Source organism: Roseateles toxinivorans, from assembly GCF_004362525.1.
Classification (GTDB): domain Bacteria; phylum Pseudomonadota; class Gammaproteobacteria; order Burkholderiales; family Burkholderiaceae_C; genus Paucibacter; species Paucibacter toxinivorans.
In genome coordinates this window covers 225,381-282,724 of the sequence record NZ_SNXS01000005.1, presented here as the reverse complement: position 1 = coordinate 282,724, position 57,344 = coordinate 225,381, and the positions used below count along the sequence as shown (strand labels likewise).

Annotated in this window: 47 protein-coding genes and 2 tRNA genes (2 of these 49 cut by a window edge); 25 read left to right on the top strand and 24 right to left on the bottom strand. The window is 67.0% G+C overall.

The features are described from left to right. The 6 genes from DES47_RS19575 to DES47_RS19550 form a co-directional block, all read right to left on the bottom strand. Positions 1–1,615: the 5' portion of a putative bifunctional diguanylate cyclase/phosphodiesterase gene (locus tag DES47_RS19575; protein ID WP_133702429.1), read on the bottom strand. Its footprint begins 293 nt before the window's first position; only the first 1,615 of its 1,908 coding nucleotides appear in the window; its start codon is at positions 1,613–1,615; its stop codon lies beyond the left edge, outside the window. A 1-nt stretch (position 1,616) separates the two neighbouring features. Further along, positions 1,617–2,150: a YfiR family protein gene (locus DES47_RS19570; protein ID WP_133702428.1), complete on the bottom strand. Its 534-nt coding sequence runs from the start codon at positions 2,148–2,150 to the stop codon at positions 1,617–1,619. Between the two features lie 2 nt (positions 2,151–2,152). After that, entirely contained in the window at positions 2,153–4,120 is a 1,968-nt protein-coding gene (locus DES47_RS19565) for a TonB-dependent receptor plug domain-containing protein (RefSeq protein WP_133702427.1), read from the bottom strand. Positions 4,121–4,215: 95 nt separating this feature from the next. Beyond that, entirely contained in the window at positions 4,216–7,698 is a 3,483-nt protein-coding gene (locus DES47_RS19560; RefSeq protein WP_133702426.1) for a coiled-coil domain-containing protein, read from the bottom strand. Between the two features lie 155 nt (positions 7,699–7,853). Continuing rightward, on the bottom strand, positions 7,854–8,330 hold the full coding sequence (locus DES47_RS19555) for an ASCH domain-containing protein (protein WP_133702425.1): 477 nt from the start codon (positions 8,328–8,330) through the stop codon (positions 7,854–7,856). A 36-nt stretch (positions 8,331–8,366) separates the two neighbouring features. Then, positions 8,367–9,065, bottom strand: coding sequence for a DUF1294 domain-containing protein (locus DES47_RS19550; RefSeq protein WP_243748395.1), 699 nt, complete (start codon positions 9,063–9,065; stop codon positions 8,367–8,369). 198 nt (positions 9,066–9,263) lie between these two features. On the opposite strand from DES47_RS19550, the gene DES47_RS19545 reads away from it, so the two are divergent. Beyond that, positions 9,264–10,118 (top strand): restriction endonuclease, encoded by an 855-nt coding sequence (locus tag DES47_RS19545; protein ID WP_133702424.1) that lies wholly within the window; start codon positions 9,264–9,266, stop codon positions 10,116–10,118. 629 nt (positions 10,119–10,747) lie between these two features. On the opposite strand, the gene DES47_RS19540 is transcribed toward DES47_RS19545, so the two are convergent. Beyond that, positions 10,748–11,524, bottom strand: a complete 777-nt coding sequence (locus DES47_RS19540; RefSeq protein ID WP_133702423.1) for a hypothetical protein — start codon at positions 11,522–11,524, stop codon at positions 10,748–10,750. Between the two features lie 342 nt (positions 11,525–11,866). Here DES47_RS19540 and DES47_RS19535 point away from each other — a divergent pair, with 342 nt between their 5' ends. Further along, positions 11,867–12,082, top strand: a complete 216-nt coding sequence (locus DES47_RS19535; protein WP_133702422.1) for a hypothetical protein — start codon at positions 11,867–11,869, stop codon at positions 12,080–12,082. Between the two features lie 10 nt (positions 12,083–12,092). Here DES47_RS19535 and DES47_RS19530 read toward each other — a convergent pair. Together DES47_RS19530 and DES47_RS19525 are read right to left on the bottom strand one after the other, a co-directional pair. Further along, positions 12,093–12,180: transfer RNA gene (locus DES47_RS19530), tRNA-Ser, on the bottom strand. 93 nt (positions 12,181–12,273) lie between these two features. Then, entirely contained in the window at positions 12,274–13,092 is an 819-nt protein-coding gene (locus DES47_RS19525; RefSeq protein ID WP_133702421.1) for a symmetrical bis(5'-nucleosyl)-tetraphosphatase, read from the bottom strand. 96 nt (positions 13,093–13,188) lie between these two features. On the opposite strand from DES47_RS19525, the gene DES47_RS19520 reads away from it, so the two are divergent. The 4 genes from DES47_RS19520 to pcaCD all read left to right on the top strand — a co-directional run bounded on the left by DES47_RS19520 (position 13,189) and on the right by pcaCD (position 18,057). After that, positions 13,189–14,490 (top strand): hemolysin family protein, encoded by a 1,302-nt coding sequence (locus tag DES47_RS19520; RefSeq protein ID WP_133702420.1) that lies wholly within the window; start codon positions 13,189–13,191, stop codon positions 14,488–14,490. Further along, positions 14,487–15,266, top strand: coding sequence for a SapC family protein (locus DES47_RS19515; protein ID WP_166652079.1), 780 nt, complete (start codon positions 14,487–14,489; stop codon positions 15,264–15,266). Before DES47_RS19520 ends, DES47_RS19515 begins: the two co-directional genes overlap by 4 nt. Before the next feature lie 26 nt (positions 15,267–15,292). Further along, positions 15,293–16,702: a lyase family protein gene (locus tag DES47_RS19510; RefSeq protein WP_133702418.1), complete on the top strand. Its 1,410-nt coding sequence runs from the start codon at positions 15,293–15,295 to the stop codon at positions 16,700–16,702. A gap of 128 nt (positions 16,703–16,830) precedes the next feature. Then, complete coding sequence (pcaCD, locus tag DES47_RS19505) at positions 16,831–18,057, top strand: bifunctional 4-carboxymuconolactone decarboxylase/3-oxoadipate enol-lactonase PcaCD (RefSeq protein WP_133702417.1); 1,227 nt, start codon at positions 16,831–16,833, stop codon at positions 18,055–18,057. 10 nt (positions 18,058–18,067) lie between these two features. Here the strand turns inward: pcaCD and DES47_RS19500 are convergent, their stop codons facing one another. After that, a complete protein-coding gene (locus tag DES47_RS19500; protein WP_133702416.1) occupies positions 18,068–18,868 on the bottom strand; it encodes an IclR family transcriptional regulator in 801 nt (266 codons plus the stop codon). Between the two features lie 110 nt (positions 18,869–18,978). Between DES47_RS19500 and DES47_RS19495 the strand changes: the two genes are divergently transcribed. From DES47_RS19495 to DES47_RS19445, 11 genes are all read left to right on the top strand, one after another. Next, complete coding sequence (locus tag DES47_RS19495) at positions 18,979–19,944, top strand: MBL fold metallo-hydrolase (RefSeq protein WP_133702415.1); 966 nt, start codon at positions 18,979–18,981, stop codon at positions 19,942–19,944. A gap of 144 nt (positions 19,945–20,088) precedes the next feature. Continuing rightward, positions 20,089–20,631 (top strand): VOC family protein, encoded by a 543-nt coding sequence (locus DES47_RS19490; protein WP_133702414.1) that lies wholly within the window; start codon positions 20,089–20,091, stop codon positions 20,629–20,631. Between the two features lie 13 nt (positions 20,632–20,644). Next, positions 20,645–22,213 (top strand): FAD-dependent oxidoreductase, encoded by a 1,569-nt coding sequence (locus DES47_RS19485; protein ID WP_133702413.1) that lies wholly within the window; start codon positions 20,645–20,647, stop codon positions 22,211–22,213. Continuing rightward, positions 22,210–22,425: a DUF2783 domain-containing protein gene (locus DES47_RS19480; protein ID WP_133702412.1), complete on the top strand. Its 216-nt coding sequence runs from the start codon at positions 22,210–22,212 to the stop codon at positions 22,423–22,425. The genes DES47_RS19485 and DES47_RS19480 overlap by 4 nt, the downstream gene beginning before the upstream one ends. Then, positions 22,422–23,714 (top strand): homogentisate 1,2-dioxygenase, encoded by a 1,293-nt coding sequence (gene hmgA, locus DES47_RS19475; protein ID WP_133702411.1) that lies wholly within the window; start codon positions 22,422–22,424, stop codon positions 23,712–23,714. Before DES47_RS19480 ends, hmgA begins: the two co-directional genes overlap by 4 nt. After that, on the top strand, positions 23,711–25,048 hold the full coding sequence (fahA, locus tag DES47_RS19470) for a fumarylacetoacetase (RefSeq protein ID WP_133702410.1): 1,338 nt from the start codon (positions 23,711–23,713) through the stop codon (positions 25,046–25,048). Before hmgA ends, fahA begins: the two co-directional genes overlap by 4 nt. A gap of 111 nt (positions 25,049–25,159) precedes the next feature. Then, positions 25,160–25,660, top strand: a complete 501-nt coding sequence (locus DES47_RS19465; RefSeq protein WP_133702409.1) for an outer membrane beta-barrel protein — start codon at positions 25,160–25,162, stop codon at positions 25,658–25,660. A 140-nt stretch (positions 25,661–25,800) separates the two neighbouring features. Further along, a complete protein-coding gene (locus DES47_RS19460) occupies positions 25,801–26,832 on the top strand; it encodes a TRAP transporter substrate-binding protein (protein ID WP_208115056.1) in 1,032 nt (343 codons plus the stop codon). Positions 26,833–26,888: 56 nt separating this feature from the next. After that, the gene (locus tag DES47_RS19455) at positions 26,889–27,323 is read left to right on the top strand and encodes a TRAP transporter small permease (RefSeq protein WP_243748394.1); all 435 of its coding nucleotides are present in this window, start codon (positions 26,889–26,891) and stop codon (positions 27,321–27,323) included. A 29-nt stretch (positions 27,324–27,352) separates the two neighbouring features. Next, positions 27,353–28,636, top strand: coding sequence for a TRAP transporter large permease (locus tag DES47_RS19450; protein WP_133702718.1), 1,284 nt, complete (start codon positions 27,353–27,355; stop codon positions 28,634–28,636). A gap of 72 nt (positions 28,637–28,708) precedes the next feature. Further along, complete coding sequence (locus DES47_RS19445) at positions 28,709–29,512, top strand: helix-turn-helix transcriptional regulator (protein ID WP_166652078.1); 804 nt, start codon at positions 28,709–28,711, stop codon at positions 29,510–29,512. 24 nt (positions 29,513–29,536) lie between these two features. Here DES47_RS19445 and DES47_RS19440 read toward each other — a convergent pair whose 3' ends face one another. From DES47_RS19440 to prfB, 12 genes are all read right to left on the bottom strand, one after another. Beyond that, positions 29,537–30,178, bottom strand: a complete 642-nt coding sequence (locus DES47_RS19440; RefSeq protein WP_133702405.1) for a PEP-CTERM sorting domain-containing protein — start codon at positions 30,176–30,178, stop codon at positions 29,537–29,539. A gap of 77 nt (positions 30,179–30,255) precedes the next feature. After that, on the bottom strand, positions 30,256–32,451 hold the full coding sequence (locus DES47_RS19435; protein WP_133702404.1) for a PhoX family protein: 2,196 nt from the start codon (positions 32,449–32,451) through the stop codon (positions 30,256–30,258). Positions 32,452–32,587: 136 nt separating this feature from the next. Then, positions 32,588–32,986 (bottom strand): VanZ family protein, encoded by a 399-nt coding sequence (locus DES47_RS19430; RefSeq protein ID WP_243748393.1) that lies wholly within the window; start codon positions 32,984–32,986, stop codon positions 32,588–32,590. Positions 32,987–33,071: 85 nt separating this feature from the next. Then, positions 33,072–34,754 (bottom strand): hypothetical protein, encoded by a 1,683-nt coding sequence (locus DES47_RS19425; protein ID WP_166652065.1) that lies wholly within the window; start codon positions 34,752–34,754, stop codon positions 33,072–33,074. Between the two features lie 18 nt (positions 34,755–34,772). Continuing rightward, positions 34,773–37,688 carry a caspase family protein gene (locus DES47_RS19415; protein WP_133702401.1) on the bottom strand — a complete coding sequence of 972 codons (2,916 nt, stop codon included), beginning with the start codon at positions 37,686–37,688 and terminating at the stop codon, positions 34,773–34,775. 216 nt (positions 37,689–37,904) lie between these two features. Next, a complete protein-coding gene (lnt, locus tag DES47_RS19410; protein WP_243748392.1) occupies positions 37,905–40,355 on the bottom strand; it encodes an apolipoprotein N-acyltransferase in 2,451 nt (816 codons plus the stop codon). 35 nt (positions 40,356–40,390) lie between these two features. After that, positions 40,391–41,095, bottom strand: a complete 705-nt coding sequence (locus DES47_RS19405; RefSeq protein WP_133702399.1) for a hypothetical protein — start codon at positions 41,093–41,095, stop codon at positions 40,391–40,393. A 20-nt stretch (positions 41,096–41,115) separates the two neighbouring features. Further along, entirely contained in the window at positions 41,116–42,240 is a 1,125-nt protein-coding gene (locus tag DES47_RS19400; RefSeq protein WP_133702398.1) for an SGNH/GDSL hydrolase family protein, read from the bottom strand. Between the two features lie 229 nt (positions 42,241–42,469). After that, positions 42,470–42,545 (bottom strand) — tRNA-Thr (locus DES47_RS19395). Positions 42,546–42,560: 15 nt separating this feature from the next. Further along, positions 42,561–43,595, bottom strand: coding sequence for a class 1 fructose-bisphosphatase (locus DES47_RS19390; protein ID WP_133702397.1), 1,035 nt, complete (start codon positions 43,593–43,595; stop codon positions 42,561–42,563). Further along, complete coding sequence (pepN, locus tag DES47_RS19385) at positions 43,592–46,276, bottom strand: aminopeptidase N (protein WP_133702396.1); 2,685 nt, start codon at positions 46,274–46,276, stop codon at positions 43,592–43,594. The genes DES47_RS19390 and pepN overlap by 4 nt, the downstream gene beginning before the upstream one ends. A gap of 94 nt (positions 46,277–46,370) precedes the next feature. Continuing rightward, positions 46,371–47,475, bottom strand: a protein-coding gene (gene prfB, locus DES47_RS19380) for a peptide chain release factor 2 (RefSeq protein WP_133702395.1) whose coding sequence is annotated in 2 segments (ribosomal slippage) — positions 46,371–47,393 and positions 47,395–47,475 — 1,104 coding nt in all. Because the reading frame shifts where the segments join, the coding sequence is not laid out codon by codon here. Positions 47,476–47,701: 226 nt separating this feature from the next. Here prfB and DES47_RS19375 point away from each other — a divergent pair. From DES47_RS19375 to DES47_RS19350, 6 genes are all read left to right on the top strand, one after another. After that, a complete protein-coding gene (locus DES47_RS19375; protein ID WP_133702394.1) occupies positions 47,702–47,998 on the top strand; it encodes a hypothetical protein in 297 nt (98 codons plus the stop codon). Next, positions 47,989–48,570 (top strand): tetratricopeptide repeat protein, encoded by a 582-nt coding sequence (locus DES47_RS19370; RefSeq protein WP_133702393.1) that lies wholly within the window; start codon positions 47,989–47,991, stop codon positions 48,568–48,570. Before DES47_RS19375 ends, DES47_RS19370 begins: the two co-directional genes overlap by 10 nt. 104 nt (positions 48,571–48,674) lie before the next feature. Then, complete coding sequence (locus DES47_RS19365; protein ID WP_133702392.1) at positions 48,675–48,932, top strand: DUF4212 domain-containing protein; 258 nt, start codon at positions 48,675–48,677, stop codon at positions 48,930–48,932. 1 nt (position 48,933) lies between these two features. Continuing rightward, complete coding sequence (locus DES47_RS19360; RefSeq protein WP_133702391.1) at positions 48,934–51,057, top strand: sodium:solute symporter family protein; 2,124 nt, start codon at positions 48,934–48,936, stop codon at positions 51,055–51,057. A 134-nt stretch (positions 51,058–51,191) separates the two neighbouring features. Next, the gene (locus DES47_RS19355; RefSeq protein ID WP_133702390.1) at positions 51,192–53,108 is read left to right on the top strand and encodes a DUF294 nucleotidyltransferase-like domain-containing protein; all 1,917 of its coding nucleotides are present in this window, start codon (positions 51,192–51,194) and stop codon (positions 53,106–53,108) included. Then, on the top strand, positions 53,105–53,761 hold the full coding sequence (locus tag DES47_RS19350; RefSeq protein WP_133702389.1) for a 3'-5' exonuclease: 657 nt from the start codon (positions 53,105–53,107) through the stop codon (positions 53,759–53,761). Before DES47_RS19355 ends, DES47_RS19350 begins: the two co-directional genes overlap by 4 nt. Positions 53,762–53,799: 38 nt before the next feature. Here DES47_RS19350 and DES47_RS19345 read toward each other — a convergent pair whose 3' ends face one another. Continuing rightward, positions 53,800–54,738 carry an alpha/beta fold hydrolase gene (locus DES47_RS19345; protein ID WP_133702388.1) on the bottom strand — a complete coding sequence of 313 codons (939 nt, stop codon included), beginning with the start codon at positions 54,736–54,738 and terminating at the stop codon, positions 53,800–53,802. A 59-nt stretch (positions 54,739–54,797) separates the two neighbouring features. On the opposite strand from DES47_RS19345, the gene DES47_RS19340 reads away from it, so the two are divergent. After that, positions 54,798–55,295, top strand: a complete 498-nt coding sequence (locus tag DES47_RS19340; protein WP_133702387.1) for a GNAT family N-acetyltransferase — start codon at positions 54,798–54,800, stop codon at positions 55,293–55,295. On the opposite strand, the gene DES47_RS19335 is transcribed toward DES47_RS19340, so the two are convergent. Next, the gene (locus DES47_RS19335) at positions 55,296–56,417 is read right to left on the bottom strand and encodes an HD-GYP domain-containing protein (protein ID WP_133702386.1); all 1,122 of its coding nucleotides are present in this window, start codon (positions 56,415–56,417) and stop codon (positions 55,296–55,298) included. It lies immediately after the preceding gene. A 331-nt stretch (positions 56,418–56,748) separates the two neighbouring features. On the opposite strand from DES47_RS19335, the gene DES47_RS19330 reads away from it, so the two are divergent. Further along, positions 56,749–57,344, top strand: the beginning of a protein-coding gene (locus DES47_RS19330; RefSeq protein ID WP_133702385.1) for an acetate--CoA ligase. 1,120 nt of this gene lie beyond the right edge of the window; the window shows 596 of its 1,716 coding nt (coding positions 1–596); the start codon lies at positions 56,749–56,751; its stop codon lies off the right edge, out of view.

The window sequence follows — 57,344 nt, the reverse complement described above, 5'->3', positions numbered from 1 at the left end:
GGTCGATCTTCAGCTTGCGGCAGCGCATGCGGCGCAGATAGGCCAGCGAGCTGTAGCCGGTGCCGAAGTCGTCGATGGCCAGCACATAGCCCAGGCTCAGCAGGGTCATGACAATGGAGTCGGGCTTGTCCAGGTCCTCGAACACCGAGGACTCGGTCAGCTCGAACTCCAGGGCGGCCGGGCCCAGGCCCAGATCCAGCAGGGCCTGCAGGAACTGTTCGCGGTGGTGGGCCCGCCGGCACTGGCGCGAAGACAGATTCAGGGCCACCGGCGGGCAGCTCAGCCCGGCCGCATGGCAGGCGTCGATGTCACGCCGCAGCACGCGCAGCGCATGCAGGCCCAGCCCGACGATCAGGCCCGAAGACTCGGCCACCGGTATGAACTCGACCGGCGAGATCCAGCCGCGCTGCGCATGCCGCCAGCGCGACAGCGCCTCGACGCTGATCAGGCGGCCCTGGGCGTCGAACAACGGCTGATAGGCCAGCTCCAGCTCGCCGGCGGCCAGCGCGTCGCGCAGGTCCTGCTCCAGGCGCAGTCGCGAGCGCACCGCCTCGCCGATCTCGGGCGAGAACAGCTGCATGCCGTCCTTGCCCTGGCGCTTGGCGTGGTACATGGCCGCATCCGCGCACTGCATGGCCTCGGCAGGGGTGCTGGCATCGCGCGGCACCAGGGTCACGCCGACCGAAACGCTGATGCGCAGCCACTCGTCCTCGCGGGCAATCGGCTGCGGCACGGCCTGCACCACCTGGCCGGCGACCAGGCGCGCCAGGGTTTCGTCCACCGGGGCGGCCAGCAGCATCGCGAACTCGTCGCCGGCCAGGCGTGCCACCGTGTCGCCCGGGCGTTGCAGATTGCGCAGACGCTCGGCCACCGTCTGCAGCACCAGGTCGCCGGCGGCATGGCCGTGGTTGTCATTGATCTGCTTGAAGTTGTCCAGGTCGATGAACAGCAGGGCCAGGCCCTGGCCCGGACGCTGGCAGCGCTGCACGGCCCGCTCCAGGCTCAGGCGGAAGGACTCGCGATTGGGCAGGTCGGTCAGCGCGTCATTCAGCGCCAGGTAGCGGGTGCGCCGCTCGGCCTCGCGCACATTGGCGCGCAGCCGGTGCGAGCCCATCCAGGCCAGGCCCATGGCCGCCACCAGCAGGCCCGCGGCCACGCCGACGAAGCGCAGCAGGTCTAGCCAGATGCTCTCCCGGCTGGCCTGCACGAGCAGCTGGGCGACGACGAGCTGATTGGCCTGCACCGGCGCCGAGACCTCCTCCTGCCCGGCGATGCGCTGCAGCCACGAGTCCTTGCCCTGCATCCGCCGGTAGCTGCTCAATGCCCGCCCGGACGGCAGGCGAAGCGTCGCCGTCGTCACCTCCGGGGCGTCCTCGAAGGCGCCGAGGATCTCGGCGGCGTCTTCGCGGTTGTCGAAGACCACCGCCGCCGATGCCGTGCGGGCGACCAGATTGACCTGGGTCTGCAGGTCCTCGCGGAAGCGCTGGCTGAGGCTCAGGTATTGCACGCCGGTCAGCAGCAGCGCAAAGGTCAGCAGCGCGCCGATGGCCAGCATCGCCTCGCGATGCCGGTCGAACAGTCGTTGCAAGCCAGTCCAGAAGTGCGTGCGGTCCATCTCAGCTTCTTTGCACGAAACGCGCCAGACGCAGCAGCTTGGTGCTGAACTCCAGGCCGGCACGATGAGCCGAGGCCAGGCCGATATCGAACACCACGCGCCCGTCCTCGATCTGCAGATTCAGCATCACCCCCTTGCCCAGCATGGCCGGCGCGTCCGATACGAGCAGCAGCGCACGGCCGGCCTGCTGCAGCGGCCCGGCGTCGTTGCCCGGGCCCAGCAGCGCGGCATGGCAGGTCGAGGCCTGGTCGGCGCGCAGGCGGCGCGGTTCCAGTGCATGGCCATTGATGGTACGGCCGGCCAGGCCCAGCAGGGCGGTGGCCAGCGGGCTGTCTTCGAGCAGGCACAGGCTCAGCGGCTGGCCCGGCCGAAGCTGGCCGGCCGGCCATTCGATGAACAGCATGGCGCGGAACACGATCTGCGCCTTCAGCTCGGCCAGCGCCTGGGCCGACAGCGGGGCCGCCCACAGACCCGCCAGCAGCGCCCAGCACCATGCCAGGCGGCTAGCTCGATGACGGTTCAAGGCTGGGCGCATGCTCAGAATCGGTACTGCCAGTCCAGATGCAGCGAGCGCCCGGGCCGGGGCAGCAGCATCGGGCGCGTCTCCGGCGGCGCGGTGTCAAAGCCCCTGCTGCCGCCCAGGTTCAGCACCCGCAGGGCCAGGTCTTGCCTTGCCCAGCCGGTGAAGCGCAGCACGGCATTGACCTCCATCAGCGCCGGCGCCCTGGCGCGGTCGATCCGCGCGTCCATGGCCTGCCACTCGGTGGCCAGCGTCCAGTGCGGCGCCAGCGGAGCGATCACATGGCCCTTGAACAGCCAGCGCGGCGAGTTCGTCAGGCGCTCGCCGCGGCGGCGCGCGTCGGCCAGCGACAGGCTGGCGCGCCACAGCCAGCCCGAGTCGCGGCGCTGTTCCAGGCTCAGGTCCAGGCCGCGGGTGTTGACCGCGGCGAGGTTGTCATAGCGGCCCACGTCCTCCAGGCCGCTGACGGGCACCAGCTCTATCATGTCGCGCATGCGCATGGTGTAGAGGTTCAGGCTCAGCGCGAGATCGTGGCTCAGCGCGCGCTCCCAGGCCAGCTCCAGCGTGCCCAACTGCTCCGGGCGCAGATCGGGATGGGCCTGCTGCGACACGTCGCCGTCGGAGTAGAAGCGCTCGCTCAGATTGGCCGGGCGGAAGGCGCGGCCGGCCATCAGCTTGATCGACTCGTACTGCTGCGGCCTATAGACCAGGGCGAGGCGCGGCGACCATTGCGAGCCCCATTCGGCGACACTGTCCAGGCGCAGGCCGGTGGTCAGCTGCCAATGCTCGGACAGCTGCCAGAGATCCTGCATGAACAGGCCCAGCTGTCGGCTCGACTCATTGCTGTCCAGCAGCAGGGCATGGGGCTGCTCGTCATAGTTGCGCTGCAGGCCCTTGGGCACCACGCGGGCCTCGGTGCCCATCATCAGCTCGTGGTTGAGCCAGCCGCGCCAATGGGCGCGCAGGTCCAGGCCGACCCATTGCGCCACTGCCTCGTCGCGGTTGATCAGCGGTTGGTCCGGCGTTTCGCCCTCGAACACATAGCGGCCGTAGAAGCCGCTGTGCGCCATCGACAGGCGCAGGCTGCGCCGCCAGTCGCCGTCGCCAAAGCCCTCGTCATAGGCCAGCTCGCCATAGAGGTAGTGATCGCGGTAGTCGGTGCCTGATGCGCCGGGCACGCTGCCATAGGGAGCCGTGGCAACGGCCTTGCTGCGCACCATGCTGGCGCCGGAGAAGCGCCAGTCGCCGCGCCGGTATTTGATGAAGGCGCTGGCGTAGGACATGCCGTCCAGCCCGCGCACCCGGTCATCGGGCAGGCCCAGGCCGGGCAGCTGCAGATCCTCGCCGCGGCTGCGCTGCACATTCAGGCCCAGGAACAGATCACCGCCGCCCAGCGCGGCATTGCCGTACTGCAGCATCGCGCGGCGCTCGCCGAAGGAGCCCAGCGAGCCCTTGAGCCGCAGGCCGGGGGCATCGGCGCCGTCCAGGGTCACCAGGTTGATGACGCCGAACAGGGCATTGCCGCCATAGATCGACGAGCCGGGCCCATGGACCAGCTCGACGCGCTTGATCCAGTCGGCCACCAGCGGGAACTCGAACTCGGGCAGGGCCTGGTCATAGATCGCGTCGTTGACGCGAAAGCCGTCGATGGCCATCAGCATGCGGCCGTTGTAGTCGCCCGGCCGGTTGAAGCCACGCATGCCGACGCTGGAGTAGCTGCGCGAGTTGGTGATGTAGATGCCCGGCAGGCGGCTCATCATGTCGGCCACCGTCACATGGCCCAGCGCGGCCGCCTCCTTGTGGCCCAGCACGCTGACCGCGGCGGGCGCATCGAGCAGGCTTTGCGCATAGCGCGAGGGGCCTTGCACCTCCTGGCGCAGCAGCGCTTCGAGCGACAAGCCATCGTCCGCCCGTGCCCCCCAGGGGCCGAGCAGCAGCAGGCCCGCGAAGGCGCGAAACGGCCTGACCCAACAACATGTTTTCATGTATCCGCCTGTGACCGTATCAGGAAATCTATCGGTCCAGGCCGCGCCAACTTGATATGGCGGGCCGAGATACAAGCTGTTTCAGTGCATAGTGCTCACCCGGCGAAGGCCTTGAGCTCGGTGCCGACGTTGAGCTTCTTCTCGGCATCGGTCAGGCCGCGGTTCTTGCACATTTCCTCCAGCCGGGTGGCCATCGCCTTGAGTTCGTTGTCGAGCGCGGTGGTCAGGTGCTTTTTTGCGTCGGCATAGCTGGGGAACACCGCATCGCCGAAAGCCTTGGTGGTGGTGTAGTCCGCCGACGCCGCCGTTCCGGTCTTGCCCGCGGCGTGGTCCTTGTACCGGTAGTCCTCGGCGTTCCACATCACGGACTTCTTCTTGCGGTAGCACTTCAGGTTGTGCGGGTGGTCCTTCTCGCCCGTCCACTCCAGCGTCAGGTGGATGCCCTGGCGCTCGGTGCCCACCATGGCGGTCAGCAGCTTGGCCCGGACGGTGTCACTGTTGGGGTCCTGGGGCGTGCCACGGGGCCATTTGGCTTTGCCGTCATAGATATTGGGGTAGACCGACAGATGCATCGGTATCACCCCGTAGGCGGGCCGGGCCGGGAAGTTGCTGCCTATGCCCAGGCAGTGGTTGCGATCCGCCGCCTTGATCAGCAGTTGGGCCTCCCAGTCCTTCTCCAACTGGGCGCGCAGCATCTTTACGGGTATCTTGCCGGTCACCGCGCTGTTGTAGCGGCCCTGCACGATGCTGAGCTTCAGGCCCTGGTCCACCATCAGGCGGGCGCAGGCCAGCAATTCGTCCTTGGTCTCGGGGCTGTCGTCCCACTTCAGCGTTTTCAGCCAGGCGTCGAAGGTTTCGAAGGTGATGCGGGTGGAGCTCAGCACCGCATTGGCGTTGGCGACGCCGTCGTCCTGCGCAATGTCGAAGGAGAGCAGGCCCTGGGCCTGCTGCACCGAGGTCTTGGCGGCCTTGAGCAACAGGTCCTGGGCGGCGGCCCCGTCCTGGGCCAGTGCCTTCATGTCCGCCGCGCCCCAGCCCGGCGGCAGGTTCGGGGCCTTCATTTCCTGGGCGCCCTTGCACAGGGCTAGCTTGCGGTCCAGCGTGTCGTTGCGCTTGCGCAGCGCCTCCTGGGCCTGCTTCACCAGGGGGATGCGCGCCAGCGTCTGGTCGACGCTGAGCTTGAGCGTGCCGGTCAGCGCCAGGATCTTCTGGTCCAGCTCCGCGGCGCTGAGCCGCTCGATACCGAAGTAGTCGTCGTCCGCCGCATCGAGTGGCAGCAGCACACCGATCTGCTCCTTGATGCTTGCGTTCGGGGTGTAGAGGTGCTGGTCTATCCAGCTGCGCAGCGTCGCGATGCGGGCCTGCTCGGCCTCGGCCTCCAGGCGCGCCGCCTCATCCTGCTCGCCATCGGGCTGTGCCTGCTTGAGCCGGCGTGCCAGCTCCCGGCTCAGCTTGCGCAAGCCCAGCACCAGTTCGCGCAGCAGGGCCTCCCCCTGCACCGGCTGCTGGTCCGTCAGGGCCTGCTCGATGCGCTGGCGCAGTGCGAGCGCGTCTTTCAGGTCTTCGTCGGTGGCGCCCTCGGGCATCACCACCCGGTCGAACTTGTCGCGCAACGCGGCCAGCGCCTGGGCCAGACGCTCGGCAATGGCCTTGCGGGCCCGCTCAATGTCGTCGGCCAGCGCCTTCAGCGCGGCCGGTATAGGCGCCAGCTTGCCTTCCAGTATCAGCGCCTGGGCCTTGGCGCGCAGGTCGGCCAGCGCCGCGGTCTCGGCAACATCGGCGCCCTCCGGATCGACCAGGGCCTCCAGCTGAGTCTGCAGGTCCAGCAGCCGCGCCTGCTTCTCGGTGGCGATGGCGCCCGGCGCATCCAGCGCGGCCTGCTGCAGGCGCTCCAGTGCGTCCCGGGCCTCGTCCACCAGGCCCTTGGCAATGGCCTGCTGCAGGGCCTGGCGCGGGGCGGTGAGCGGGTGGGTGGCGAGCAGGGCCACCTCGGGCGGGTCCAGCACCAGGTCCAGCGCATCCTGCAGGCTGGCCAGCAGCGCCGCCTTCAGCTCCTGGGCCTCGATCTTCGCCTCGTCCCATTCGGCGGCCAGCATGTCCAGCAGGGTGGCGGCCCACTCCACATCGTCCTGCAGGGCGGCGGTGATGTCGTCGCGCAGCACCTGCAGCGAGCGGGCCACCGGCAGCTCGAGGTCCGGCGGGTCCTGCTTCAAGGGCGCCAGCTTCTTTTCCAGCAGCGCGATCTGCTGCTCGCGCCAGGCCTCGGCCTCGTCCAGCTTCGCGTCCAGCGCCTTCAGCACCTCTGCGGCCTTGGCCCACTGGCCCTCGCTGGCGCGCAGCTCCGCCAGGTCCATCACCGGGCGCAGCTTGCTGGCCCGCGAGGGCACCTGGCGCATCGCCGCGCGCAGACGCAGGGCGCTCTGCTCGCGCTGCTGGGCAAAGCGCTCTTCCTCGCTGCCGGCCAGGGCGACCAGCAGCTCGCCCAGCTTCTTCAGTGCCGCCAGGCCGTTCACATGCCGCCCCTCGGTGCCATGCTGGCGCGCGAGGGTCAGCACCGGCTGCAGCTTCTTGGCCTCGTCCGGCACGGCCTCCATGGTCTTGGCCAGCTTGGCCTCGACCGCCTTGAGCAGCGCCTCGAAGGCGGGCCGGGCCTTCTCGTCGGCGCTGGGCGCGGTGGTGCCGGTCTGGGTCTCGGTGGCCCTGCCCGATGCTTCGCCCGATGCCTCGCCCGTTGATCCGCCGGGCTGTGCCGTCGCGTCGCCTTCGTCGGGCGCCTCGTCCGACTCAAGCGCCTCGCCGGTGTCCGATTGCACCACCACCTTGGCGACGCGGAAGCCGCAGGTCTTCAGCGCCGGCCGCACCTTCTTGGTCAGCCCGCCGAGGTTCTTCTCCGGCTGCAGGAACAGGGTGGTGTCGACGACCCAGGCCAGGCCCTGCGTGCCGATCTTGCTGCCGGTGGCGGCCTGCAGCTTGATCAGCAGCGCGCGGCCCGAGGTCTTGGGGTTCATGACCAGCGTGGCGGGGTCCTTGTCCTTGCCGTCCACATAGGCGAAGCTGACGCGGCGGGTGGGGTCGCGCTTGCACAGGGTCAGCTGGCCCAGCAGCTTGCGCGGGTCCAGCAGCAGGGCCGGCGGCTCGTTGTCGTCCTCGTCGCTGTCGGGCAGCTGGCTCAGCGCCTTTTCGTAGGCGGCCTTCAGCGCGTCGGTGCCGGCGTCGATGTCATCGGCCAGCTTGCCGGCGGCTTGGCTGATGGCCTTGGCCGCGCGCTGCACCGTGTCGGCGGCGGTCTTGTCCTTGAGCTGCTGGCGGCTCAGGCTGTCGATCTCCATCGCCGCCTTCTTCAGCGCAAAGGCCTTGCTGCGGAACAGGCGCTCCCGCTCGGCATAGGCCGCATCCAGCTCGGCCCGCGTCTTGGCGGCCTTGGCCCAGCCCTCCTCGAACAGCTTCCAGTCCACGGCGTCATGCGCCTTGAGCAGGTCCTTGAGCTTGGCGGGCAGCTCGCTCTTGGCGGCGAAGCTGTCCTTCTTGCGCTCCCAGACGGCGGGTTTGAGGTCATCCGGAAAGGCAATGGCGGTCATGGCGTGCACCTGGTTGGCGTCGGGGCGATGTGCATGGCCATAGTGCGGCGCCCCGGATCGGGCGCGGTCTCAAGGCCTGCGCGGCCGGCCAGCCTACCGGATTGCGGCGCGGCGCGCAGCATCTTCTTGGCGTGCGCGGCCCAGGCCAGCCGGCGTCAAGCGGCGCGCCGGTAGATGACCTGGAAGCGCTCGCACAGCACGGGCATCTGCGGGTGCGGCTCCCTGCCGATGCGCGCGCACTCCCGCGCGAAAAACGCCTGGTGCGCCTCGCGCCAGTAGCGCAGGGAGCCGTCGCCCTCGCCCTCGGTGGAAGCGAACTCCTCGCTCACCTGATCGAAGGGCACCACGTCGATCCGGGTCGTCTCGATGACGCACAGTGCCGTGCCCTGCCAATCGGTCACCACGGTGAGATCGCCCACCTTGGGCGCGACAGCGCCCGGCAGCTCATAGGTCCAGACCAGGCCGGCCGTGGCGCGCTTCACCCCGGCCAGCACCAGCTGGGCCAGCTCGTTGGCGCTGGGCTCGTTGTCATCGAAATAGGTCGCCTCCAGGAAGCGATGGGCGACATTGCCTCCGACGGAGGCTTCGAACTCGGTCCAGAACGGGAGGATGGAGGCTGGGATGTCGGGCATGGTCTGTGAGCTCGCTGATCGAAACAGGGGATGCTCTCATCCGCGGAAGGCCGCCGCGAATGGCGAGTTGAGGGCGACGAAGGCCATGACGTTGAGCACCACCGTGCCCCAGAACGCCGATCTGAATGATGCCTTGTTCGACTTGTGGCGCAGCAGCTGCTGCGCCACGATGGCGCCGGGCCAGCCCCCCGCCAGGCCGAGGAAGAGCAGGGTGCTTTCGGCGACGCGCCAGCGGCCCGCCTTGGCAGCCGACTTGTCAGCGGCGTAGGCCGCGAAGCAGAGTAGGCTGGCCGCCAGATAGAGCCCGGCGCACCAGCCCGGCACCCGCCACACGATGGCCACCGCCAGGTAGACGACGATGAAGGCCGGGATCGCGAACAGGCTGGCCGTGCCCCACTGCGCCGGGTTGTCGCGGCGCCTAGTCGCGCGGGTTTGCGCCGCTCGCACCAGCTCCACATTCCTGGCCCGCTTCTTCCCCTCCCGGTTCAGCTCGATCTCGAAGCTGACCCGTTGGTTGAGCTGCGGTCGGCCCGCGCGAGCTGGAAAGGCCTTGATGTGGACGAACACCTGCTGCCCGCCCTGATCGGCCTCGATGAAGCCGAAGCCCCGGTCGTCGGTCCAGGATTTGAGGGTGCCGGTGAAGCGCATGGGTGCAATGAAGGTTCCAGGTTTGATGGCGGTCGGCTGCTCGACCGAATGCGACGGGACTTTCCACTTTCGGGCGATCGGTGTCAATGCGCTCAGATGCCGGGTCGTGGTCCGGTATCAGTTGCCGAGCTGGCCGGGCCGGGCTGGGCCGGCACGGCAAATTTCGGTGAAGATACGGTCAGCCGCGCCAACAATAACGAGAGTAGGAAGCGGCGGCACACACCAACACGTCCATGCGGGACGGAGCGGAAAAAAGAAACAACGAAACCAGGCGGGGAGGCCGACATGGGCAGAAGAAAACGAACGAGCGCGGGCGACGACGTGATGGCACTGGTCGCCCTGCTGCCCTGGTGGGCGGGCGTGGGCATGGCGGTGCTGAGCTATCTGCTGCTGCACGCTCTGGCGCAACCTGACCCACCGGTGCCTTTGCAGCCCGGTCAAGTAGGCGCCTTTGCCTTGCGCACCATGTTCAAGTCCGTGGCCCTGGTGGGGCAGTATGTGTTGCCCGTCCTGTGTCTGGTGGGCGCCCTGGTTTCGTTCCTGAAACGCCGCAAACGCGCGGGCCTCGTGGCGGACGCAGGGCAGGCCCAGCGCGCCGACGCACTGGACGGCATGTCCTGGCACGAGTTCGAGATGCTGGTGGGCGAGGCCTTTCGCCTGCAGGGCTTTGCCGTCACCGAAACCGGTGGCGGTGGCGCCGATGGCGGCGTGGACCTGGTGCTGGGCCGTGGCTCGGAGAAGTTCCTCGTGCAGTGCAAGCAGTGGAAGGCCTACAAGGTCGGTGTCGAGGTTGTGCGCGAGCTGTATGGCGTGATGGCGGCGCGAGGTGCTGCGGGCGGCTTCGTGGTCACCTCGGGGCGCTTCACCGAGGACGCGAAGGCGTTTGCGGATGGGCGGAATGTGAAGCTTGTCGATGGGCCGCGGTTGCTGGGGTTGATCAAGCAGGCGCGGCAGTCGTTGGCGGGCGGAAGCAAGCCTGCGGCTGTTGCGGACGTCGTACCTGGAAGCGGCCAACCGAAGTGCCCGCTCTGCCAATCGGCCATGGTCAAGCGGACGGCTAGGAAGGGGGCGAACGCGGGGGCGCAGTTCTGGGGGTGCAACGGCTATCCGACTTGCAGGGGAACTCGGCAGATCAGTTGAAAGCTATGGGGATGTCTGCGTCTTCACCCGCCATAGAGCACCAAAGTAATAGGTGCCGAGGCCATATGCGGTTAGGTAGGGAATCGCGGGACTAATCGATTATGAAGCGTACTCTCGCCTGGCCGGGGAAATATATGCAATAGACCTTGCATATGTGTACATCGCGCAGCGTCATATTCAGGCTATGCGCGCCAACTCAATTTTTTTCCGGCCGCCTTGTTGGCAGGCTTGCCGGTGCGGCAGCAGGCGCCGCAACATCCCTCCTCTCGATAGCTGATACGCGCGCGGAGGTCTCTATTGATGTACGTAGAAACTCATCCGACTTACGCTTTAGCTCCTTTACATCTTCCCCCAAGTTTTTGACTGCACCGGTCACGTCCGCGTAGTGCCAAAGAACGCCTAACGCAGCCACGGCGGCGGCGAGGTAAACAGAGACTTTTCCCCAGTCCGTTGGCGGGGCCGGCGTCGGTAAGAACAATGCGGAGCTAGGTATAGGAACGGATTCACCTTTCACTCGTTTGACACCGGTAGAGGTAGGCGACTGCTGAGCAGATGTTGTGCCAGTGGTTGAAGTCTCAGCGGAAGTCATGAAGTCTCGGCTTCGCTGCGAAGGACTTGGTGGACGAGGCTTACTTCTTCCCATGACTCATCGCACCAAACGCTTTGACTTTATCGTCTAAATGCCCTTCTGCCTTTTCAAAGTGCTTGTGCAACTTCAATATTTCATCAGGTACGCTGCTGTTGATCACTGGCGCAAAGTACCTTTGAACATCCAAGTTAACATCAATAGACCCAGGGGACGGATGCGATGCGTCCATGCTCGCATCATAGAAGTTGTAAATATAGTTGATGAAGTCTGCCTTCTTCGGATCAGGCGCCAATCCATCTGAAGCTGGGGCTCTCTCCTCGAAGCGTAGTTGAAACTTTTCAGTGAGCAGTTGAGTTTCCAGCTTTGTCAGCTTTTCTCTGAGCCAGCCGCTGGCGGACTTTGTCTCCGCGCTATACCTATACTCGGCGACCATCCCGATGCGCCGCACATCTTGGATATTCAAGACTGCATTCACAGCTGACCAAATTAGGCGGAACTCATCGAGCACTTTTTTGAAGTCAAATGATGTGTTTGCCTCGTAATAGTCCTTGGTGAATGTGAAATTCTCGTCAGTAAGCTGAAGCGAATTCAATTGATCCTCACTACTCAGACGGAAGGCCGTTCGGTCGTTACTCACCACGACCTCGGAAAAGAAGTCGTCATGTAGGCCTTTGGTCCGGAGTCGAAGGACCGCGTCCACGACCTCGCCGCCCTTGCCATACACACGAAACATCTTTGCAAAAGGCTGTACGCCGATTGTGAACTTCCGAACAATCGCCATTTGATGATCCTCTTTGCTCCAGCCGAGCACGTTCACGGTGGTTCTCTAGCTAATGCTGTCAGTAGACTGGGAGGAGATCGTCCGGCAACAGAAACGACCAGTTGCTCCTTCTGTCAACTGCACATGATTTTGACCTGCCAAGCCTGGCGGGCGGTGCCAGACTAGCCCTAATTGAGCCCAGCAACAGCTGGCGATTGTGGTTTTTCCACACGGAGGATGTCGCACTTGATGCTGGACAAATCGGTCCCAAAGTCGCTAGCAAGCTCCGCATGGTGTAGTGGCCGGAGCGGTTCCGGAACTGGTGTTTCAGCAAGCGGGCGCCGTGCGTTCGGTGGTCGATACCGAGTATTTTGAGTTGTTGTTGAAGGAGGCCAAGCCATGACAGATCAATCGCAAGAGTTGGCTTCCGAGCCGCTGAGCCCAGACACACAGGCGATGCTGGACAGCCTTCAACTGGCCGTGACCAAGACGCTGGAGCGCAAGCGCCGCCTCGGCCATTACGTCGTTCAATGGTCTGGTGATGCGCCAGTGCTGGTTGGGGAAGATGCCCCTGCCTATTTGCCCGTTCGTCGCGAGCCCATTGGCGGTGACTGAGCCCGCCATCTGGCGGAAGCGGTGAGATTCGAACTCACGGACGGTTTCCCGTCGCCGGTTTTCAAGACCGGTGCAATCGACCACTCTGCCACGCTTCCTTGGGTCTGACTTTGCGTGGGCGCCGAGGGAGACTCGGGGGCCGCAACGCAGGGCGCGATTCTATACGCGCTGAACAGGCCTCACTCCGGCCCTCACTCTCCCGGCTTCTGCGCCTGCTCGCATGCCACCTGCACCACCTCCCGCCGCCCGCCATCCACCCGAACGGCCGTCAGCTGCCCGCCCCAGACGCAGCCGGTGTCGAGAGACAGCAGATCCGGCCGGTTGATCAGGCCTAGGGTCGACCAATGGCCGAAGGCGATGGGCACACCCTCGGTGCGGCGGCCGGGGGCCTCGAACCAGGGGGTGTAGCCGGGTGGGGCGGTGTCGCCCTTGGCTTTCATCTCCAGGCGGCCATCGGCGTCGCAGTAGCGGATGCGGGTCAGCACATTGATGGCGAAGCGCAGGCGGTCGGGGCCGGCCAGGGTTTCGGCCCAGAGCGATGGCTCGTTGCCGTACATCACCTCCAGAAAGGCATGCAGGTCGGCGCTTTGGAGTTGGCTCTCTACTTCGCCGGCCAGGGCCAGGGTGGTGGCCAGGTCCCATTGCGGCACGACGCCTGCATGCACCATCAGCCAGCCCTCGGCGAAGCAGGCCAGGCGCCGCTGGCGCACCCAGGCCAGCAGGGCCTCGCGGTCGGGGGCGGCGAGGATTTCGGCCACGGTGTCGCTGCGGTGGGCGCGCCTGACGCCCTGGGCCACGGCCAGCAGGTGCAGGTCGTGGTTGCCCAGCAGGCAGGTGGCCGAGGTGCCCAGATCGCGCAGCAAGCGCAGCGTGTGCAGCGAGCGGGGGCCTCGGTTGACGAGGTCGCCGAGCAGATAGATATGGTCGCGCGAGGCGGAAAAGTCTATCTGCCGCAGCAATTGCTCCAACGCGCTACAACATCCTTGAACGTCGCCAATCAGGTATTTCATGGGGGTGATTGTGGGGGCTGCCGTCACTATCATCTGCTACCCTTGCCCGCTTTCGCACAGCTGCGTGGGGAGCGACGCTCCGCTGCCACGCCACCCATGGACATTGCCCTACTTGTATTCCTGATTCTGCTCAACGGCTTTTTTGCCATGTCGGAGATGGCCTTGACGGCCAGCCGCAAGGCGCGCTTGCAAGTGATGGTGGAGAGCGGGGAGGGCGGTGCGCAGGCGGCGATGGACCTGCACGAGAACCCGACCAAGTTCTTGTCGACGGTGCAGATCGGCATCACCTCGATCGGGGTGCTGAACGGTATCGTCGGTGATGCGGCGTTTTCGAAGCCGCTGGGCGACTGGCTGCTGGCGACGTTCGAGTTGCAGCATGGGGCGGCGCACATCACCTCCACGGCCCTGGTGGTGGTGAGCATCACCTTCCTGACCATCATCTTCGGCGAGCTGGTGCCCAAGCGTCTGGGGCAGATGCACCCCGAGGTGGTGGCGCGGCTGGTGGCGCCGGCGATGGAGATGCTGTCGCTGGTCGCGCGGCCTTTTGTGAAGCTGCTGATGGCCTGCACCGAGGCGATGCTGCGCCTGCTGGGCATCAAGGGCGGGGTGTCGCGCAGCGTGACGGAAGAAGAGATTGCGGCCAGTCTGGAAGAGGGCCTGGACGCCGGGGTGATCGAGGCGCAGGAGCACCAGATGGTGCGCAATGTGTTCCGGCTGGACGAGCGGCTGATCGGCTCGATGATGATTCCGCGGGCCGAGATTGCCTGGCTGGATCTGGATGCGTCGCTGGAGGACATGATCAAGGTGCTGGGCGACCAGGGGCATTCGCGCTACCCGGTGTGCCGCGGTGCCTTGAGCGACGTGGTGGGCGTGGCCTCGTCACGGGCGCTGCTGCAGCGCCTGCTTGAGGGCCGTCCTCTGGACCTGGGCGAGGGCCTGCAGGCGCCGGTGTTCGTGCCCGAGACCTTGTCGGGCATGGAGCTGCTGGAGCACTTCAAGGCCTCGGGCGCGCAGCTGGTGTTTGTGGTGGATGAATATGGTGAGGTGCAGGGGGTGATCACCGTGCGCGATGTGCTCGAGGCCATTGCCGGTGAATTCACTGCACCCACCGATGAGGATTCCTGGGCGGTGCAACGCGAGGATGGAAGCTGGCTGCTGGACGGCCTGATTCCGGTTCCCGAGTTCAAGGACCGCCTGGGTTTGAAGGAGCTGCCTGAAGAAGAGCGTGGCCGCTACAACACCCTGGCCGGCATGATCATGCTGCTACTGGGGCGGCTGCCGCGCACAACTGACGTGGTGGAATGGCAAGCTTGGCGATTCGAGGTCGTGGACCTCGACGGCAAGCGCGTGGACAAAGTGCTGGTCACACGACTGGCGGACGAAGGAAACACCGAATGACAACGACCCCTACCCCCCCCAATACCAATCCGCCGATGTACCAGTCGCTGGAGCCGCTGGACCGCCAGCACCACCGCAATCTGAAGATGAAGGAAGGCGTTTCGCCGGTGCCCCGCGCGGCCGGCCTGAACTCGCTGTTCCTGGCCGTGGTTGAGTTCGCCGACGCCTGCAAGGAATTCCCCATCGTCTTCGTGCCGGTCGGCGCGGCGCCCACCGACGGCTCCAAGCAGGCCATCGCGCCGCTGGCCGTGCTGGGCCTGACACCGGGGACCAATCTGTTCATCAAGGACGGCGTCTGGACCGGCCGCTACCAGCCCGCCTATCTGCGCCGCTACCCGTTCGTGATGGCGCGCCTGGAAGGCGTGGCCAATGACAGCATGGCCGTGTGCATCGACTCGCAGTGGGAAGGCTTCTCCGAGACCGAGGGCCTGCCGCTGTTCAATGACAAGGGCGAGGCCACGGACGTGATGACCAACGCCCATGCCTTCACCGAGAGCTTCGAGCGCGAGGCCGAACGCACCCGCGCCGCCTGTGACCACCTGCTGAAGTACGACCTGCTGCAGGAAATGCGCTTCGAGGCCACCCTGCCCGACGGCAACAAGCTCAATGTCGAGGGCTTCCTGGCCGTTGACGAGAAGAAGCTGGCCGAGCTGCCCGACGCCAGCGTGCTGGAAATGCACCGCAACGGCCTGCTTGGCCTGATCGAGATGCACCGCGTGTCGATGGGCAATATGGCGCGCCTGGCCGATATGCAGGCCGCTTTGCCCAAGGCCTGATCCCGGATGCGCCAAGCCGCCACGCCATGAAGTCGATGGTGTTCGAGGAGTTCCTCTCCACACCGGAAATTCAGGCGGTGTTCGGCGAGGCCTCCATCGTCCAGGCGATGATGGACTTCGAGGCCGCGCTGGCCCGGGCGGCGGCGCGCGAGGGGCTGATCCCCCAGTCGGCGGCGGTGGCGATTGCCGGCGTCTGCCGGGCCGAGCTGTACGACCTGTCTTCGCTGGTGCAGGCCAGCGGACGGGCCGGCAGCCTGGCCATACCGATGGTCAAGAAGCTGACCGAGACGGTGGCCCTGTTCGACCCGCAGGCCGCCAGCTACGTGCACCGCGGCAGCACCAGCCAGGACGTGATCGACACGGCCATGGCCCTGGTCACGCGCCGCGCGCTGGCTCTGCTGGAGCGCGATCTGCTGCGCCTGTGCGACGGCCTGCTGAACCTGGCCGAAACGCAGGGCCGCCACCCGATGCTGGGTCGCACCCTGATGCAGCCGGCGCTGGTCACCAGCGTGGGCTTCAAGCTGGCCGGCTGGGTGGCGCCGCTGTTGCGCTGCGCGCACAGCCTGCGCCTGGCCGCCGATGATGCGCTGATGCTGCAGCTGGGCGGCGCGATCGGCACGCTGGCCGTGATGGGCGACGGGGCCGATGCGGTGTGCCGCCATGTGGCGCAAGACCTGGCCCTGGGCCTGCCCGATCTGCCCTGGCACACCCAGCGCGACCGCTGGATACGGCTGGGCGCCGAGGTCGGCGTGCTGTGCGGAGCGCTGGGCAAGATCGCCAATGATGTGTCGCTGCTTGCGCAGGCCGAGGTCGGCGAGATGCTGGAGCCCAGCGTTAGCGGGCGCGGTGGCTCGACGGCCATGCCGCACAAGCGCAACCCGGTGGCCTGCCTGGTGGCCCTGGCCGCGGCGCAGCGCACGCCGTTCCGGGTCGGTGCGCTGCTGGGCTGCATGCTGCAGGAGCACGAGCGAGGCCTGGGCAACAACCAGGCCGAGCTGGCCGAGTGGGTGGGCCTGTTCACCAGCGCCCATGGCGCGGTCAGCGCGCTGGCCGAGGCGGCGGCGGGGTTGCAGATCTTCCCCGAGCGCATGCGCGCCAATATCGACGCCGTCAAGGGCCTGGTGTTCACCGAGGGGCTCTATATGCTGGTCTCGCCAGCGGTCGGCAAGGCCGAGGCGCAGCGCTGGGTCGAGCAGCTGTCGCACCAGGTGCTGGAGCAGGACCGCCAGCTGCTGGATGTGGCCCGGGAGGCACTGGCCGCCGATCCGAAGCTGCAGGCCGCAGTGACGCACGAGCAGCTGCAGGCGCTGTTCGACCCCGACCTGGTGGCCGCCCATGCGCAGAGCCGGGTGCGGGTGCCGCTGCAGCATCTGCGCGAGCAATGGCAGGCCTTGAGCGCGACGCCGCATTTCGTGCCGGCTAACGAACGGGCGTAACCGCTTGCACACCACGGATTCCATCCGGGCTACACGTCCGCCGTGGTACGGCCCGGGTTCGACGCATTTGCCGTAGCCCGGATGCAATCCGGGGCCAACATCACCACGTCTTGTGTCACGATGCCGGCATGAGCACGAACCACCCCGAAGACGATTTCGACCGTGGCCTGAAGAACCGCCGTGCGGTGCTGGGCGACGCCTGGATTGAACGCTCCACCGCCGGTGCGACCGCCTTCAATGCCGACTTCCAGTCGCTGATCACCCGCTACGCCTGGCACGACATCTGGGGCCGCCCGGGCCTGGATCACACCACCCGGCGCCTGCTGGTGCTGGGCATGACGATGGGCCTGGCGCGCTGGGAGGAGTTCGAGCTGCACTGCCGCGCGTCCATCCAGGGCGGCGTGCCGCTGGAGATGATCAAGGAAACGCTGATGCAGGGCGCCATCTACTGCGGCGTGCCGGCGGCCAACACGGCCTTCAAGATCACCATGGACATCCTCCGCGCCGAGGGTCTGCTGCCGCCACCCGCGCCGCTGACACCGGGCGTGCGCGCCTCGCACCACCACACCTTCAGCCAGCCCCAGCTGCACCTGGCGGTGCAGGGCGCCGAGGCCGGCGCGCCCATCGTGCTGAGCCATGCGCTGGGGCTGGATCTGACGATGTGGGATGGGCTGGCTGCTGCATTGGCGCCCGAGCACCCGGTGCTGCGCTACGACCACCGCGGCCATGGCGGCTCGGCCCGGCCGGCCGGCCCCTACACGCTGGACCAGATGGTCGATGACGCCGCCCGCGCGATCCGCGAATGGGGCCGCGGGCCGGTGGTCTTCGTCGGCCTGTCGATGGGCGGCATGGTGGGCCAGGGCCTGGCCCTCAAGCACCCGGAGCTGCTGCAGGGGCTGGTGCTGGCCAACACGACCTCGCAATATCCCGAGGCGGCGCAGCCGGTCTGGACGCAGCGCATCGCCGCGGTGGAGCAGGGCGGCCTGGCGGCGGTGGCCGATGGCGCGATCGAACGCTTTCTGCATGCCGACTTCCGCGCCGCCCATCCGGCCCAGGTGGCGGCCGTCAGGGCGCAGCTGCTGCGCAGCGATGCGCCGTCCTACGTGGCCTGCTGCGAGGCGATCCGCGCCGTTGATTGGCTGGGCCAACTGCCGCAGGTGAAGGCGCCGACGCTGGTGATCGCCGGTGCGCGCGATGTGGGCGCCACCCCGGCGATGGCCGAGGCGATCGCCCATGCCATTCCCGGCGCCCAGCTGAAGATCCTCGCCGACGCCTCGCACCTCAGCGTGATGGAGCAGCCGGCGGAATTCGAGGCGGTGCTGCGCAGCTGGCTGGCGCAGCAGCAGACGGTTTAACGGTTCAACATCAGGCCGGCCGCCAACCCAGCTGGCGCGACAACTCCAGCCCGCTGCGCTTGAGCGACAGCGCCATCGCGCCTTCCAGGTCGAGGTCGAAGCTGCCGCTGGGGCCTATGGCCGTCAGGCTCAGCACCATGCGGCCCTGGTCATCGAACACCGGCGCGGCCAGCGCGCTGACGCCCTGCACCACGCCGTCCCTGGAGCTGGCAATGCCCTGCTGGCGGGCCAGGGTCAGCTGGGTTTGCAGTTCGGCGTCCAGCGCGGCCGAGCCATGGCCGTCCAGTGCGGCCTCCATGGCCAGCGCGGCCAGCACCTGCTCCGGCGGCAGATGGGCGGCGAACAGCCGGCCCGAGGCGGTGCCGCGCAGATTCATCACCGTGCCGTGGCGCATCGTCACATGGACCGGGCTGGCCGCCTCGGCCACGCGCACGATGGTCGGCCCGCGGTTGCCCCAGACGGCAATCGCCATCGTGTGGCCCAGCTGCGCGGCCAGCTCCTCGATGCGCGGCGTGGCCAGGCGCACCGGGTCGTATTGCTGCAGGCTGATCAGCCCCAGCTGCAGGGCCAGCGGCCCCAGTCCGTAGTGGCCGCTCTGGGCTTCCTGCTCGACAAGGCCTATCTTGATAAAGCTCACCAGATAGGGGTGGGCCTTGGCCGAGGGCATGCCGGCCTGGCGGGCCAGGTCCTTCAGCGCCAGCGGCCGGCCATGGTGGGCCAGAGCCAGCAAAAGCTGGCCACCGACCTCGACGCTCTGGATGCCGCGCGGGCCGCGCTCGGCGGCGTCGCTACCGTCTTCGTTGGGGTTCACTAGGGTTTCTACTTAAATGAATGAGTTAGACATTAACAAACGCAATGATTAAGATCAAGTCCTGAAATTCGTTAATGACGAATTAATTCACCAAAAGCGAAGAAGCAGCCATGACTCAAGCGACCAAGACCTTTGCCTCCCAAGCCGACCTGGAAGAAAAGCGGGTCAGCTTCGACAAGCTGTCGGATCACGCCTACGCCTACACGGCCGAGGGTGACCCGAACACCGGCATCGTCATCGGCGACGACGCGGTGATGGTGATCGACACCCAGGCCACGCCGGTGATGGCCGCCGACGTGATACGCCGCATCCGCGAGGTGACGGACAAGCCGATCAAGTACGTGGTGCTGAGCCACTACCACGCGGTGCGCGTGCTGGGCGCCTCGGCTTATCAGCCGGAACACATCATCGCCAGCCAGGACACGCGCGACCTGATCGTCGAACGCGGCGAGCAGGACAAGGCCAGCGAGATCGGCCGCTTCCCGCGCCTGTTCCAGAACGTCGAATCGGTGCCCCCGGGCCTGACCTGGCCGACGCTGACCTTCACCGGCAAGATGACGCTGTGGCTGGGCAAGCTCGAGGTGCAGCTGCTGCAGCTGGGCCGCGGCCACACCAAGGGCGACACGGTGGTCTGGCTGCCGCAGGAGAAGATCCTGTTCTCGGGCGATCTGGTCGAGTTCGATGCCACGCCCTACGCCGGCGACGCCTACTTCAAGGACTGGCCGCAGACGCTGGACAACCTGGCCGCACTGAAGCCCGAGAAGCTGGTGCCCGGCCGCGGCGCCGCGCTGCAGACACCCGATCAGGTGGCCGCGGGCCTGGCTGGCACGCGCGCGTTTGTGAGCGAGTTGTACGAGAGCGTCAAGGCGGGGGCCAGCGCCGGCCGAGAGCTGAAGGCGGTGTATCGCGAGACCTATGACCGCCTGGCCGTCAAGTACGGCCAGTGGGTGATCTTTGCCCACTGCATGCCGTTTGACGTGACCCGCGCCTATGACGAGGCGACGCAGTTCCCCGACCCCCGCATCTGGACCGCCGAGCGGGACATCGCGATGTGGCAGGCGCTCGAAGGGGCTTGAACGGCGATCCCGGATTGCATCCGGGCTACGAATGGTGCACCGGCCCCGGATTGCATCCGGGCTACGAAAACCCCTTGTAGCCCGGATGCAATCCGGGGCAAAGGTTGCGGGCTTGAGCTACGAACTTGAACGACAGGAGACCCTATGAAGATCGAACGCATCCACCACGTCGCCTACCGCTGCAAGGACGCGAAGACCACCGTCCAGTGGTACGAGAAGCATCTGGGCATGAACTTCGTGCTGGCCATCGCCGAAGACCAGGTGCCGTCCACCCACGCGCCCGACCCGTATATGCATCTGTTCATGGACGCCGGCAACGGCAACATCCTGGCCTTCTTCGAGTTGCCCAATGCGCCCGAGATGGGGCGCGACACCAACACGCCGGAGTGGGTGCAGCACATCGCCTTCAAGGTGGCCACGGTGGCCGAGCTGGAGGAGACTAAGACGCGGCTGCAGGCCGCCGGCATCGAGGTCATCGGCATCACCGACCACACCATCTTCAAGAGCATCTATTTCTTCGACCCCAACGGCCACCGCGTCGAGCTGGCCGCCGATGTGGGCACGCCCGAGATGTACGCCAAGCTCGATGCCTGCAAGTGGGAGATGCTGGAGGAGTGGAGCAAGACCAAGCGCGCACCGAAGCACGCGGCCTGGATGCACGACAAGGAATTCGCCACTCGGGCCTGAGGCGAGCGCGCTCATGCAGAACACCTACACCTACCCCGAGTTCGAGTACCGGCAGAGCGACGAGCAGCGCCGCGGCGAGCTGCGCCGCCACGCGTTGGTCATCATCGGCGCCGGGCCCATCGGCCTGACGATGGCGCTGGACTGCGCGGCGCGCGGCATCGCCACCGTCGTGCTGGACGACAACAACAGCGTCAGCATCGGCTCGCGCGCCGTCTGCTATGCCAAGCGCACGCTGGAGGTCTGGAACCGCCTGGGTGTGGTCGAGCCCCTGCTGGCCCAGGGCGTCAGCTGGCAGGTGGGCAAGGTGTTTTTCCGCGACGAGCTGGCCTATCAGTTCGATCTGCTGCCCCAGGCCCAGCAGCAGATGCCGGCGATGATCAATCTGCAGCAGTACTACCTGGAGGAACAGCTGGTCGCCGCCTGCGACAAGCATCCGCTGGTCGACCTGCGCTGGAAGCATCGCCTGACCGCGTTGGAGCAGGGCGATGATGGCGCACTGCTGACCATCGAAACGCCCGACGGCAGCTTCAAGCTGCAGGCCGACTGGGTGGTGGCCTGCGACGGCGCCAACAGCGACACGCGGCGCATGCTGGGCGCCGACTTCCAGGGTCAGGTCTTTCAGGACCGATTCCTGATCGCCGATGTGGTGATGACCGCCGACTTTCCGACCGAGCGCTGGTTCTGGTTCGACCCACCCTTCCACCGCGGTCAGTCGGTGCTCCTGCACAAGCAGAGCAACAACGTCTGGCGCATCGACTTCCAGCTCGGCCGCGATGCCGACCCGACCGAGGAGAAGAAGCCGGAGAACGTGATCCCGCGCATACGTGCGATGCTGGGCCCCGACGCCCGGTTCGAGCTCGAGTGGGTCTCGGTCTACCAGTTCGCCTGCCGTCGCATCGATCAGTTCCGCCATGGCCGCGTGCTGTTTGCCGGCGATGCGGCGCATCAGGTCTCGCCGTTCGGCGCGCGTGGCGCCAACACCGGCGTGCAGGATTGCGACAACCTGGCCTGGAAGCTGGCGGCGGTGATGGACGGCCGCGCGCCCGAGGCGCTGCTGGACAGCTACCACGCCGAGCGGGCCTTTGCCGCCGACGACAACTTGCTGCAGTCCACCCGCTCGACCGACTTCATCACGCCCAAGACCCGCGCCTCGCTGCGCCTGCGCAATGCGGTGCTGGAGCTGGCCAAGACCGAGGCCTTCGCGCGGCCGCTGGTCAATAGCGGACGGCTGTCGACGCCGACGCCCTACACGCAGTCGCCGCTGATCACCGCTGACGAGGATCGCTTTGATGGCGGCGTTGCGCCCGGCAGCCCCTGCGTCGATGCGCCGCTGCCCGGTGGCGGCTGGTTGCTCGAAGCGCTGGGCGAGGGCTTTGTGCTGCTGAGCTTTGGCGAGGTGGGGCCCTGCCCGTTGCCGGTGCTGGTGGCCGAGAGCTCCGGCCTGCTGGCCGAGCGCTATGACGGCCGCCCCGGCACCTGCTACCTGATACGCCCCGACCAATACGTGGCGGCGCGCTGGCGAGGCTTCGATGCGGCGAAAGTAGCCGCCGCCGTGCAACGCAGCCTCGGAGTGAAGCCATGACGCTCAAGCGCGAACCCAATCTTGCCAATGCCGATGCCTTCTACGAGGCGTTGATCAACAGCCAGCGCGAGCTCAGCGACGACCAGGCCGATATGCTGCTGGCCAAGCTGGTGCTGATACTGGCCAACCACATCGGCGACCGGGCCGTGCTCGACGAGGCACTGGCCCTGGCCCGAAACAACACGCTTCAATCCACCCTTGTTCAAGCATGAGTGAACTGTCCTACCAAAGCGGCTTCGGCAACCAGCATGCCAGCGAGGCGATAGCCGGCAGCCTGCCGGTGGGCCGCAACAGCCCGCAGCGCGTGGCCCATGGCCTGTACGCCGAGCTGCTGTCGGGTGCGGCCTTCACCGCACCGCGTGCCGACAATCTGCGCACCTGGCTGTACCGCCGCCAGCCCTCGGTCGTCGTCGGTGGCTACCGGCCGCTGGATCATGAGGGTTTGAAGACCGGCGCCAAGGACGGCGTGTCCGCGCCGCCGGACCCGATGCGCTGGGCGCCGCAGCCGCTGCTGGATGGGCCGCATGACTTCATCGCCGGCCTGCGCACCCTGGTCGTCAACGGCGATCCCGATGCCCAGACGGGGATGGCCGCGCACGTTTACAGCGCCACTTCGTCGATGGAGCGCCGCGCCTTCGTCAACGCCGATGGTGAGCTGCTGATCGTGCCCGAGCAGGGCGCGTTGACCATCAGCACCGAGCTGGGTGTGCTGGAAGTGGCGCCGGGCGAGATCGCCCTGCTGCCGCGCGGCATGGCCTTCAAGGTGGCCGTCAGCGGCCCGTCGCGCGGCTATGTGTGCGAGAACTATGGCGCCGCCTTCCGTCTGCCCGAACTGGGCCCGATTGGCTCCAACGGCCTGGCCAATCCGCGTGACTTCCTGGCGCCCGTCGCGGCTTTCGAGGCTGAGGCAGGCGCCTACGAGATCGTCAAGAAGTACGGCGGCCGTCTGTGGACGGCGCGGCAGGACCACACGCCGTTCAATGTGGTGGCCTGGCACGGCAATCTGACGCCCTACAAATACGACACCAGTCACTTCATGGTGATCGGCTCGATCAGCTTCGACCATCCGGACCCCAGCATCTTCACCGTGCTGACCTCGCCCAGCGACACGCCGGGCTGGGCCAATGTGGACTTCGTGATCTTCCCGCCGCGCTGGCTGGTGGCCGAAGACACCTTCCGTCCGCCCTGGTACCACCGCAATGTGATGAGCGAGTTCATGGGCCTGGTGCAGGGCCAGTACGACGCCAAGCCAGAGGGCTTCAAGCCCGGTGGCGCCAGCCTGCACAACACCATGGTGCCGCATGGCCCCGACACCGAGGCATTCGCCAAGGCATCGAACGCCTCCCTGGCGCCCCACAAGCTGGACAATACGCTGGCCTTCATGTTCGAGACCCGCTGGCGCCTGCTGCCGACCGCCTATGCGATGCAGGGTACCGGCCTCGAGACCAACTATGCCGATTGCTGGGCCGGGCTCAGTGACAACTTTAAGGACAAAGCGTGAGCCTCATCGACCACACCCATGACCCGCTGGCCCGCAGCTGGGTCGCATCGGCCAATGCCGACGACACCGACTTCCCGATCCAGAACCTGCCGTTCGGGCGTTTCCGCCGCGCCGGCACGGGCGAGGACTGGCGCCTTGGCGTGGCCATTGGCGATCAGATCCTTGACCTGAAGCTGGCCGTTGGCGCCGGGCCCTGGGACCTGCGCTGGAGCAGCCCGCTTCAGCGCCTGCTCGAGGTGCTGGCCCTGGGCGATCTGAATGTCTTCATGGCCCTGAGCGCCGCCGAGCGCCGCTCGGTGCGCCACGGCCTGTTCGCCGGCCTGCGCGAAGGCAGCCTGGGCGAGGCGGCTTTGCAGTCCTGCCTGGTGCCCCAGGCCGTGGCCGAGATGAGCCTGCCCTGCTTCATCGGCGACTACACCGACTTCTACACCGGCATCCACCATGCCACCACGGTGGGCAAGCTGTTCCGGCCCGACAACCCCCTGCTGCCCAACTACAAATGGGTGCCGATCGGCTATCACGGCCGGGTCTCGTCGATCGGCGTCAGCGGCTCCACCGTGCGCCGCCCGCTGGGCCAGCTGAAGGCGCCGGACAGCGAGGTGCCAGTTCTTGCTCCTTGCAAGCGCCTGGACTACGAGCTGGAGCTGGCTGCCTTCGTGGCCGGCGGCAATGCGCTGGGCGAGCCGATCTCCATGGCCAAGGCCGACGATCATCTGTTCGGCGTGACCCTGCTCAATGACTGGTCGGCGCGCGACATCCAGGCCTGGGAGTACCAGCCGCTGGGGCCCTTTCTGGCGAAGAACTTCGGCAGCACGATCTCGCCCTGGATCGTGACGATGGACGCGCTGGAGCCCTTCCGCGTGCCCTTTGCCCACCCCGAGGGCGACCCGCAGCCGCTGCCGTACATCGACTCGGCCAAGAACCGCAGCGAGGGTGGCTACGACATCGATCTGGAGGTCTGGCTGCAGACCGCGGCGATGCGCGAGAAGGGCGAGCCCGCCACGCGATTGATGCGCTCCAACTTCAAGCACGCCTACTGGACGCTGGCGCAGATGCTGACCCACCACGCCAGCAACGGCTGCAATCTGCAGCCGGGCGACCTGATGGGCACCGGCACGCAGTCGGGCCCCGAGGCGGGCGAGGGCGGTTCGATGCTGGAGCTGAGCCAAGGGGGCAAGCAGGCCATGACGCTGCCCAATGGCGAGCAGCGCACCTTCCTGCTCGACGGCGACACGGTGATCCTGCGTGCCCATACGGCCAGGCCCGGGACGCGGCGCATCGGCTTCGGCGACTGCGCGGCGACGATTACGCCGGCGCCGTCAAGCATTTCATAACGCTGTAACACCACTGGCTAGAATCCCCTCACCACCTCCGCATAACGGAGGTGGTTTTTCATTTGAGCTGCGCACAAGCAAGCAGCCAAACCAACACAGAGAGGGATACCCATGAAAAAGATCATCGTTCTGGCGCTCGCCGCCGCCTGCGCCGCGCCGGTGCTGGCTGCTGACTTCTATGTCGGCGCCGATGTCGGCCGCAACCGTTTCGACGACGAGGGCCTGAAGCTCAACAAGACCGGCCTCAGCGTCTTTGGCGGCTACGTCATCAGCAACAACATCGCCATCGAAGCCGGCTACCGCCGCCTTGTCGACGGCACGGCCACCTTCGGCGCCACCAAGGTGGACATCGATGCCCACGCCTTGCAGCTGTCGGGTGTGTTCTCGGTGCCAGTGGCCACCGACTTGAGCCTGTTCGGCCGTCTGGGCATCAACAACATCAAGATCAAGGCGTCCTCGAATGCCGCCCGTGCCAGCGACAACGAGACCAAGGCCCTGTTCGGCATCGGTGCGCGCTACGCCGTGTCACCCCAAGTGGGCCTGCGCGTCGAGTACCAGAAGCCCGCCAGCGACTTCAGCGTGATCTCGGCCGGCGTTGATATCCGCTTCTGATCGTCCGAGAGCCTCGTCTCTGCCAAAGGGGCTGCCTGCGCAAGCAGGCAGCCCTTTTTTGCGGTCAACCCTGATCGCCAAGGGGCGGCTGGGGCCCTAAGATGCGGGCCAAACCATCCACAACGATTGGAGACTTGGCCATGAGATCCCTTGTGCTGAAGACCGGACTGGCTGTTGCGGCCGCGCTGTGCGCCTTGGCGGCCGGCGCCCAGGAAGTGACGCTAAAGGTGCATCATTTCTGGCCCCCGGGCGCGATGCCGCCGACCAAGATCCTGATGCCCTTCTGCGACAAGATTGCCGCCGAATCCAACAACCGGATGAAGTGCCAGATCTTCCCGGCCATGCAGCTGGGCGGCACGCCGGCGCAGCTGATCGACCAGGCCAAGGACGGTGTGGCCGATATCGTCTTCACGCTGCCGGGCTACACCGCCGGGCGCTTCCCGATCATGGAGGTGTTCGAGCTGCCCTTCATGAACAACTCGGCCGAGGCCGGCGCCCGTGCTGCCTGGGACTTCTACGGCAAGTACGCCGGCAAGGAGTTCCCCGGCATCAAGCCGCTGATGTTCAGCATCCATGACGAAGGCTATCTGCACACCCGCGACAAGCAGATCAAGTCCATGGCCGACCTGAAGGGCCTGAAGCTGCGCGCCCCGACCCGCCAGACCAACAAGCTGCTGGCCTCGCTGGGTGCCACGCCGGTGGGCATGCCGCTGCCGGCGGTGGCCGATGCGGTGAGCAAGGGCACGATCGACGGCTTTGCCCTGCCCTGGGAGGTGATCCCCTCGGTCAAGCTGCATGAGATGGTCAAGTTCCATACCGAGACCGACGCCTCGCGGCCCGCCCTGTACAGCGCGGTCTTCATCCTGGCCATGAACCAGGCCCGCTATGACGGCCTGCCGGCCGACCTGAAGGCCATCATCGACCGCAACTCGGGCGCCGGCCTGTCGCAGAATGCGGGCAAGATCTGGGACGAAAGCCAGGCCGTGGGCCGCAAGCCGGCGGTGGACCGCGGCAACACCTTCTACACCGTCCCCGCCGCCGAGGTGGACCTGTGGATCAAGGCCAGCCACCCACTGTATGACGACTGGGTCGCCGACATGGACAAGCGCGGCCTGCCCGGAAAGCAGATGCTGCAGGACGCCCAGGGCCTGCTGGCCAAGTACAAGAAGTGACCGGGCCTATCGGGCACATGCCGCCGCTGCTGCGGCGGCTTGCCCTGTGGTGCGCCATGGCCGGCTGTTGCGCGGCCTGCCTGGTGGCGATGCTGACGGTGGTCAGCATCGTCGGGCGCACATTCTGGTCCTGGCCGATACCCGGCGATGTCGAGCTGACGCAGTTCGGCATCGCCCTGTGCATTGCCCTGTGCCTGCCCTGGTGCCAGCTGCAGCGCGGCAACATCATTGTCGACTTCTTCACCCAGCGTTCGGGCCCGCGCACCAAGCGCTGGCTTGACGGTGTCGGCAGCCTCCTGCTGGCCGTGATGGTGGGCCTGCTGGCCTGGCGCAGTGGCGCGGGTGCACTGGCGGTGGGCGAGGCGAACGAGACGACGATGATCCTGGGCCTGCCGATGTGGGTCAGTTATGCCGCCCTGGCGCCAGGTCTTGCCCTGACCTCGCTGATTGCCCTGCTGCAGGTGTTCACCGGGGTTGAGGTGCGCGAGTGAGCAGTACGGGCTTGTGGATCTTCGGTGCGATGCTGGCCTTGATGGCGCTGCGCGTGCCTATCGCCGCAGCGATGTTCATTCCGGGTGCCATCGGCTATGCCTTGATGACCAGCGACATGGCCCTGCTGAACCTGCTCAAGGGCTCGTCGGTGGCGCGGCTGTCGGTCTACGACCTGTCGGTGATTCCGCTGTTCCTGCTGATGGGCCAGTTCGCCACACAGGGCGGCCTGAGCCGGGCGCTGTTCAAGGCGGCGGCGGCCTTTGTCGGCCATGTGCGGGGCGGCCTGGCGATGGCGGCCATCATGGCGGCGGCGGCCTTCGGCGCGGTCTGCGGCTCGTCGGTGGCGACCTGCGCCACCATCACGCAGGTGGCCTATGGCGAGATGAAGCGCGGTGGCTACCACGGGCGCCTCTCCACCGCCGTGCTTGCCACCGGCGGCACGCTGGGCATCCTGATCCCGCCCTCGGTGCCCCTGGTCGTCTATGCCATCCTGACCGAGCAGAACATCGCCAAGCTGTTCGCCGCGGCCATGGTGCCGGGCTTGATCGCCACGGTCGGCTATCTGATCGTGATCGCGATCTACTGCCGGGTGCGCCCCGAGCTGGCCCAACCCAGCGTGCGCGAGAGCTGGCCCACCCGCTGGCGCGCCCTGCTGGGCGTGTGGCCGATGGTGACGATCTTCATCATCGTCTTCGGCGGCATCTATGGCGGCGTGTTCTCGCCGACCGAGGGTGCGGCGGTGGGGGCGATCGCCACCTTTGTGACCGGCCGCTTCAGCGGCGAGCTGGACGGCGCCGGCATACGCCGCAGCTTTGTCGGTACGGCCGAGACCTCGGCGATGGTGTTCATGATCTTTCTCGGCGCCGACATGATGAACTCGGCCCTTGCCATCACCCAGATGCCGGCCCAGCTGGCCGATTGGGTGGGCCATTTGCAGATCCATCCACTGCTGATCGTTGCCGGCATCCTGGCCTTCTACGTGCTGCTGGGCTGCGTAATGGACGAGCTGTCGATGCTGCTGCTGACCATACCGGTGATCTTCCCGACGGTGATGGGCCTGGACCTGTGGGGCCTGTCGCAGGAGCACAAGGCGATCTGGTTCGGCGTGCTGGTGCTGATGACGGTGGGCATAGGCATGCTGGCGCCGCCGGTGGGGCTCAACGTCTATGTCGTCAACGGCATGGCCCGCGATGTGCCGATGAATGAAACCTACAAGGGCGTGATGCCCTTTCTCGTCTCGGATGTGCTGCGCCTGACCCTGCTGCTGTTCTTTCCGGGCATCACACTGGCCCTGGTCAAGCTGATCAGTTAGCGCCGACTGGCGGGGCGGATTTCAACAAGCTGTCATTTGCGACCGCTAGGCTGGCGCATTTGGATGGATGCCATGACCGAATCCAGCACCGTGGCTCATGCCGAAGCCCTGGCCCAGGTGGTGGCATCGGGCGTCGAGGTGGGGCGCCGGCACCAGTTCTTTGTCTGGTCGCAGGGCCGCATGCAACTGCTGCTGCCGCACAAACTGCTGGTCTGCGGCAGCTATGACCGCAGCCGCAAGGCGCTGAGCTTCGAGGTTTTCAACAGCATTGCGCTGCCCGAAGCGCTGATGGCGGCGCTGCTGGACGGTCAGAGCCCGCTGATGCGCATGCTGGCCGGGCTGTGGCTGAGCGGGCCGGGCCGGATCGGACGGGCCCTGTCCCTGGCCCTGCCGCTGTCGGGCGAGCCGGCGCTGCTGGAGCTGAATCCGCAATGGGCCGATGCCGGCATCACCGAGCTGCTGGTGCACGGGGTGTCGCGTCCGCAGCGGTCGGATGAGCTGGAGAGCCTGTTCCTGCTGGCCTCGCCAGGCCTTCCCGAAGGCGCGGCCCAGCGCCGCCTGGCGCTGGACCAGCTGCTGCCCCATCTGCACCGCAGCTGGTTGCGTGTGCAGACGGTGGAGCACGAACTGGGTGCCCGGCCTGCCGCGCCCGCACCCGCTGCAACGGCGGCCCAGATCACCGAGCGCGAGCGCCAGATCCTCAGTGGCGTGCGCCAGGGGCTGAGCAATCAGCAGATCGGCGAGCGCTTGAACATCAGCCCCTTCACCGTGAAGAACCATGTGCAGAAGATTCTGCGCAAGTTGGGCGCCACCAACCGCGCGCAGGCGCTGGCCTGCGCGATGAACCAGAATTTGCTCGATGGGCTGCCAGCCTGAGCGGCGGGCGGCCCATCGCAGCACTCAAGCCTGCGGTTGACGACGACGCTTGGCCGCCGCACCGACCAGGGCGAGGCCGGCCAGCAGCAGCGCATAGGTCTGCGGCTCGGGCACGGCGGTAGTGACGGTGACGTTGTCCACCACCACACCCAGGCCCTTGAACGAGATCGAGCGGATGTCCGCGTTCGCACGGGTGATGCCCAGGAACATGCCCTCGTCGTAGCCGTTGATGTCGGTGTCCACGGTGACCGTGTGGGTTTCGATGATCTGGTTGTTGTCACCATAGACCGAGATCACCAGGCCCAGCGGCAGGGCCGCCAGCGCGTAGTGGTTGACGAAGGCACCGGCGCCGGACGACAGCTGGCCGAAGGTGAAGCGCAGCTCACCGACATTGGCGCCAGCGGCGAAATGGTTGCCGAACCCGCCCCACAGGCCGTTCTCGCCCAGGTCGCGGTTGTTGGCGCCGAGCTCCGAGCCGGCATCGCCGGTGAAGGTCACGCCGGGAGCCACCAGTTCCGGGCCGGTGGTCAGCAGGCCGTCGAAGTTCTCGAAGTCGGCGGTGATGGTGGGCTGCGCGATCTGGTTGACGTCGGTCACCAGCAGCGCGTGGGCCGGCAGCAGGGCGGTCGAGGCCAGGCCGAGGGCGGCAATGAAGTATTTGTTCATGAGGGAGGACTCCTGAGTTGCAGTGGATATTTGCTGTGGGCAGGAGCCGCGTTGCGGCGGCCCCTGCGGGTCACCGGTCAGCTGCCGATGATGCCGCCGTCATCCTTGGTGATGACGACCACGGCCGAACGAGGGCGGCCGAAGGGCAGCGATGTCACGCCGTCGGACTCGACCCCCCATTGGTTGGCGGGCCAGCGCGAGATCTTCTCCGGGTTGCTGGCCGGAGCGCCTTCGCCCGGATGCTGGACGCCGACCCAGAAGGTCTTGCCGTCCGGACTCATCGCCATGCCGGTGACTTCGCAGCCGTTCGGTGAGGTCAGGAAGCGGCGTGCCATGCCGGTGTTGGGATCTGCGCAGACCATGCAGTTGGCGCCGAGGTTCTTCCAGTCGCCCGAGGCGTCGCCGATCTGGTCGGTCTGCACCCACAGGCGGCCGAACGGGTCGAACCACAGGCCGTCCGGCGCGCCGAAGTCGGCGCTGCCAAAGGGGTCGGCGACGATATTGCCCTTGTAGTTGTTGGTCGGCTTGGCCGTCTTGGTGGTCTTGGTGTCGCCGGCCTGCAGGAACAGGTTCCAGCCGAACGTGGTGGCCAGCACGGTGTCGCCGTCTTCCTGCCAGCGGATGATGTGGCCGTAGATATTGTCTTCACGCGGGTTGGCGGCATCGACCGGGGGGCGTGCCGCGCCGGCCGTGGTGGAGCCATCGGCCTTGTTGACCGATGGGGCGTTGGTGCCACGGCGGTTGTTGTTGGTCAGCGTGCAGTAGATCTCGATCTTGTTGAAGCCGCCGATGCGCGGACGGGCGCCGGTCCATTCGGGACGGTCCATCATGGTGGCACCAACGGCGTCGGCGGCCATGCGCGTCTTGATCAGGATCTTGGCCAGCACCTCGGCGTCATCGGCGCCGGCGAAGTTGGCGTTGTCGCGCAGGGCCTTGCCATCGACACCGACGGTGCCGGGCAGCAGCGCAATCCACTGGCCCGTCATGTCCTCGGCAAATCTGGCCACGTACAGCGTGCCGCTGTCCAGCAGTTCGCGGTTGGCGGCGCGGTTACCCGGGTTGTACTTGCCGGCGCTGACGAATTTGTAGATGTATTCGTTGCGTTCGTCGTCGCCCATGTACAGGGCCAGATGACCGTTGGCATCGACCACGTACTGGGCGCTCTCGTGCTTGATGCGGCCCAGGGCGGTGCGCTTGACCGGCACGCTCTTCGGGTCGTAGGGATCCACCTCGACCACCCAGCCGAACAGATGGGCCTCGTTCGGGTTGACGGCCAGGTCGAAGCGCGGGTCCTGCTTGTGCCAGTTGTAGGCGAAGCCGGCATCGGTGAAGCCATAGCGGTTGAACAGCTTGCCCAGCTCGCCCGAGGCCGTTGCCGGCAGCGGGGCGTTGGCACCGAAGTTGCCGTTGAAGTTCTCTTCGCAGGTCAGGTAGGTGCCCCAGGGCGTCACGCCATTGGCACAGTTGTTGATCGTGCCGTAGGCGGTGAAGCCATCGGTCTGCTTGCCGGTGGGGAAGCTGCCGTTGTCGCCGATCAGGTACTCGTTGGACTTCATCAAGGCATGGCCGGCGGCGGGGCCGGAGATGCGGGTCTTGGTGTTGGCGGTCAGGCGACGACCATAGGGCGAGGTCTTGACCACGGCCCACTTGCCGTTGCGGCGACGCGCTTCGAGGATGGAGACGCCATGGGCGGCCTGCGACTTGCGCACCGCGGCGATGTTGGCGCCTGCCACGCCGGCCGGCGTCAGGATCTCTTCGTGGGTGTATTCGTTGTTGATGGCCAGGATGCCGCGATCAGCGGTCGGCTTGCCGTCGGCGCCCGTGAAGGGGAAGAAGGCCATGCCGTCGTTGTGCGCGCCAAATTGCTTGGCCTGCTCGGCGGCGGTGTTGCTGGCATCGGAGGCGAAGGCGGTGCCACCGGGCATGATGGGGTCGCCCCAGGCCACGAACAGCTCGGCGGTATAGCCGGCCGGCACGGTGATCTTGTCGGCCACGGCCGAAGCAGCCGGTGGGGTTGTGATCGACACGCTGGCCGGCACGCTCTCGAAGCCTATGCCGGGGAAGCCCAGGCTGGCCGGCACCGGCGCGGCCTGGACGGTGTTGACCAGACCCGACAGCGTCAGGCCGCCGGCAGCGGCCAGGGCGGTGGTGCCCACCGAGCCCTTGACGAAGGTGCGGCGGCTGCTGTCGACGCGGTCGATGATGTCGTAGATGGACGCGTTGCCGGACGGATTGATCGTCTCGTCATTGCGGGGGTGCTTGATGCCCTTCATGCCTGGCTCCTGACTGTTGCGATGGGTGTTCGGTGGACGGGGCTGCGCAAGGCGCGCAGCCACAGCCTCTGAATCTGACCGGAGCAGGAGTCGCAGGGATGACGCGCCTAGTCCGTTCAGCCCATGCGCAGGGCACTCACATCGGGGGGCGGCGCAGACCCCAGCTCAGGCCCTGGGCCAGCAGCCAACCCAGGGCCAGGCCGAGGGCATCGGCGAGCAGGTCCTGCCACTCGCCGCTGCGGTTGGGCACATAGGTCTGGGCGATCTCGATGCCCGCGCCCAGGGCCAGCAGGGCCAGCCACAGACCCGCCAGGCGCGCGCGGCTGCTGGCATAGCCGAAGAAGCCGGCCACCATCAGCGAGGCAAAGGCCAGCGCGTGGTTGGACTTGTCCCAGCCGGTGTCCATCTGCCGGGGCGGCGAGGGCGACAGCGCCAGGTACAGCACGGCCAGGATCATCAAGAGGGTCAGGCGGCGCCACCAGGGCGCGGCCGCCGGACCGGTGGTGAGCCGGGCCAGCAGGAGGCGGACAGTCATCGGAGCGTGAAAAAAGAAAAGCGTCGGTATCGAGGCCGCTATTGAAGCATGCCTCGATCCCGACGCGGACCGGAACCCTCTGTGCTCAGCGCACCGGCTTGCCGTTGAAGGTGCCCGAGATCAGCTCGCTGGTGAAGCCGAAGCTGCCCGTCGAGGTCGACTTGACCTGCACGCCCTCGCCCGAACTGCTGAACCACTGCGTCATCACTTCGCCCTGGCCATCGTCCGTCTGGAACTTGCAGGTGCCGCGGAAGGTGCCTGCCGGGACCGTGACGTCCTCATAGCCGATGAACTTGTCGATCTGTGTTATCGACACCGATGTCGGCCCGAAGATGATGGCCCCCGAGGCGTCATAGCTGGTCGAGGTGGCCGAGATGCTGCGGGTGTCGCTTTCTCCGGGCTTGAGCAGGAAGAGGCGATTGCGAATCGGCGGATTGAACAGTATCTTCATGCTGCCCAGATTGCTCCCCAGCGTGACGTTGGTACCGTAGGCGATATAGCCGTTGCTCAGGTCCGGGCTGTAATAGCTGAAGGTCAGTGCGTCGTCGGAACCAGCTCCCACCGACGTGAACTTCAGCTCCAGTGCCGGGAAGCCTTCGAAGGTGGTCTGCCGCATGATCTCCGTCGTGTAGGTCTCGCTGGTGACGGAGCCGCCGGAGTTGGTGTTGCGGTAGTTCAGGACCTGTTTGGACCCGACCACATACAGCGCCGGGTTGAAACAGGTGCTCGGCGCCGTGGTCGGCGTCGGCTGGGTCGGCGAGGCATAGTCGGTCTTGGCACTGACCACGGCCGTGGCCAGCGACTGCGAAATACCCGGACCGTAGGCGGTCTGCTCGGTCGAGGCCACCGAGGCATTGACGGTGCCGTCGTCCTTGACGTCCTTGACCAACTGGTTGGTGAAGCTCAGGGCGGGGGCCGCCAAGGCCGGGTTGAACTCACTCGCCGCCCGCGGCAGCGAGGCCAGCAGCGTGCCGTAACGCCCCGCATGGGTGTTGGGCAGATCTCCAGCCTTGGTTGCGTCGCCCACCGCCTCGGCATAGTTGGTGATGTCGGTGATGGCGTACTGGGCCGGCACACGCGCATTGAAGGCGGCGCGCACGGTGTTGTTGGCCGTGGTCATTTGTGCGGCGGTCAGCGGGGTGCTGGTGCCGAAGGTGGTCAATGCGTACTGGTAAGCCGCTTCGGTCAGCGGGTTGGCGCTGACATGGTGGGTCAGTTCCGGCACCAGCACATGCAGCTTCTGACCAGCGAGGTTGATCCAGGCTTTCTTGGCCTCGTCGAAGTATTCGCCACCGCCCGAGCCGTCGTCGGCGAATTCGAGAATGATCGGGCCCTTGTAGGTTCTCGGATAGAGCGAAACCAGGTTGTTGACCAGCACAGCCGAGCCGAGCACGGCCCCATCGGGCTTGCTGACCGTGACCTTGACCTTGCGCATCTGGCCCAGTCCGCCACCGCCGCCGTCACCGCCGTCACCACCGCTGCCGGCGCCGCCGCCATCGCCGCTGTCGGCAGCGCAGTTGCCACCGCAGGCCGCTCCGCCGGAGAGGATCTCGAACTCGGGCGCCGGCGCGGGTGCCGGTGGCGGTGCTGGCGTTGGAGCCGGTGCTGGTGCCGGGGCGGGAGCCGGAGCAGGCGCGGGGGCCGGCGGCGCAGGGGCGGGGTCGCCGCCGCCACCGCCGCAAGCGGCCAGGGATACCACCAGGGCCATCCATCCGATACGCAGCATCGGATTCAGGACGGTATCTCGCTCGCTCTTCTGATCATTCATGCTCACGCTCCTTGCGTTTCACTTGCGGGTGGTGGCCGGCACTGCGGCCAATGGGAAATCCGAGATGCCATTCGGCACGGCGGTGACCGGGGTCTGGCGGCCCTGGGTCAGCGAGCGCACCTCGTGAGCGACGTAGTAGTCCAGGCCCTTGTGGGTGACCACGCCCTCCTTGCGGAAATCGGCATTGCCCGACAGGCCGGCGACCAGGGCCTTGGTGAAGGCGCCGTTGCCCCAGGCCGTGTCTTCCAGCGACTCCTGGCGTGGTGCGCTGCCCGAGAACACGATCACGCCGAGCTCGGCGCTGGCCAGGCCATTGGCCAGGCGGGTGATCTCGCGGCGGGTGAACTTGCCCACCGACTTGCCGGCAAAGCAGGTATCGACGAAGAACAGCGCCCGGCCCTTGATCGCGGCCAGCGTGCCGCGCAGCTGGGTCTCGGACACGCCGGTCTGGGCCACCTGGGTGTCCTTCATGTCATGGGGCAGGAAGTGGTAGATGTCGGCCGCGTCGGCCACGCCATGACCGGCGACGAACAACATGGCCATGTCATTGGGCTTGGTCACTGTCTGCAGCCAGCGCAGGCCGGCCAGCATATTGGCGCGGGTGGCCTGCTCGTCCAGCAGCAGGCGGGACTCGACCTGCTGGTAGTAGATGCCGCTCTGCTGCTCCAGCGCGCGGGAGAAGTCACGCGCATCCTTGGCCGCCAGGCCCAGGTTGTAGTCCTTGTTGGCATAGCGGCTCACGCCGACCGCCAGCAGATAGAGCCTGGGCCGCCGGTCCACCGGCGGCTGCAGCGCCGGCGCGGTGCTGACGAAATCCAGCTCGGCCGGCATCGAGGTGCCATTCGGCCCCTCGGCGAAGATCTGGATCTTGCCCTCGTGCTTGCTCAGCGCGATCACCATGCGACCCTCGGCCTCACCGCCGGCGCCGATGTCGGTCTGCTTGAAGGTGGCTTCCACCGGGCGGCCATCGACGCGCACGATCAGCTTCTCCATCGCCTGCTTGTCGGCAGCGAACAGCTTGTAGTTGATCGCCAGCTCGGCCAGGCTGGTCTCGACCCGCGGCAGGTACCCCACTTCGGTACTGGGCACTTGCGCCAGGGTCACCACCGGCGGCAGCGACAGCGCGAGCGGCCGCGGCGCCAGCTCGGCCTGCAGGGACTTCACGACCTCGGGATTGGCCTGCTCCTGCGCCAGCTGCACGCGCTGGGTATTGGCCACCTGCAGCGCACGGGCCGGGTCGCGCTGGGCCAGCACCTGGTCGATCACGTCCGGGCGCAGATAGCGCTCGCGGAAACGCGACACGCCGAAATAGTCGGCCCGCTCGCCACCCGGGCGCGGCACCAGCCAGCCGACCAGATCCTCCGAGCCCGGACCGGCGTCGAAATAGCCGGCCTCCGTCCAGACCACCCAGCGGCCGTCCTGCAGCAGCAGCAGGGACAGCAGGGCCGCGCCATCGTCGGCGCGGCGCCAGCGCAAGGTGCCGTCGGCCAGCGCCGCCACCACCAGCTTGCCATCGGCCGAGACATTGACCGAGCGGGCCTCGGTGTGCAGCGGCACGGTCCACATCGCCACGCCCTTGGCGTTCAGCCTGCGCAGCGCCCGGCTGGTGGCCAGCATCACCGAGCCGCCATCGGGCAGCAGGGCCGCAGCCCGTGAGGATTCATTGGGCATCAGCTCGACCGCATTGCCATTGACCTTGGGTGTGCGCGTGTTCTCCCATTCGCTGACGCGCAGTCTGAAGCTGGACGGATCGGGTGCGCGGCTGCCGGCCTCGCCCTTACCGGGGCGACGTGCGGCCAGCGCGAACGAATGGGTGTCGCCGCTGGCGCCTCGCCATTCGACGCTGGCGGCGTCCGCGCTGACCTTGAGTGCGGAGGCATTGGCCACGCGGGTGGTCAGCGAGCCGCTCTGCATCACCGGGCGCAGACCGTCGAGCACCGTCCAGGTGGCATCGAAGCTGGCAAAGGCGATGCGGCCGCCGGGCAGGGTGGCAAAGTCCTGGATCGAATCGCCGGCCACCACCGCGCCCTCGCTGCGCCCCTCGGGCCAGCTGATGCGCTTGACGACGAAGCGGCCGGCGTCGTTGTAGCCGGTGCCGCCGGCATACAACGCGCGGCCATCAGCCTGCCAGCCGACGTTCATCAGATTGCCGTAGTACAGGTCGCCGAAGTCGAAGCTGCGCTGCAACTGGCGCGTCTGCCCGTCATAGACATCGACCTGCACCCGGCCGCGCGGCGTGCGCGAAAAATAGCCCACCGCCAGCAGCCGGCCATCGGGTGAGTGGCGCACGCCGACCGGGTCGTTCAGTGCCACGGTGATTTCACCGGCGGCCTGCACCCCGGTGGCGCCCAGATTGAACAATCTGATCCGCCCATCGAAGGCGCTGACGGCCAGCTGGCCGGCCGCATTGATGGACAGGCCATAGGCATCGGCGGGCAGCCTGGTTTCATGGGCCAGCGTGCCATCGGCCCTGAACACCCGCAGTGCGGCCTCGCCGATATAGGCGGCGGCCAGCCACTGGCCATCGGCCGACCAGGCCAGGTGCCGGACATTGGCGCCCAGCGCCCGGAAGGCGCTGCGGAAATTGCCCGAGGGCAGGTCGAACAGATAGATGCGGGGCTGGCCGCCGGCCAGGGCCGTGGTGCCCGCCAACGCCACCGTGCGGCCATCGGGGGCGATGGCTGCGCCGTAGAGCCGGCCGCTCTCGTCCTCGCCCACCGGCACCCGCAAGGTGCGCAGCGGGCGGCCGCTGGCCAGGTCCCAGAGCATGGCGGTCTTGTCGTCGGAGGCTGTCACGGCCAGACGGCCACCCGGGTCGGTGCCGAGTCGGCGCAGCGGGCCGGTGTGGCTGCCCACGTCCAGCACCAGCACGGGTGCTTCCTGGGCCTGGAGCGGCGATAGCGCTGCCCCGCATGCCAGCAGCGAAACCAGCATCCCGCAGGCCTTGATCCGGCATCGCTTCAGCAACTTCACCGCGCCCTCCGAGGAGATTTGGAAAATCTAAAAATACTGTACGCCTGAATTGGCTCGCGGTCAGCCTTGATCGTCGTCAACAAAGAGGATTTCCGCTCAAACTAGGGGGTCAGGTCATGGCCGGGGGCTTGAGTAGGAGCAGTGACCTGTCGACGAAGGCGCCTGAGCCGCACCGTATCAACCGGCACCGACGCGTAGCAGCAGCCAGCCCGGCAAGCCCAGATAGAGCGCAGCGAGCCCCAGCCGCTCAAGCCAGCCCCGGATTTCGATGGCGCGGGCCGGACTCAGCAACACGGCGCACAGCGTGCCGGCCTCGATCAGCGCGCGCAGCACCGCGGCACACAGCACCACGCCTATCGCCCAGGCGGCCCACCAGAGCGCGAAGCTCTTGGCAAAGACCAGCAGCCCCAGGCTGTGGTACTCGCCGAAGCTGCTGCCATAGGCAATGTGCTGGTGCAGCCGGAACGCCGGCACCGCCAGCGCGAAGGGGAGCAGCACGAACTTGGCCAGCGGTCCGGCCAGACGGCCGTGCCCGATGGCCAGGCGTGCCCGGGCGTAGAGGGCCGCGCGCGATGGCGGTATTTCCTGCGGGCGCAGGCCACCGTCGGCCGCCAGCGCGCGTGCCAGGGCCTGTGGATCGCCGAGCGCGAGCCCGTGGGGCCAGCGCTGGCCTGAGGCCAGGCGCAGCCATGCGCCGGGGCCCGGAATGGGCAGGCGCCAGGGCTCGATGGCGGCGATATCGCGCAGCGGCAGTTCGAGGCGCCGCCTGCCGCGCTGCAGCACCAGCCGGCCCGGCTCGATGCTGACCCGCGCCGCGAAGGCGCGCAGCACGCACCAGGCCGCGGCCTCGGGGATCAGAAAGAGCGCGGCGACGGTGCGGATCTGGGCCAGGGTGTTGGACTGCAGGGTGCCGTCGCCGAGCAGGATGACCGCGACCATACACAGCAGGCTGCCCCGCGCGAAGCTCCGCAGCAAGCCGGCCGCGATGCGCGCGCTGCGGGGCAGCACGGCGACCTCGGACAGGACGGCAGCGTCGGTCTGCCCGGCCTCGGCTTCCGCGCCGGGCGTCCACCAGCGGCGCGCCCCGGCCATCGAGGCCAGCAGCACGAGCAGCACCGCCGCCGCCCGCCCCACCCAGTCGCCCCAGGCCACCATCAGCGTGCGCGGCGCCTCCCGCACCGCCATCGCGCCAACCACCAGCGTGCGCTCGCCCATGCGGGCCCCGGTGATGACGCTGCCGCTCGCGTCGATGACGGCGCTGTAGCCGTTGGTGGTGACCCGGAACTGGGGCAGGCGCGTCTCGATGCTGCGAAAGGCCGCCACCGCCTGGTGCAGCTCCGCCCCCCGGGGGTGGTCGGTGAACCAGGAGTCGTTGGACATCGTCAGGATGGCCTGCGCGCCCAGGCGGGCACCGTCTATCGCGAGACCGGCGTCGACGTCGTCCAGGCAGATCAGCGGCAGCACCGGAATCTCGCGGCCGTCGGCCAGGCGCAGCGGGAACACGCGAGCGCCCGTGCCGGGGCGCCAGGAGCCGGCCCAGGGCAACCAGCGCCGCAGGGTCGGGCCGTCCAGCCAGGCGGGCACGTACTCGGTCAGCGGAAAGGGCCGGGTCTTGCGGTACAAGCCGAGCAGGCCCGTGTCAGGTGTCACGAAGGCGGCCGCGTTGTATTCGCCGGCCTCGTCGCGATCGTAGGTGCCGAACACAAAGGGCACGCCTGCGGCGCTGACGATGGCCAGGATCTCGCGGTCGAATTCGGCGCCGGCCTCGCTCTTGGGCTGGCCGAAGGTTGTGGGGTAGACCGTCTCCGACCACAGCACTGCGTCGGCGCGCTGCCGCTCGACGGCGTCGTAGGACATCGCAAAGTGCGTGTCCAGCACCTCGCGCACCACGGCGGCTGCGCCCTGTTCGCGGCGCCGGCGCTCGTAGTCGGCGAGGTTTGATTGCACCAGCCCCATGCGCAGTGGTTTGCCGGCTGCCGTCGGCTCTGCCGGCAACTGGGACAGCGCATGGAAGCCGTAGCCGGCCAGCAGCAGCGGCAGGCCCGCAGCCATCGCCAGCGGCAGGGCCACGGCGCGCGCACCGTTCCGGCGGCGCTCGATGGCCACCGTGATGCATTCGTTGGCCAGCAGCAGCAGGACCGTGAGGCCGGTCGCACCGCCGATGTCGGCGGCCTGGCGCAACAGCTGCGACGGATACAGACCGTAGCCGAGCGTGTCGCCGAGCAGGCGGGGCACCAGCCACTCGGTCGCCACCCAGGCTGCGGCACCTGCCAGTGCGCGCACGGCGCTGCCGTGGTGGCGATCAACGACGTAGCGCACCAGCGCGAAGGCGAGGAACTGAGGCTGAAACAGGGGCGCGGCCATCAACATCAGTGCCAGGCCTGCGGCTCCGCCAATCTGCGTGTAGCTGCCGATGGCGCTGCCGAACCAGGCGAACACGGCGGCCGTGTAGGCGACCGACATCGCCCAGCCACTGAGCAGGCCGGTCGCGAGCGACCGCTCCATGGCCAAGCTGCGCAACCAGGGCACCAGGGCCACGAAGCCGAGCAGCCAGCCGGCGCCGCCGCGGGCGTAGAGCCAGCACAGCAGCGCGCTGGCAAGCACGCCGGCCCATCTGCTGCCGATCAAATGGGAGATCGGCCGGGACAGTAGTGCGGTGATGCTCAGCTCCCGGGGCTCTCTACCGGGGCCGGGACCACGATGCGGCGGATCGGCAGACCCTGGGGCGCGAGTTCCGGTGGTACCACGCGGTCCTTGGGCATCGCGATCGGCTGGCGCGCCGCGTCGAACAGCTGGTGGTCCGGCGCGAACATCAGGATGGGCTCGATGCGCTGGCCATCGTCGGTGGCCTGGTAGTGGCGCACATAGCCTGGGGGCAGCGGGAAGTCCTCGGGCACCGCCAGGCCGATCAGCGGCGGGCGCGTGCCCGGCGGCGAGAAGGCGCCGAGGCCGGTATGGACGCCGGCCTGATGCAGCCGGGTAATCACTTCGGCCATCGTCGGTCGCTCGCCTTCGTTGACATAGTCGGCCAGGTCAGGCGTCTGGTCGCCGGCAGGGTCTCGCAGGCGCGGTATGCGCAGCGGTGCTGCGGGCGCCGGGCCGAGCGCCGTGGCTGCCGGACGCATCGCTTGGGCGGACTCCGCGCCGCTCCGCGCAATCGCTGCGGTGGGGCCCGATGGGCCGCTGGCAGCGATCGATATGGTGGCGGAGTTGACGTGCGCAGATGGTGCCGCGGATTGCCACCACCAGACCAGGCCGCCGGCGACCAGAGCCAGGGCAACCGCAAGCAGGCCCAGCGACGGACCCCAGGTCAACGGTTCGTCGGCCGGATCGGGAGCGGTCCGGTCGGATCGACGAGGCTTGCCCATCGGACATGCCCCGCCGCGACTCAGGGCGTCGCCGGGTTGGACGTCGACACCGCCCAGCCCATGCGCTCATGGCCGTACTGGTTCCAGATCGGGTTCTTGCCGCCCGTGATCGTCGGGTAGCGCGGTGCTCCGGAGCCGGTGGTGCCGCCGAACAGCCCGGCATTGACGGTGCCGCCGGTGTAGGTCGGGTGCGTGTTGTCAGACTGGATGTAGTCGTAGCTGGCACTGGCCGACACGAAGTGCGTGTTGGCATCGCGCAGCGTCGATCTCAAGGTCGAGGTGAGCCGGGTCAGGTAGCTGGCCTCGCTTTCGCCGGCAACGTAGCGCAGCGCGTCGGAGTCGATCAACCCGTCGCCATTGCTGTCGTAGTCGGCGCCCATGTACTGGGCAAAGCTGTCCGCGCACTGGAAGCCCTTGAGCCGCGCGTGCTCGCACATCCAGTAGTTCATCGTCGCGAGCTTGGGCAGGAACAGGGTCTGCAGGTTCACCGTCGCGCCGGTGGTCGCGTCCTTGCACGAGCTCTGCACATTGTCGGCCGCGTAGCCCGGATAGTGCAGGTTGGAGATCACCTTGAGCTTGGTGCCCGCATAGGCGTTGGCATTGATGAAGTCCATGGCCGCCGCGACATAGGCCTTGCAATTGCTGACGGCGGTGTCCATGCCGGCGTAGTTGCAGGTGCCGGTCTGGCTCTTGAAGGCCGAGCGGGCCTGCAGGCCGTCGTTGCCGCACATCTCGAAGGTGACCACGCGGGTCGAGGCGGCCTGCATATAGGACTTCTCGGCCACGATCTTGTTGTTGTAGATGTCGGAGGCCACCGCCCCGGACTTGGCGCGACGCACGCTCTCGATGTCGGCGTTCCACTTCGCCGACAGGTACTCCGCGTCCACCGTGGGGGCGGCGTACTTGGCGGCATTGAAGACCGAACCGTTGTAGCCGGCGTAGATCGAGTCGCCATAGGCCACGATGCGGTACTTGGTCGAGGTGCCGGCCCGGTCTATGGTCCAGGAAACGTTCTGGGTCAGCGTGTTGGCCGTCGCCTCGGCGCCCAGGCCCAGCAGGGCCAGGGTGGGCAGCAGCACGCGCAGGGCCGCCTGGAACCGGGAGCGTAGCGTCGGCCTGCCGGCCTGTTGAGCACTTGTCCTCATCTGTATCTCCTTGAACCGTTGAAGCCGGAAGGAACAGAGCGCCCGAGGCCCGCAAGGGATGAAGCGCCAAGACTAAGTTCAACAGCCTATCATCGAGCACGGGGGGTGATTTGCGGGTAATCCCTCAATTGCGGCGCAGCAATTAGGGGCGCCGGAGCGGGGCCGAAACCCGTGAATCAGGAGGCAGAAACAACAAAGCCCAGCGCTTGAGGCTGGGCCAGGTGTTTGATGGTGCCGGAGAAAGGAGTCGAACCCTCGACCTTCTCATTACGAATGAGCTGCTCTACCAACTGAGCTACACCGGCACGCTAAGCCCGCAATTATAGCGTCTTTTCGGCGCCGGCTTCCAGGTGGTAGGCGGTGATGCGCTCGACCTCGTGCTTGGAGCCCAGCATCACGGCCACGCGCTCGTGCAGCTTGGTCGGTTGCAGCTCCATGATGCGGGTCTGGCCGTTGGTGGCGGCGCCGCCGGCCTGCTCGATCAGGAAGGCCATCGGATTGGCTTCGTACATCAGGCGCAGCTTGCCGGCCTTCTCGGGCTCGCGCTGGTCCCAGGGGTACATGAAGACGCCGCCCCGTGTGAGGATGCGGTGCACATCGGCCACCATGCTGGCGATCCAGCGCATATTGAAGTCCTTGCCCCGCACCCCGGTCTTGCCGGCCAGGCATTCGTCGATATAGCGCTTCATCGGCGGCGCCCAGTGCCGCATATTGCTCATATTGATCGCGAACTCCTTGGTGTCGGCGGGCACCTGCACCTCGTCGGCCGTCAGCACCCAGGAACCTTGCTCGCGGTCCAGCGTGAACATGGCCACGCCGGCGCCCACGGTCAGCACCAGGGTGGTCTGCGGGCCATAGACGCAGTAGCCGGCGGCGGCCTGGGCCGTGCCCGGCTGGAGGAAGTCGTCTTCGCTGACGCCCTTGCTGTCCCCGGGCTTCTTCAGCACCGAGAAGATCGTGCCGATGCTGACGTTCACATCGATGTTCGACGAACCATCGAGCGGGTCGAACATCAGCAGGTACTCGCCCTGTGGGAAGCGGTTGGGTACGACATAGATGCCTTCCATCTCCTCCGAGGCCATGGCCGCTAGGTGGCCGCCCCATTCATTGGCCTCGATCAGTACCTCGTTGGCGATGATGTCCAGCTTCTTCTGGATTTCGCCCTGCACGTTCTCGCTGCCGGCGGTGCCCAGCACCTCGCCCAGGGCGCCCTTGTTGACGCTGATGGCAATGCTCTTGCAGGCGCGGGCCACGACCTCGATCAGGAGGCGCAGCTGTGAGGGGATCAGGCCATGGTTGCGCTGCTGCTCGACCAGATACTGGGTCAGGCTGACCCGTTTGCTACCGACACTCATGCTGCATGCTCCACATTCAGGGCGCGATCGATGACCTCGCGCACGTCGCTGGACAGATCCGGCTTGGCCGCCACCCGGGCCAGGGCTTCGTGGGCCGCGCTGCGATAGGGCTCGGCCAGCTTGGTCCAGCGGTCCATCACGCGGGCCAGACGGCCGGCGACCTGCGGGTTGATGGCGTCCAGTTCGAGCACGCGGTCGGCCCAGAACACATAGCCGGCGGCGTCCGTGCGGTGGAAGGCGGCCGGGTTGAACAGGCACAGCGAGAAGATCAGGCTGCGCGCGCGGTTCGGGTTCTTCAGCGAGAAGTCCGGGTGCTGCATCAGCTGCTTGACGCGGGCAAAGACCTGGCCGTCGAGCTCGGGCGCACGGCCCTGCAGCGCGAACCACTTGTCTATCACCAGCGGTTCATGCTTGAACAGCGCGTGGAAGCGTTCCAGCGCCGGCTGGGCCAGGCCGGCGCGGGCGAACACCAGGGCCGTCAGCGCGCCCATGCGCTCGGTCATATTGCCGGCGTCCTTGAAGCGCTGATAGGCGCGGCCGGGCCAGATGTCGTTGCCGGTCTGCACCGCATCCAGCACCAGCATCTGCAGGGCCAGATTGGCCAGCGCACGCTTGCCGGAGGAGACCGGGTCGGCGGAATAGCCTCCCGCCACCTGATTGGCCTCGAAAGCGGCCTGCCAGTCGTCGCGCAGCGCCCGTGCCAGCTGCAGCTGCATGGTGCCCACGGCGGCATGGATGCGCTGCGGGTCGATCACGTCCAGCTGCTCGGCGATGTAGCCCTCGCTGGGCAGGGTCAGCGCCAGCGCCTTGAAGGCGGAGTCGAGCTGATCGCTGCGCAGCACGGCGCGCATGCCATCGATATAGGCGGTGTCGAGGGTCAGTTCTTCACCCGAGCGCACCACGGGCAGCAGGCGGTTCAGCGCCAGGCGCTGGCTGGCCTCCCAGCGGTTGAAGGCGTCGGTATCAAACTTGAGCAGCACCAGCAGCTCGGCGTCGGTCAGGCCGTCGTCCAGCACCACCGGGGCCGAGAACTGGCGCAGCAGCGAGGCCACCGGCGCTTCGTCGAGACCGACGAAGGTGAAGCTCTGCTCGGCCTTGTCCAGCACCAGCACGCGTTCGGTGCCGGCTGCCGCGTCTTCGCCCTGCAGCTGCAGCGGCAGGGCGGCACCGGCGTGGCTCAGCAGGCCCATGCGGACAGGGATCACCTGGGACAGCTTGTCGTCCTGCCCCGGTGTGGGCGGATTGGCCTGGGCCAGATCCAGGGTCCAGGTGCGGGCGGAGGCATCGAAGCGGCCACGGGCCTGCACGCGCGGCGTGCCGGCCTGCGAGTACCAGCGCTTGAAGGCGTCCAGGCGGGTGGAGAGCTCGCTGCCCGGGTTGGCATCGTTGATCGCCGCCGCGAAATCGTCACAGGTCACCGCCTGGCCGTCATGGCGCTCGAAGTACAGCGTCATGCCCTTCTCGAAGCCCTCGCGGCCGACCAGGGTCTGGTACATGCGCACCACTTCAGCACCCTTCTCGTAAATCGTCGGGGTGTAGAAGTTGTTGATCTCGACATAGCTGTCGGGGCGCACCGCATGGGCCATCGCGCCCGAGTCCTCCGGGAACTGCATGGCGCGCAGATTGCGCACGTCCTCGATGCGCTTGACGGCGCGGGCCGACGGCGCGGCCGCCATGTCCATGCTGAACTCCTGATCGCGGAACACGGTCAGGCCTTCCTTCAGGCTCAGCTGGAACCAGTCGCGGCAGGTCACGCGGTTGCCGGTCCAGTTGTGGAAGTACTCGTGCGCAACGATGGCCTCGATGCGGTTGAAGTCGGCATCGGTGGCGGTGGCGGGCGATACCAGCAGGGCCGAGGTGTTGAAGATGTTCAGGCCCTTGTTCTCCATCGCGCCCATATTGAAGTCGGACACGCCGACGATCATGAAGCGCTCCAGGTCCAGGGGCAGCTTGAAGCGGGCCTCGTCCCAGGCGATGGAGGCGATCAGCGAGTTCATCGCATGCTCGGTCTTCTCCAGGTCGCCGCGGCGCACATAGACCTGCAGCAGATGGTCCTTGCCCGAGCGGGTGGTGATGCGCTGCTCGCGCGCCACCAGGTCGCCGGCCACCAGCGCGAACAGATAGCTGGGCTTGGGGAAGGGGTCGTGCCATTTGGCGAAATGGCGACCGTTGTCCAGTGCGCCCTGCTCCAGCAGATTGCCGTTGGACAGCAGCACCGGGTACCTGGCCTTGTCGGCGCGCAGCAGCACCGAATAGACGGCCATCACATCCGGGCGGTCCAGGAAATAGGTGATGCGCCGAAAGCCCTCGGCCTCGCACTGGGTGAAGAAGCCGCCACCGGAGGTGTAGAGACCGCTCAGCGCGGTGTTCTTCTCGGGCGCGCAGGTGTTGCGTATCTCCAGCGCGAAGTCGGCGTCGGGCGCGTTGTCTATCACCAGCTCGTCGCCCTCCTGCCGGAAGGACACGCTCTCGCCGTTGATCAACACGCGCAGCAGGGTCAGCTCCTCGCCATGCAGGCGCAGCGGGCCGTGGGCGACGGCGCTGTTGCGCTCGATCTGCATCTTGCTGGTGACCAGGGTCTTGGCCGGCTCCAGATCGAAGCACAGATCAACGGTGCGAATCCAGTAGACGGGCGCGCAATAGTCTTCGCGGTGGATGAGGGGGGCAGTGCCTTCACGCATGTCGGGCTCTCTCGTGTTCGTCGCCCGGATGGAATCCGGGGCTGTCGGTCGGTTTGGCTCCCGGAAAAGCATCCGGGCTACGCGGATCGCTGGCTTAAACGCCTTGCTGCAGGCTGGCGGTGATGAAGGGGTCGAGGTCGCCGTCCAGCACCTTCTGCGTCGCCGAGGTTTCGTAGTTGGTGCGCAGGTCCTTGATACGGCTCTGGTCCAGCACATAGCTGCGGATCTGATGGCCCCAGCCGACATCGGTCTTGGTGTCTTCCAGCTTCTGCTGCTCTTCCATGCGCTTGCGCATCTCGAAGTCATAGAGGCGCGAGCGCAGGCGCTTCCAGGCCACGTCGCGATTGCCGTGCTGGCTGCGGCCGTCCTGGCACTGCACGACGATGCCGGTCGGGATGTGCGTGAGGCGCACCGCCGAGTCGGTCTTGTTGATGTGCTGGCCGCCGGCGCCCGAGGCGCGGAAGGTGTCGGTGCGTACATCGGCCGGGTTGATGTCGATCTCGATCGAGTCGTCGACCTCCGGATAGACGAACAGCGAGGCAAAGCTGGTGTGGCGGCCGCCCGATGAGTCGAACGGGCTCTTGCGCACCAGGCGGTGCACGCCGGTCTCGGTGCGCAGCAGGCCGAAGGCATATTCGCCCTCGACCTTGATCGTGGCGCTCTTGATGCCGGCCACGTCGCCGTCGGTCTGGTCTTCCAGCGTGGCCTTGAAGCCCTTGCGCTCGCAATACTTCAGGTACTGGCGCAGCAGCATGCCGGCCCAGTCGCAGGCCTCGGTGCCACCGGCGCCGGCCTGGATGTCGATGAAGCAGTTGCTCGGATCGGCCGGGTTGTTGAACATGCGGCGGAACTCGAGCTGCTCGACGATTCCGTTCAGCGTGGCCACCTCGGCCTCGATCGCCGCCAGGCCGTCCATATCGTCATCGGCCTTGCTCATCTCGAACAACTCGAGGTTGTCGCTGAGATTGCTTTCCAGATGGTTGATCGTCTCGACGACGTTTTCCAGCGTCTTCTTTTCCTTGCCCAGCTCCTGTGCGCGCTTGGGCTCGTTCCAGACGGTGGGGTTTTCGAGGGCGGCGTTGACCTCGTTCAGGCGCAGTGCTTTGCGGTCGTAGTCAAAGATACCCCCTTAGCGCGGCGGTCCGCGCTGTCAGGTCGGTCAGGGTGCTGCCGATGGTGTTGATGCGTTCGATGTCCATGATGTTCTTTGGTTGGGGCGCGACCTTGGTTGGCCGCTACCGGTCCTGCAAGCCCGCTATTTTCTCATGGACGGCCCGGCCGCGGGCCAAGCGCCAGGCTCGGCCGTCCGCACCCACTGATTCGAGGGTTATCGATAGTGGGGCTGGCCCAGGGAGGGGGTGGTTTGTCAGAATACTGTAAGCGCGCTGGAAGCACAGTGCGGTCAGCGAACAAAAGGCACTTCAGATGCTCCTGCTGACTTCCTCCCTGAAGCTGATCGCCGAGATTGCCCTGCTGGCCATGGTCGGGCAGTGGTTGCTGGGCTTGCTGGCCGGCCAGAAGCGCGAGGGAAACTTCTTCTACAAGCTGTTGCAGGTGCTGACCCAGCCCTTTGTGAAGCTGACGCGGCTGATCAGCCCGCGCGTCGTGCTCGACCGCCACATCCCGCTCGCCGCCTTCCTGCTGATGCTCAGCCTGTGGCTGGTGGTGACGGTGGTCAAGATCAATGTCTGCCTGCAACTGGGAGTGGCGCAATGTCGCTGACTCGGCGTTCCGTCTGGCACTACCGTCTGCTCAAGCTTCGGGCTATCGGCGCCCTGGTGTTGGGACAGCGCCTGCGTGCGGAGCAGATCTACGACGAGATGCTGGCCCGGTGGCCGACGGATGGCTACGCACTGGCCAGCCGTGCCCATCTGCGCTCGCAGCGCGATGCGCGGACCGAGGCCATCACCGACTTGCAGGCGCTGGTGGCCGTGGCGCCGCAGCGCAGTGCCGGCGACTGGTTCAATCTGGCCTTCCTGCTGGAAGCCGAGTCGCGACTGGATGAGGCCGAGGCGGCCTTCCGCCGCGCGCTGGCCCTGGACGTCAAGCTCGACCGCGCCTGGTATGGCCTGGGCCTGTGCCTGATACGTCTGCAACGCTTTGACGACGCCATCGCGGCGCTGAAGCGCAGCACCGAACTGCAACCCATGAGTCCCTACGGCTGGTACCAGCTGGCCCGGGTTCACATGGACCGTCAAGAACCCGACGAGACGCGGCGCATCATCGCCCACCTCAAGGGTTTCGAGCCCAAGGTCGCCGCTCAGCTTGAGCGCGAGACCGGACTGCTCGCGTAAGACAGACGCTCCCACGCAGTCTGCGCGCTGTTGGCGCAGGGGGTCGTCATCGGTGCCCGGCGCTCGGACCCCTAGCCGGCTTCACAACAAAGGAGACGACAGCGATGCAGTTGACCGAAAGACACCACCAGTACTGGCAGAAGAACCTGCGACTCACAGGCGTTCTGCTGGCGATCTGGTTCGTAGTGACCTTCGTCGTGGGCTTTTATGCCCGCGAATTGAACTTCACCTTTTTTGGCTGGCCGTTCAGCTTCTGGGTCGCATCCCAGGGCGCGCTGATCGTCTATTGCCTGATCATCTGGTACTACGCGAGGACGATGAATCGCCTGGACCAGGAACACGGCGTGGCCGAGGAGGAATGACATGGCAGGCGCAATTCCCACCAGCGGCGGCGTGATCAGCACGGCCGCCAATTCCGCATTCAAGAAGCAGCTCAACAAGGTCTACACCTGGTACACGGGCGGCTTCCTGGCCTTCATCGTGATCCTGGCGATTCTGGAGCAAATGGGGCTGCCGCGGCAGTACATCGGGTTCATCTTCCTGATCGCCACCGTGCTGCTCTATGCCGGCATCGGCTTCATGAGCCGCACCTCGGACGCCAGCGAGTACTACGTCGCCGGCCGTCGCGTGCCGGCCATGTACAACGGCATGGCCACCGGCGCCGACTGGATGTCGGCCGCCTCCTTCATCGGCATGGCGGGTACCCTGTACCTGACGGGCTATGGCGGCCTGGCCTTCATCATGGGCTGGACCGGTGGCTACTGCCTGGTAGCGCTGTTCCTGGCGCCCTATCTGCGCAAGTTCGGCCAGTTCACGATTCCCGACTTCCTTGGTGCGCGCTATGAGGGCAATCTGCCGCGCGTCCTGGGCGTGATCGCCGCCATCCTCTGCTCCTTCACCTATGTGGTGGCGCAGATCTATGGCGTGGGCCTGATCACCGCGCGGCTGTCGGGTCTGGCCTTCGAGGTCGGGGTCTTCGTCGGTCTGGCAGGCATCCTGGTCTGCTCCTTCCTGGGCGGCATGCGGGCGGTGACCTGGACCCAGGTGGCCCAGTACATCATCCTGATCATTGCCTATATGGTGCCGGTGGTCTGGCTGTCGGTGAAGCAGACCAGCTTCCCGGTGCCCCAGGCCATCTACGGCTACCAACTGGAGAAGGTGACCGAGGCCGAGAAGAAGATCAAGGCCGACCCGAAAGAGCAGGAGGTCATCAATATCTTCAAGGCCCGCGCTGCCGAGTTCGACGCCAAGCTGAAGGACGTGCCGGCCGCCCTGGCGGCCGACAAGGCCAAGGCCGAGGCCAAGGTGGCGGAGTTGACCGCCGCCAACGCACCTGCGGCCGATCAGGATGCGGCCAAGAAGGCGCTGGCCGCGCTTCCCAAGGACGAGGCTGAGGCGAAGAAGGCCTGGGCCGCGGCCAAGGCGGCCAACGAAGGCCGTGCCAAGCCGCTGGCCGGCATGCCCACGCATGCCCAGCAGTTTGCCGGCGACCCGAACGGCGACGAAAAGGCCAAGAAGACCTACGACGAATCGCGTCGCAACTTCCTGGCCCTGGTGTTCTGCCTGATGGTGGGTACGGCCGCGCTGCCGCACATCCTGATGCGCTACTACACCACGCCCTCGGTGAAGGAGGCACGTGAGTCGGTGACCTGGAGCCTGTTCTTCATCTTCCTGCTCTATTTCACCGCGCCGGCCCTGGCGGTGCTGGTCAAGTACGAGGTCTTCACCGTGCTGGTGGGCACCCCGTTCGACCAGTTGCCGGCCTGGATCACCAACTGGGCCAGAGTGGATCCGGCCCTGCTGGCGGTGGCCGATGTCAACAAGGACGGCATCTTCCAGCTTGGCGAGATGCGCATCGGTGGCGACATCATCGTGCTGGCCACGCCGGAGATCGGCGGCCTGCCCTACGTGATCTCGGGCATGGTTGCGGCCGGTGGTCTGGCCGCGGCGCTGTCCACCGCGGACGGCCTGCTGCTGACCATCGCCAATGCGCTGTCGCATGATGTGTACTACAAGATGATCGACCCGAACGCCTCGACCGCACGCCGCGTCACCATCTCCAAGGTGCTGCTGCTGGTGGTGGCTTTGGCGGCCGCCTACGTGGCCTCGCAGAAGCCGGCCGACATCCTGTTCCTCGTCTCCGCTGCGTTCTCGTTTGCGGCCGCGGCCTTCTTCCCGGCCCTGGTGCTGGGGGTGTTCTGGAAGCGGGCCAACAAGTGGGGCGCCTCGCTGGGCATTGCCTCGGGTCTGGGCATCACCTTCTACTACATGGTGACGACCCAACCCTGGCTGCGCGGCATCTTCGGCGTGACCTCCCCGATCGAGCTCTGGTGGGGCATTCTGCCGATCTCGGCCGGCCTGTTCGGCGTGCCGCTGGGCTTTGCGGTGATCATCATCGTCAGCCTGCTCACGCCTGCGCCGAGCAAGGACACCCAGGAGCTGGTGGAGCATGTGCGCTACCCCGACCTGAACCTGGGCAAGGCCTGAGTGCTTGATGGCGCCGGGCAATCCCCGGCGCCCCATCCGAACCCCGCAGCGATGCGGGGTTTTTTCTTGTCCGCCATCAATGGCGCCAGGCTTAGTCGGGCTAAGCTGTTGCGCGATCGGACTCGGGAGTGTCGATGTTGCCTGCCGCCCCTGCCGCCCCTGCCTCCACGGGCACACCGTCGCACAGCCTGCTGCAGCAGATGCGCGGCGAATTGATGCGCCAGCCGCCGTTCTCGCTGATGGGCATAGCCGACGTCGACACCTTCGTCACGGCGGCGACGCAGGCCTACTTCGCCCCGGGCGAAGAGGTGCTGGGTCCGCAGCAGGGCCAGGTGCAGCAGCTCTACTACCTGCGCCAGGGCCATGTCAGTGGGCGTCACGGCCTGGCCGAGACGGCCGGTGGCTTCCAGTTCGATGTGGGCGATATGTTCCCGGTCGGCGCGCTGCTGGGCGGCCGTGCGGTCACTGCCACCTACACCGCGTCGGAGGACGTGTTCTGCCTGCTCGTGCCCCTTGCCACCGTGCAGGCGCTGGCGGCCCGCAGCCCGCCATTTGCCGACCACCTGAACCGCCGTGTGGCGCAGTTGCTGGAGCTGTCGCGGCGTGCGCTGCAATCTGCCTACGCCTCGCAGTCGCTGGCCGAGCAGTCGATGGAGACCTCGCTGGGCGCCCTGGCGCGCAAGCAGCCGCTGGGCGTGCCCCCGCTGACGCTTCTGAGCGAGGCGCTGGCGCTGATGCATGAACGCCGCGTGGGCTCGGTGCTGGCGGTTGACGAGGCGCAGCGGCCGCTGGGCATTCTCACTCGCCACGATCTGCTGAGCCGCGTCGTGCTGCCGCGCTTGAGCCTGAGCGCAACCATCGCCGAGGTGATGACGGCGCCGGTGCATTGCCTGGATGTGGCCGCCACCGCCCAGGACGCGATGCTGCTGATGTCGCGCTATGGTCTGCGCCATGTGCCCGTGGTCGAGCAGGGGCGCCTGGTCAATGTGGTGTCCGAGCGCGATCTGTTTGCGATGCAGCGTCTGTCGGTGAAGCAGGTCAGTGGCGCCATCCGCTCTGCGGCCGATTTGCCGGCGCTGCGCGCCATGGCGCTTGACATTCGGCGTTTGGCGCGCAGTCTGTTGGGCCAGGGCGTGGCTGCCCGCCAGCTCAGCGAGCTGATCAGCCACCTGAATGACCTGGTGGCGCGGCGCGCGCTGGACCTCGTGGCGCCACGCCACGGGGTGGATCTGGGCCGGGCCTGCTGGCTGGCCTTTGGCTCGGAGGGGCGCAGCGAGCAGACCATTGCGACTGATCAGGACAACGGCCTGATTTTCGACAGCGATGCCCCCGACCGTGATCGCCCGCAGTGGCTGGCCTTCGGGCGCGAGGTCAACGAGGTGCTCGACGCCTGCGGCTATCCGCTGTGCAAGGGCGGCATCATGGCCGGCAACCCGGCCTGCTGCCTCAACGTAGCCGAGTGGTGCACCCGTTTCAATGAGTGGCTGGAGCATGGCGCGCCGGAGGATCTGCTGCATGCCAGCATCTTTTTCGACCTGCGGCCGCTGGTCGGAAACACCGCACTGGCCGAGCCGCTGCAGCAGCTGGTGCTGACCCACGCGCCGCGCCTGCCCCGCTTCATGAAGCAGATGGCCGACAACGCGCTGCGCCAGCGCGCGCCGCTGAGCTGGCTGGGCGGCGTCGAGACGACGGTCGATGACGGGCACGAATGGCTGGACCTGAAGCTGCAGGGCACGGCCCTGTTCGTTGACGTCGCGCGGCTGTATGCCCTGGCCCATGGCGTGCCCCAGGTCGGCACGCGCGCGCGGCTGGAGGCCATGGGCCGCGCGCTGCAGGTGCCGGCCCATGAGCATGAGGCCTGGGTTGCTGCCTTCGAATTCCTGCAGTGGTTGCGCCTGCGGTTGCAGATGGAGGCCGCGGGGGCGGACCCCGATCAACCCAACCGGCTGGACCTGGCCACTCTCAATGACATCGACCGGCGCATGCTCAAGGAAAGCCTCAGGGTGGCGCGGCGCCTGCAGCAGCGCCTTGAGCTGGACTATCAGCGATGAGTGGCGTCGGTGCGCTGCGGCGTTGGCTGGGCGCCCCGGCCCCGGTGGCCGCGACCCGCTGGGTGGTGATCGATGTCGAGTCCAGCGGCCTGGACATCGAGCATGACCATCTGCTGGCCATCGGCGCCGTGGCCTTGCAGCTGCGGGGCGATGCGCCGCCGCGCATCGCCCTTGGCGACAGCTTCGAGCTGGTGTTGCGTCACGAGGCGGAGCGTGCCGACAAGCCCAACATCCTGCTGCATGGCATCGGCGTCGGTGCGCAGCGTCAGGGCATGGATCCTGTGCAGGCCCTGCTGGTCTTCGAGCAGTGGCTGGGCGACGCGCCGCTGGTCGCCTTTCACAGTGCCTTTGACGAGGGCATGATCGGCCGCGCCATGCGTCAGCACCTGGGCCGCAAGCCAGGCAACCGCTGGGTCGATCTGGCGGCGGTTGCGCCGGTGCTGCTACCCCGCGTGCGAGCCCATTCGCTGGATGAATGGATGGCCCATTTCGGTATCGTCTGCGCCACGCGCCACCAGGCGGTGTCCGACGCGCTGGCGACCGCCGAGTTGCTGCTCAAGCTGTGGCCGGCCCTGCGCGCTCAAAGCCGGGATTGCAGCTTCAGGGCCTTGCAGGGAGTGGCCGCACAGCGCCGCTGGTTGCAGCCTTCGTAGCCCGGATGCCAATCCGGGGCCCCGGATTGGCATCCGGGCTACGAATCCAGAAAACCTTCGATCGCGGCCGCCAACGCCTGCGGCTGGTCGTGGTGCAGCATATGGCCACAATCGGCCAGGTTGGCTTTGCTCAGCTTGGGCACCAGGGCGATGCGGGCCTCGAAGTCGGCGCGGGGATAGCTGTCGCCCCAGAAGCGGGCCACATCGGTGTCGGCGCCCTCGACCCACAGCGTCGGCGCCTGTATCAGCTTCCAGCCTTCCAGGATCTCGTCCTTGCGGTACAGCATCGGATTGGTGCGCTTGTGCGCCGGGTCGCCCTGGATATGCCATTGGCCGTCCTCGGCCAGGCGCGACCAGTGGGGCGCCAGCCAGGCCGCCTTGTCCTCGGCCAGGCGCGGGTTGTTGCTGCGCAGGCGCTCGGCCACCGCGGCCAGGTTGTCATAGGTCTTCAGGCGCTGCGGCGTCTTCAGGTCGTCCAGCCACTGGGCCAGGCGGCGTGGCGCGTGGTGGGGGCGGGTCTCGGGCAGGCCGAAGCCCTCCAGATTGATCAGCCGGCGGATGCGGGCAAAGCGCACCGCGGCAAAGCTCATCACCACATTGCCGCCCATGCTGTGGCCTGCCAGGTCGATCACCCTGTCCGGGCCCAGGCCCAGTTCGGGGCTGTCGAGCAGGGCGTCGAGGTCGCCCAGATAGTCCGGGAACCAGTAGCTGTCGGTCGCCGGGCCCTCGGTGCGGCCATAGCCGCGCCAGTCGGGGGCGATCACGAGCCGATCCTGCTTCAGCGCATCGACGACGAACTGGAAGGACGCGCCCACATCCATCCAGCCGTGCACCATCACCAGCGGCGGCCGCTCGGGCGTGACCATCGAGGCCTCGCCCCAGACATGGCAGTGGTAGCGGTGCCCGCGAACGGGCACGAACACGCTGTGCGCGTGGCGCTTGGGGGCGTAGTTGGGGATGTTGGCGGGAGATTGCATCGCCGAATGTTAGGCCAGACCGGGCGGGTGCGGTGTCCGCGCGGTGACAGAATCGGCCCATGAACCCATCTGATACCGCCTACATCCTGCGCCCGGCCACCCCGGCCGACCTGTCTGCCATCGTCGGCATGATCGGCGAGCTGGCCGAGTTTGAAAGCCTCAGCCACCTGATGCAGGTCACGCCCGAGACCCTGGCCCCCCACCTGTTCGGCGACAAGCCGGTGGCCGAGGCGCTGGTGGCCGAGGCGCCCGGCGTCGGCCCGGTGGCCTTCGCGCTGTACTTCATCAACTTCAGCACCTTCCTGGCCAAGCCCGGCCTGTACCTGGAAGACCTGTACGTCAATCCCGCCCATCGCGGCGCCGGCCTGGGCCAGGCCCTGCTCAGGCGACTGGCGCAGACCGCCGTCGAGCGCGGCTACGGCCGCTTCGAATGGAGCGTGCTGGACTGGAATGCCAATGCCATCCAGCTGTACCAGAAGATGGGTGCCACGGTGATGCCGGACTGGCGCATCTGCCGGGTCACCGGCGAGGCGCTGCAGCAGCTCGGCACGGGCTGATCAATTGGCCGCCAGCGCGGCGAGCTTCTCCGGTGAAACGCGCACCCGCAGCGTGCGCTCATCGACGACGCCGGTCACGCCATGGCCGGCCGTGGCGCAGTTGCGCCGCACCGGCTCCATCATCGCGTCACCCTCTCTGTTGGTCAGCGCCGCGACGACGGGCGTATTGGCGCCGGCCCCGCGCTTGATGACGATGCCCACCTCGCCGCTGGCCAGCCTGACGAAGCAGCCCGGCGGATAGACACCGAACTCCTTGATGATGGCTGCCGTCATAGGGTGGCCCTGGTCGCGCATGAACAGGTCGCGGGCGGCCTGGTGGGCGGGCACAGGGTTGCGGTTGATGCGCGGGCTCAGCTTGGCGGTGAACACATCAGTGCGGGCCACCAGGGCGGCCAGCTCCTGGAGCTTGCAGAGCTTGCCCGGGTAGCCGCTGCCGTCCTCGTTTTCGTGGTGTTGGCCAACGGCGGTCAGCCACTCATCGTCGCCGATGCCGGCCTCGCGCAGCATCTCGACGCTGCGCTGCGGGTGTTCGTCGATGGCCTTGCGCTGATTGGCGGTCAGCGGCGAAACCTGCATCGCCAGCCGCGCCTGCATCTCGACGATGGAGATGTTCATCGTCAAGGCGGCCTTGAATGCGGTCTGCACGCGGGGCAGGGTCCAGCCCAGGCGCCGCCCGGCCAGATAGGTGGCGATGGCCGAGTGGATGGCGTGCTGCACGCCGTAGTGGGTCTTGCCTGCCGCCTGCTGGCGCACTACCTGGAAGATGGCCAGGTCGGGGTCATGCTCGATCAGCGCCAGCACCGGCTTGGCCGCGGCGTCCAGCGCATCGCAGAAGTCCTTTTGCACATTGGCACGCAGCGTCTTGCCGACCCGCTCCATGCTCTGGCTCCACAGGCCCGGCAGGTCCTCGGGGCGAGCGCTGTTCAGCTCGTTGCGGAAGCTGTGCAGCTCTTCCGAATCCACCAGGGCGCCGCGCTCGAACAGCGCATCCATCTGTTCCTCGCTGCTGATCACCTTGCCCCGGGCCAGCAGCAGCGTGTGGTCGTTGTTGCGGATATTGAATGGCAGCGGAACACCCAGCTTGATGCGGTGCTTGACTGTGGCGAGCGGAGCGAATTGCATGTGAGTCGTCCTCGGGTGATGTCGGGCGGGGTGTTGCCGTTCATGACGAGGAGACTGCTTATTCGCCTCGTGTGAGGCGTTTTCGTGCGAATAGCGCCTGATTGAAGCCCGGGTTTTCCAGGGCCGGCACGGCGCAAACGTGAGTAAATGCCCGTTTTGGGGCCACGTCTTGCTGTTTTCGGTGCTGGTGATGCCGACTTGAGCTTGACGCCGCAGGCTTGTGCGGTGCGCGAACCTGCTGCAAGCAGGCCTGAAAGGCCGCGCCCGAGGGTTGCGCCCCTCGCCAAATCCTGCCAAACCGATAGCATGTGAGACAAAAGGAGTGCCATTGATGCCGATTCGTGAGCCCCAGCCGGGCGGCCCAGACCACTACCGCCAGCTGCATGGGCAGTTCAAGTGGCAGGTGCCTGCGGGCTTCAACATTGCCGAGGTCTGCTGCGCCCGCTGGGCCCGTCACACCCCGCATGCCATCGCCATCCGCTACGAGCACGAGGACGGCCGCTGCGCCAACTACACCTACGCCCAGCTGCAGCAGGCGGCCAACCAGCTCAGCGGGGCGCTGCGCCGCCAGGGCGTGGAGCGCGGCGACCGGGTGGCGGTGGTGATGCCGCAGCGCTTCGAGACCGCCGTCGCCCATATGGCGCTGTACCAGCTGGGTGCGGTGGCGATGCCGCTGTCCATGCTGTTCGGCCCCGAGGCGCTGGAATACCGGCTGCAGCACAGCGAGGCGGTGCTGGCCATCGCCGACGAGTCCAGCATCGCCAATCTGCGCGCGGTGCGGCGTAAGTGCCCCGAGCTGGGCTGCGTGATCGCCGTCGGCCTGGCCGCCGGCAGCGGTGACCTGGACTGGGACAAGGCCCTGGCCCGCGAATCGACCCGCTTCACCGCCGAGCAGACCAAGGCCGACGAGGCCGCGCTCTTGATCTA

What these genes read in the sequence shown, in the direction of transcription:
- DES47_RS19440 (WP_133702405.1), bottom strand. Translation starts at nt 30,178, where the DNA reads ATGAACAAATACTTCATTGCCGCCCTCGGCCTGGCCTCGACCGCCCTG.
- DES47_RS19565 (WP_133702427.1), bottom strand. Translation starts at nt 4,120, where the DNA reads ATGAAAACATGTTGTTGGGTCAGGCCGTTTCGCGCCTTCGCGGGCCTG.
- DES47_RS19560 (WP_133702426.1), bottom strand. Translation starts at nt 7,698, where the DNA reads ATGACCGCCATTGCCTTTCCGGATGACCTCAAACCCGCCGTCTGGGAG.
- DES47_RS19355 (WP_133702390.1), top strand. Translation starts at nt 51,192, where the DNA reads ATGTTGCCTGCCGCCCCTGCCGCCCCTGCCTCCACGGGCACACCGTCG.
- DES47_RS19490 (WP_133702414.1), top strand. Translation starts at nt 20,089, where the DNA reads ATGAAGATCGAACGCATCCACCACGTCGCCTACCGCTGCAAGGACGCG.
- DES47_RS19445 (WP_166652078.1), top strand. Translation starts at nt 28,709, where the DNA reads ATGACCGAATCCAGCACCGTGGCTCATGCCGAAGCCCTGGCCCAGGTG.
- DES47_RS19480 (WP_133702412.1), top strand. Translation starts at nt 22,210, where the DNA reads ATGACGCTCAAGCGCGAACCCAATCTTGCCAATGCCGATGCCTTCTAC.
- pcaCD (WP_133702417.1), top strand. Translation starts at nt 16,831, where the DNA reads ATGAGCACGAACCACCCCGAAGACGATTTCGACCGTGGCCTGAAGAAC.
- DES47_RS19360 (WP_133702391.1), top strand. Translation starts at nt 48,934, where the DNA reads ATGGCAGGCGCAATTCCCACCAGCGGCGGCGTGATCAGCACGGCCGCC.
- DES47_RS19510 (WP_133702418.1), top strand. Translation starts at nt 15,293, where the DNA reads ATGAAGTCGATGGTGTTCGAGGAGTTCCTCTCCACACCGGAAATTCAG.
- DES47_RS19515 (WP_166652079.1), top strand. Translation starts at nt 14,487, where the DNA reads ATGACAACGACCCCTACCCCCCCCAATACCAATCCGCCGATGTACCAG.
- DES47_RS19525 (WP_133702421.1), bottom strand. Translation starts at nt 13,092, where the DNA reads ATGAAATACCTGATTGGCGACGTTCAAGGATGTTGTAGCGCGTTGGAG.
- DES47_RS19335 (WP_133702386.1), bottom strand. Translation starts at nt 56,417, where the DNA reads ATGCAATTCGCTCCGCTCGCCACAGTCAAGCACCGCATCAAGCTGGGT.
- DES47_RS19520 (WP_133702420.1), top strand. Translation starts at nt 13,189, where the DNA reads ATGGACATTGCCCTACTTGTATTCCTGATTCTGCTCAACGGCTTTTTT.
- DES47_RS19365 (WP_133702392.1), top strand. Translation starts at nt 48,675, where the DNA reads ATGCAGTTGACCGAAAGACACCACCAGTACTGGCAGAAGAACCTGCGA.
- DES47_RS19535 (WP_133702422.1), top strand. Translation starts at nt 11,867, where the DNA reads ATGACAGATCAATCGCAAGAGTTGGCTTCCGAGCCGCTGAGCCCAGAC.
- DES47_RS19405 (WP_133702399.1), bottom strand. Translation starts at nt 41,095, where the DNA reads ATGGGCAAGCCTCGTCGATCCGACCGGACCGCTCCCGATCCGGCCGAC.
- DES47_RS19570 (WP_133702428.1), bottom strand. Translation starts at nt 2,150, where the DNA reads ATGCGCCCAGCCTTGAACCGTCATCGAGCTAGCCGCCTGGCATGGTGC.
- pepN (WP_133702396.1), bottom strand. Translation starts at nt 46,276, where the DNA reads ATGCGTGAAGGCACTGCCCCCCTCATCCACCGCGAAGACTATTGCGCG.
- DES47_RS19555 (WP_133702425.1), bottom strand. Translation starts at nt 8,330, where the DNA reads ATGCCCGACATCCCAGCCTCCATCCTCCCGTTCTGGACCGAGTTCGAA.
- DES47_RS19350 (WP_133702389.1), top strand. Translation starts at nt 53,105, where the DNA reads ATGAGTGGCGTCGGTGCGCTGCGGCGTTGGCTGGGCGCCCCGGCCCCG.
- DES47_RS19425 (WP_166652065.1), bottom strand. Translation starts at nt 34,754, where the DNA reads ATGAATGATCAGAAGAGCGAGCGAGATACCGTCCTGAATCCGATGCTG.
- DES47_RS19460 (WP_208115056.1), top strand. Translation starts at nt 25,801, where the DNA reads ATGAGATCCCTTGTGCTGAAGACCGGACTGGCTGTTGCGGCCGCGCTG.
- DES47_RS19495 (WP_133702415.1), top strand. Translation starts at nt 18,979, where the DNA reads ATGACTCAAGCGACCAAGACCTTTGCCTCCCAAGCCGACCTGGAAGAA.
- DES47_RS19375 (WP_133702394.1), top strand. Translation starts at nt 47,702, where the DNA reads ATGCTCCTGCTGACTTCCTCCCTGAAGCTGATCGCCGAGATTGCCCTG.
- DES47_RS19455 (WP_243748394.1), top strand. Translation starts at nt 26,889, where the DNA reads ATGGCCGGCTGTTGCGCGGCCTGCCTGGTGGCGATGCTGACGGTGGTC.
- DES47_RS19340 (WP_133702387.1), top strand. Translation starts at nt 54,798, where the DNA reads ATGAACCCATCTGATACCGCCTACATCCTGCGCCCGGCCACCCCGGCC.
- hmgA (WP_133702411.1), top strand. Translation starts at nt 22,422, where the DNA reads ATGAGTGAACTGTCCTACCAAAGCGGCTTCGGCAACCAGCATGCCAGC.
- DES47_RS19370 (WP_133702393.1), top strand. Translation starts at nt 47,989, where the DNA reads ATGTCGCTGACTCGGCGTTCCGTCTGGCACTACCGTCTGCTCAAGCTT.
- DES47_RS19390 (WP_133702397.1), bottom strand. Translation starts at nt 43,595, where the DNA reads ATGAGTGTCGGTAGCAAACGGGTCAGCCTGACCCAGTATCTGGTCGAG.
- DES47_RS19415 (WP_133702401.1), bottom strand. Translation starts at nt 37,688, where the DNA reads ATGCTGGTTTCGCTGCTGGCATGCGGGGCAGCGCTATCGCCGCTCCAG.
- DES47_RS19465 (WP_133702409.1), top strand. Translation starts at nt 25,160, where the DNA reads ATGAAAAAGATCATCGTTCTGGCGCTCGCCGCCGCCTGCGCCGCGCCG.
- DES47_RS19400 (WP_133702398.1), bottom strand. Translation starts at nt 42,240, where the DNA reads ATGAGGACAAGTGCTCAACAGGCCGGCAGGCCGACGCTACGCTCCCGG.
- DES47_RS19485 (WP_133702413.1), top strand. Translation starts at nt 20,645, where the DNA reads ATGCAGAACACCTACACCTACCCCGAGTTCGAGTACCGGCAGAGCGAC.
- DES47_RS19450 (WP_133702718.1), top strand. Translation starts at nt 27,353, where the DNA reads ATGCTGGCCTTGATGGCGCTGCGCGTGCCTATCGCCGCAGCGATGTTC.
- DES47_RS19435 (WP_133702404.1), bottom strand. Translation starts at nt 32,451, where the DNA reads ATGAAGGGCATCAAGCACCCCCGCAATGACGAGACGATCAATCCGTCC.
- DES47_RS19345 (WP_133702388.1), bottom strand. Translation starts at nt 54,738, where the DNA reads ATGCAATCTCCCGCCAACATCCCCAACTACGCCCCCAAGCGCCACGCG.
- DES47_RS19545 (WP_133702424.1), top strand. Translation starts at nt 9,264, where the DNA reads ATGGGCAGAAGAAAACGAACGAGCGCGGGCGACGACGTGATGGCACTG.
- DES47_RS19430 (WP_243748393.1), bottom strand. Translation starts at nt 32,986, where the DNA reads ATGACTGTCCGCCTCCTGCTGGCCCGGCTCACCACCGGTCCGGCGGCC.